Genomic DNA, 57,671 nt, shown 5'->3' on the forward strand with positions numbered 1-57,671 from the left:
CAAAAGATGGGGCACTGGAACATTTAATTTTTAAACTTGAAGTGCCGTATTTGCATAAATTGGTCGAAAAAATGCCGCCGATTGTGGCAGAGATGAAGCCATATGAAGCGATTTATAAGTTTGACTGGTTCTCTGCGACAGGTACTGCAATTTTTATTGCTGCAATCATCACCGCTATTTTCTTGAAAATGAAAGCGAGTGAGGCAGTAACGACCTTTGGTGAAACACTAAATGAGTTAAAAACACCGATTTACTCAATTGGTATGGTGTTGTCTTTTGCTTTTATTGCGAACTATTCAGGTTTATCTGCAACTTTAGCTTTGGCTCTATCGCATACGGGTCATGCGTTTACTTTCTTCTCGCCATTTTTGGGTTGGCTTGGTGTGTTTCTTACGGGTTCAGATACATCTTCAAATGCTTTGTTCTCCGCATTACAAGCGACCACTGCTCAGCAGATTGGTATTCCAGAAGTGTTGCTTGTAGCAGCGAATACCAGTGGTGGTGTGACAGGTAAGATGATTTCTCCCCAGTCAATTGCAATTGCTTGTGCAGCAGTAGGCTTGGTTGGAAAAGAATCTGACTTGTTCCGTTTCACGGTAAAACATAGCATCATATTCACTGTCTTTGTTGGCATCATTATTACGGTTCAGGCTTATCTGGTTCCGTGGATGATCCCATAACTCCAGTGAAGGAAACGCGATGAGAATCTCCGATCAAGTGGTCATGAAATTGCAGGCATTAATTGAAGAGCGTCACATGAGAAAAGGTGACCGTTTGCCTGCCGAGCGCCAGCTTGCAATAAGCTTAGGAGTTTCTCGTCCTTCTTTGCGTGAAGCGATTCAACAGCTCAATAGTCAAGGTGTGCTTATTAGCCGTCGGGGGGATGGTACTTATATTCAACAGTTACCTGAACAGTGGCCACAGCAACTCATTGTGAACCCGATTAGCAACCTGATTGAAGAAGATCCATTATATCGTTTTGATGTACAAGAGGCGCGGTTATTACTTGAGGGGGGGACTGCGTGGTATGCCGCATTACGTTCAACGCCTGAAGACCGTGCTAAAATTCATCATTATTTTAATGAAATTAGTCGCCATCAAAATGCGGGTGACTCAGCGCAGGCTGCGGTGGCAGATGCAGAATTCCACTTAGCGATTGCAGAAGCTTCGCATAATGTAGTGCTGATTCAAATGATGCGTAGCCTGTTTGATTTACTGCAATACAACGTCTTGTTAGGGCGTAAAAAAGTTTATAACGACCCCGTAAATGGTGACTTGCTAAGTGAGCAGCATTTTCAGGTGATGGATGCTATTGATCGTAAAGATCCCGAGGCCGCACGCCAAGCTGTCTGCGGTCATATTGAATTTGTGATTAATCATGTGCGTTCTCTGGATGAAGACGAAGCTCGCCAGAAACGTGCAAATCGTTTAAATAGAGTTGATTCAAAATGATTATTTCTTCTGGCAATGATTATCGTGCTGCGGCACAGCGTCGCTTACCCCCGTTTTTATTTCATTACATTGATGGTGGAGCGTATTCGGAACATACCTTAAAGCGTAACGTACAAGATTTGTCAGAAATTGCATTGCGTCAACGTGTGCTGAATGACATGTCAGCGTTAAGTTTAGAGACAAAACTGTTTAATGAAACTTTATCGATGCCGGTTGCGTTGGCTCCTGTCGGTTTAACAGGCATGTATGCGCGCCGTGGTGAAGTTCAAGCCGCGATGGCAGCCGATAAAAAGGGTATTCCATTTACGCTTTCAACGGTTTCGGTCTGTCCGATTGAAGAAGTTGCACCTGCAATTAGCCGACCAATGTGGTTCCAGCTTTATGTATTACGTGACCGTGGTTTTATGCGTAATGCTTTGGAACGTGCAAAAGCGGCAGGCTGCTCAACACTGGTGTTTACTGTAGATATGCCTGTGCCGGGTGCGCGTTATCGCGATGCCCATTCGGGAATGAGTGGACCAAATGCTGCAATGCGTCGTTATATGCAGTCTATGTTCCATCCGCATTGGTCATGGAATGTGGGCTTAATGGGACGTCCGCACGACTTGGGCAATATCTCTAAATATTTAGGCAAACCGACTGGGCTTGAAGACTATATCGGCTGGTTGGGTTCGAACTTTGACCCATCGATTTCATGGAAAGACCTTGAGTGGATTCGTGAGTTTTGGGATGGTCCAATGGTGATTAAAGGTATTTTAGATCCAGAAGATGCTAAAGATGCTGTGCGTTTTGGTGCTGACGGTATTGTGGTGTCTAACCATGGTGGTCGTCAGTTAGATGGCGTGATGTCATCTGCTCGTGCATTGCCTGCAATTGCTGATGCAGTTAAAGGTGATTTGGCTATTTTGGCTGACTCAGGCATTCGTAATGGTTTAGATGTGGTACGTATGTTGGCACTTGGTGCTGATACGGTTTTACTGGGTCGCGCATTTGTGTATGCCTTGGCAGCAGCAGGTGGGCAAGGGGTGTCGAACTTGCTTGATTTGATTGATAAGGAAATGCGTGTTGCGATGACGCTGACGGGTGCTAAGTCGATTTCGGATATTAATGCGGATTGTTTAGTACAGGCGATGAAGCTCTAACATTTTCGTATTAACTTTGATGATATCGGCACGACGGAGTCTTATCGGAAAAAGTTCAATGTAAGTAGCTAATTGACGTTACTTTTTTAAAAAAGTAACCAAAAACCTTTGCTATTCACAAAACCTGTTCTCTGTTTTTCACCAATCAAAGTAATTGCAAAAACAGTAATTTTTAGAATTCGGGCAGGTTGTGAATAGCGTTAACGCGTAGCCAATTTTTTATAAAGTCTAAATAATAAAATTCCGTCGTGCTGATCTAGTTTTAGCATGGATAAGGTACAGCTAGATCTTATATGGATGACCAAAAGGAAACCATCATGCAAACATTTTCTCCTCAAGTAGTGATTGAACGTTTACAGAATATTGTAGGGCGTTCACATGTTTTGACCGATGACCAAAGTACACGCCAGTATCGCCAAGGTCGTCGTTTTGGTGAGGGGAAAGTGCTTGCTGTGGTGGTACCGGGCACATTGCTAGAGCAATGGCAGGTGCTCCAAGCTGCAATTGAGGCAGACTGTATTGTGATTATGCAGGCGGCCAATACAGGGCTTACCGGTGGTTCAACCCCATATGGTGATGATTATGACCGTCCTGTGTTGGTCATGAGTACCCGCCGATTAAAGGGGATTCAGGTCATTCACGAGGGTAAGCAAGTGATTTGTTTACCGGGTGCGACCTTAGATAATTTAGAGCAAATTTTAAAAGGTTATGATCGTGAACCACATTCCGTGATTGGTTCATCTTGTATTGGGGCTTCGGTACTTGGCGGTGTGTGTAATAACTCGGGCGGTGCCTTGGTACGCCGTGGTCCTGCGTATACTGAACTGGCGTTATATGCTCAGGTGAATGCTGCTGGTCAATTAGAACTAGTGAATCATTTAGGGGTGAATTTAGGCTCGACACCCGAAGAAATTTTGACTCGTTTAGAGACGCAGCAATACCAAGCCGTAGATATTTTAGATGATGGTGAAAAGCAGGCCTCGGACCATCGCTATGCCCACGATGTGACGCAAGTCGATGAAGATTCACCAGCACGTTTTAATGCTGATCCGTCACGTTTGTTTGAAGCATCTGGTTCGGCGGGTAAAGTCTGTGTTTTTGCTGTACGCCTTGATACGTATGAAAAAGTAGAGAGCAATGTCTTTTATATTGGGACTAATGATGCCGATGATTTAACAGCCATTCGTCGTTATTTACTCACCTCTTTGCCAAGCCTACCGATTGCGGGTGAGTATATTCACCGAGATGCTTATCTGATTGGTGAAAAGTATGGAAAAGACACATTCTTATTTATTGAAAAGTTTGGGACGGCCAATGTTCCCAAAGCTTTTGCGATGAAAGATAAAGTCGATGGCTTTTTAGAAAGATTTAAAATAAAAGGCTTAACTGATCATATTTTACAGGCTATTACGTTCTTTTTACCAAGCCATTTGCCAAAGCGTATGACTGAGTATCGAGACCGTTTTGAGCACCATTTAGTGCTGCGTGTTGAAAATAATTCAAAAGCTCAGACCGAGCAGTTTTTAAAAGAATATTTTGCAGTGCATCAGTCAGGTAGCTATTTCGTCTGTAGTGAAGAGGAAGGGCGAAAGGCTTTCTTACACCGTTTTGCGATTGCAGGAGCTGCAATTCGTTATCGTGATACGCACCGTAGTGAAGTTGAAGATATTGTGGCGCTTGATATTGCTTTGCGTCGTAATGATCGTGAGTGGGTGGAACAATTACCTGCCGAGATGGAAAAGAACATCATCCATAAACTCTATTATGGGCATTTCTTTTGCCATGTGTTCCATCAGGATTATATTCTTAAAAAGGGCAATGACCCGTTAGAAATGGAACATCAAATGTGGAAATTACTGGATGCGCGCCGTGCTGAGTATCCAGCGGAGCATAATGTCGGGCATCTTTATATTGCCAAGCCTGCATTAGCGAACTTTTACCAAAAACTCGACCCAACAAACAGTTTTAATGTGGGGATTGGGCATACCTCAAAACTGAAGTATTGGGGCAAAGCTAAATCTTAAGTTAGAGATATAAAAAAAGGCGCCGAAGCGCCTTTTCTTTTAAAGCTGTTTTATGCTGCTTCTGTTGATTTAGCAAGCACTTCAGCAACTGCTTTAGCAACAGTGTAAACATTGTTCATGTTCAAACCTGCTACACAAATACGACCGCTACGTACTAAGTAGATTGCATATTCTTCACGCAAGATATCAACTTGCTCAGCAGTTAGACCTGTGTAGCTGAACATACCTTTTTGGTTTACAAGGTAGCTAAAGTCACGGTCTGGTAATGCTTTAGTGAGTTCATCTTTTAAGATGCTACGCATTTTAATAATACGCTCACGCATCTCTTTCACTTCACCTTGCCATTGTTGGTTAAGTTCAGCGTCATTTAACACTTCATCAACTAACCAAGCACCTGTTGTCGGTGGGCTAGAGTAAATACGGCGTACAGTCGCTTTTAACTGACCGAATGTGCACTGAGCAGCTTCTGCATCGTCACATACGAAAGTTAAGCCGCCAACACGCTCGCCATATAAAGAGAAGATTTTAGAGAACGAGTTGCTCACAATAAAGTTGAGACCCGCTTGGTCTAAAGCGCGGATTGCATACGCATCTTCTTCCATACCATCGCCAAAACCTTGGTAAGCGATGTCTAGGAAAGGAATAAGGTTACGATCTTTTAATACCGCAATCACTTGATCCCATTGCGCTGGGTTTAAGTCAGCACCAGTTGGGTTATGGCAGCATGGGTGCAATAACACAATGCTTTGCTCAGGCAAAGTTTTAAGTGTAGACAGCATACCGTCAAAATCTACACCACGAGTTTCGTTATCGAAATATGGGTAGAAATGCGTCTTGATGCCAGCGCCATTGAAAATCGCAACGTGGTTATCCCAAGTTGGTTGGCTTACCCAAACATCTGAATTTGGGAAATAGGTTTTTAAGAAGTCAGCACCAACTTTCAATGCACCTGAACCACCAAGAGTTTGGATGGTTACAGCACGACCAGCTTTAACTGCTGGGCTGTTTGCACCAAATAAAAGTGCTTGAATTGCTTCACGGTAAGGTTTGAAGCCTTCCATTGGCAAATAAAGTTTGGTTTTACCGTTCTTAGGCTCAATACGCTTTTGCGCCTCAATAATGGTCTCTAACTGAGGAACAATACTGTCTTCGTTATAGTAAAGACCAATACTCAAGTTTACTTTTTCAGAACGAGTATCAGCATTGAACTGTTCCATTAAAGAGAGAATTGGGTCGCCTGCGTATGGGGGGATATGTTGAAACATCAAAAAAGTCCTTTCATTCAACAATATGCATAGAGTTAAGTTTTTTCTGTTTCGAAAAATACATTACATCTATGTCGATGCTCAATAATGTACCAATAAAGCTACTGTGAAGCACCAGATAATTTCACTAATATCGATATTTTCCAGAAGAAACCATAAAAAAGATTTAAAAGAAATTACGGTAAATAGATACTAATTTATAACTCATGATTTCATTCCAACAGATTGTCTACAATCTTAGTGTCATACATAGGTTGTAGACTAAAGTTTGAAACAAAAGTTTATCGCCCAAAAAACACTTGGGAAAGAACCATAAAACTATAGATAAATTTATATTAAATCTTTGTTTTATAAATACTAATAGATAGGCGACGTAATAGTCTAAATATAAGGTGAAATAAGAGGTCAATCTATAAAAATTGACCTGATGCGTTCTCTGAAGTGTCAACAATCACCTTGATTTTTTTCATTCATACCGCTATAAAAGCCATAATTGATTAAAAATTGTCGACAATATGCAAGATTTGACCTTCGCACCAGAGCCTCTACAAAGTCAGGGTAGAACACTGACCGAGAATGTATTTAAACAAATACAGACGGCTATTGTTTTGGGTCAAATTCCGGCAGGTAGCAAAATATCTGAACCTGAACTGGCACGGACTTATGGCATTAGCCGTGGACCTTTGCGTGAAGCGATTCATCGTCTTGAAGGTCAAAAATTAGTTGAGCGCACTGCACATGTGGGGGCGCGTGTGGTTTCTCTTTCACTACAACAGTTTAAAGAGCTTTACCAGATTCGTGCTTCTTTAGAGGGTTTGGCTTGCAAACTTGCTGCTCAGCATATTGATAAAAAACAAATCTTGGCGCTACGCGATGTATTGCGTATGCATGCTGAAGATGAAAATTTTAAAGCAGGTAAAGGATATTACTTGCAAGAAGGGCAGGACGATTTTCACTACTGCATCATTAAAAGTAGTGGCAATAAAACCCTAGAAAAAATGCTGTGTGATGAGCTTTATCACCTCATCCGTATGTACCGAATTCAGTTTTCAAACACACCTGATCGACCGAGCAAAGCTTGGGACGAACATATCCGTATTTTAGATGCAATTGCAGAAGGCGATGGTGAACTTGCCGAGCTGCTCATGCATCGACATATCAATGCTTCTTACAAAATTATTGAGCAAACACTGCTACAAGCACAAGGAGAATATAACAATGGCTAAACAATCCGCAGGTCAGCTATTTCGCGATGCCGTAGCCCAAGAAAAGCCATTACAAGTGGTTGGAACCATTAACGCCAATCATGCACTTTTGGCAAAACGTGCAGGTTATAAAGCGATTTACTTATCAGGTGGTGGTGTAGCCGCTGGTTCTTTAGGCTTACCTGATTTGGGAATCAGTAACCTTGATGATGTGTTGACAGATGTACGCCGTATTACCGATGTATGTGATCTTCCATTATTGGTCGATGCTGACACAGGTTTTGGTGCTTCTGCATTTAATATTGCGCGTACAACAAAAGCACTCATCAAGTTTGGTGCTGCGGCAATGCACATTGAAGACCAAGTGGGCGCAAAACGTTGTGGTCACCGTCCGAACAAAGCCATTGTGACTCAAGAAGAAATGGTTGACCGTATTAAAGCTGCGGTTGATGCGCGTGGTGATGACAGCTTCGTGATTATGGCGCGTACTGATGCCTTGGCTGTAGACGGTTTGCAAGCTGCAATTGACCGTGCAGGTGCCTACATTGAAGCGGGTGCAGACATGTTGTTCCCTGAAGCAATTACCGAGCTTGATATGTACAAGCAATTTGCTCAAACAACTGGCGCACCAATTTTGGCAAACATTACCGAGTTTGGTTCTACACCACTGTTTACTACTGAAGAGTTAGCATCTGCCGATGTAAGCCTTGCGCTTTATCCGCTTTCTGCTTTCCGTGCGATGAACAAAGCTGCCGAAACTGTGTATGAAACCTTACGTAAAGAAGGCACGCAAAAGAACGTGGTTGATATTATGCAAACGCGTAAAGAGTTATATGAACGCATTAATTACTATGCGTTTGAAGACTACTTAGACAACGCATTTGCTAAAAAGAAATAAGAAGTGAAAACGGTACGAATCCGTCGTGTTTAATAAATAAATTCAGATAGATAGAAAAGGACAATCTTATGAGCTCAAATGAAACAACAACAGGCTTCAAACCAAAAAAATCAGTTGCACTTAGCGGACAAGTTGCAGGCAACACAGCACTTTGTACTGTAGGACGTAGTGGTAACGACTTGCACTATCGTGGCTATGACATTCTTGACCTTGCAGTGGGTAGCCAGTTTGAAGAAGTTGCTCACTTGCTCGTACATGGCAAATTACCAAACAAAGCTGAACTCAAAGCATATAAAGCAAAACTAAAAGCACTTCGCGGCTTACCAGCAGCACTGAAAACTGCACTTGAACAACTTCCACCGTCTGCACACCCAATGGATGTAATGCGTACTGGTGTTTCAGTTCTTGGTTGTTTAACTCCAGAGCATGAAGACCACAACGAAGCTGGCGCAAAAGATATTGCCGACAAATTAATGGCAAGCCTAGGTTCAATGTTGTTGTATTGGTATCACTTCAGCAACAACGGTCGTCGCATTGAAGTTGAAACTGATGACGACTCAATTGCAGCGCATTTCTTGCATTTACTTCATGGTGAAAAACCATCTGAAGAATGGATTGAAGCAATGCATACATCACTCATTTTGTATGCTGAGCACGAATTCAATGCATCAACATTTACGTCACGTGTGGTTGCAGGTACAGGTTCTGACATGTACTCGGCAATTACAGGTGGTATTGGTGCGCTTCGCGGACCTAAACATGGTGGTGCGAACGAAGTTGCATTTGTCATTCAACAACGTTACGACAACGCAGACGAAGCAGAAGCAGACATCCGTAGCCGTGTTGAGAAGAAAGAAGTTGTGATCGGTTTTGGTCACCCTGTCTATACAATCTCTGACCCACGTAACGAAGTCATCAAAAAAGTGGCACATGACTTGGCACAAGCACAAGAGAACACAAAAATGTACTTAATCGCTGAACGCTTAGAAGCAGTGATGAAAGATGCGAAAAACATGTTCCCGAACCTCGACTGGTTCAGTGCTGTGAGTTATCACTTAATGGGTGTTCCAACAGCAATGTTCACACCATTATTCGTGATTGCACGTACAGCAGGTTGGTCAGCGCACGTGATTGAACAACGCCAAGACGGCAAAATCATTCGTCCAAGCGCGAACTATACAGGCCCTGAAAACCTCAAATTCAAACCATTGGCGGAGCGTGGTTAATGAACACAAAATACCGTAAACCGCTGGCAGGTACCCAGCTTGAATATTTTGACGTGCGTCAAGCCGTTGAAGATATTCAGCCAGGCGCATACGAAAAACTGCCTTACACCTCTAAAGTACTCGCAGAGCAATTGGTACGCCGTGCCGATGCCGAGAACTTAACTGCCTATTTAACGCAGTTGATTGAGCGCCGTCAGGACTTGGACTTTCCTTGGTATCCTGCGCGCGTGGTGTGTCATGACATCTTGGGTCAAACTGCGTTAGTTGACCTTGCAGGCTTACGTGATGCGATTGCTGACAAAGGCGGCGACCCATCTAAAGTCAACCCAGTTGTACCAACACAGCTCATTGTTGACCACTCTTTAGCAGTGGAATTCGGTGGTGCTGACCCAGACGCTTTTGAAAAAAACCGTGCTGTTGAAGACCGTCGTAACGAAGACCGTTTCCACTTTATTGAGTGGACTAAAACTGCATTTAAAAATGTCGATGTGATCCCTGCGGGGAACGGCATCATGCACCAGATTAACCTAGAGAAAATGTCTCCGGTGATTCAGGCGCGTGATGGTGTGGCATATCCAGACACATGCGTAGGTACAGACTCTCATACACCACATACAGATGCTTTGGGCGTAATTTCTGTGGGCGTTGGTGGTTTGGAAGCTGAAAATGTGATGTTGGGCCGTGCATCTTGGATGCGTCTACCAGACATTATTGGTGTTGAGTTTGTAGGTCAGCGTCAGGCAGGTATTACTGCAACAGATATCGTACTTGCTTTAACTGAATTCTTGCGTAAAGAACGTGTGGTTGGTGCATACCTTGAGTTCTTTGGTGAAGGCGCTGACAGCATGTCTGTGGGCGACCGTGCAACCATTTCGAACATGACACCAGAATATGGCGCTACGGCTGCGATGTTCTACATCGACCAAAACACGATTGACTACTTACGTTTAACAGGCCGTGAAGATGCACAAGTGGCATTGGTTGAACAGTACGCAAAAGAAATTGGCCTTTGGGCAACTGATATGACCAAAGCAGAATACCCACGTGTACTACGTTTTGATCTATCAAAAGTAACACGTAACATTGCTGGGCCATCAAATCCACACGCACGTGTTTCAACTGCGGACCTAAAAGAAAAAGGTATTGCGGGTATTGTTGAAAACCGTTCTGACGGCTTAATGCCTGATGGCGCAATCATTATTGCCGCAATTACTTCATGTACTAACACTTCTAACCCGCGTAACACCGTGGCGGCAGGTTTGTTGGCACGTAAAGCAAATGAACTAGGTTTAGTTCGTAAACCTTGGGTGAAATCATCATTTGCACCGGGTTCAAAAGCGGCTGCACTTTACCTTGAAGAAGCGGGTGTTCTAAAAGACTTAGAGCAACTTGGTTTTGGTATTGTAGCTTATGCTTGTACGACTTGTAATGGTATGTCGGGTGCATTAGATCCAGTCATCCAACAAGAAATTATTGACCGTGACTTGTACGCAACAGCAGTACTGTCTGGTAACCGTAACTTCGATGGCCGTATCCATCCATACGCAAAACAAGCGTTCTTGGCATCTCCACCACTTGTTGTGGCATATGCAATTGCGGGTACGATTCGTTTTGACATCGAAAAAGATGCTTTGGGTCACGATAAAGACGGTAACTCGATTTACCTGAAAGACATTTGGCCATCTGACGCTGAAATTGATGCGTTAGTTAAAGAAGCTGTGAAGCCTGAACAGTTCCGTAAAGTCTACATTCCAATGTTTGACTTGGGCGTAACCGTAGAGGCCGAAAGTCCGCTTTATGACTGGCGTCCACAAAGTACTTACATCCGCCGTCCGCCATATTGGGAAGGAGCGTTGGCTGCACCACGTACTTTAGCGAACATGCGTCCGCTTGCGATTTTGGGTGACAACATTACGACTGACCATTTGTCGCCTTCAAACGCGATTTTAATGGACTCGGCTGCGGGTGAATATCTTCATAAAATGGGCCTACCAGAAGAAGATTTCAACTCATATGCAACGCACCGTGGTGACCATTTGACTGCACAACGTGCAACATTTGCTAACCCGAAACTGTATAACGAAATGGTAGTTCGCTCAGACGGTACCATTAAGCAAGGTTCAAAAGCGCGTGTAGAGCCTGAAGGCGAAGTGATGCGTATGTGGGAAGCGATTGAAACCTACATGAACCGTAAGCAGCCATTAATTATTGTTGCGGGTGCTGACTACGGTCAGGGTTCAAGCCGTGACTGGGCTGCGAAAGGTGTACGCCTTGCGGGTGTTGAAGCGATTGTGGCAGAAGGTTTTGAGCGTATTCACCGTACGAATTTGGTGGGTATGGGCGTGTTACCACTTGAGTTTAAACCGGGTGTAAACCGCAAGACTTTAAAACTAGATGGTACAGAGCTTTATAGCGTGATTGGTAATATCGCGCCGCGTTCGACTTTAACTTTAGTGATTGAACGTGCCACAGCGGATGGTAAAGAAGAGATTCTTGAAGTGCCTGTGACTTGCCGTTTAGATACAGAAGAAGAGGTTTCTGTATATGAAGCGGGCGGTGTATTACAGCGTTTTGCGCAAGACTTTTTAGAAGGCCAAGTGGCTTGATACTTTAGTTAAACTTTATTGGTGTTGTTCAAAAAACGCCCTATCTTAATGATGGGGTTTTTGCTTTTAGACAGTAACTCAGTGGTAATTGTTTATAACCTTTCTAGGTGTAGCAATTACTGATAGCTATAGTAAATTTAAAGTACGTTGAGAAAATGTTGAAGGTAACTTTCGATTCAAATGTTTGGGAAAAGGTAGTTCGAAAGGAAACACCTGAGCATGAATATATTAATAATCAAATATTACTGGGTAATATACAGCCTTATATTTCTGAGATTGCTATTTCATTAGAGTCGTTACAAAAAAAGAAACGTTTAGAGTTTATGAAGGGGTATAGCCCAAAATTTGAATTTGAACAGTTGGATAAAGCCTTAGACAGCAAAATTCATGGAAGAATGAGTATTAGTCCAAACCTAGACTCACATCTAGGTTTGCATCCTAGGCTTAAAGAATCATTAGAGTTAGCGGAACAATTAGGTTTTAAAGTTATTCCTATGACTAATTTGGGAACCGTACGTAGCCCTGAAATTCCTAATAAAATGAAAGTAGAAATTGAGGATTTTTGGAGTTTTGCGGAAAAACTATATGTATGTAGTAACTTTATTGCTGAGATGGGATGTGGAAGTTTTACTTATTTTTTATTGAAAAAAGCTTTATATATGAATAGTAAAAGGCAATTTAGCGAAAAAGAATTTTCAGAAGCAATTGCTGAGTGGGTAGATGGAGATATGTTGTCTGCACATTATGCAATTGGAAATGACTTTTTTTGTACAGAGGACAGAGGGAAAAATGCTGGAAAAAATTCTATTATGTTTTCTACTAATATAAATAAAGTTATAGAGAGATTTGACATTAAAGTATGTTCATTAAATGAATTAATAAGATTATTAACAAGAAAAGATACTTGAACTGAAGACACATAAGTTCCTGTAAAACAGAATAATTAGGTTTAAAAGAGTCAGAAGTTATTTATAAATTTTGACTGATTAAATGAGGTAAGTGTAAGGTCATCTGTAATAGAAAACTAAAAACATAAAAAAAGCCCGACATCCTGTCGGGCTTTTTCGTATTTGGTTGCTAGATATGACTCCTGTCGTATCTCACGCTCCTAGTGCATGAACCTATTATTGTAGTTTTGTGTTCCGGAACATCCTGTTCCTGTATGAACTCATCATAGGAAAAAAGTGGTAATTCGCCAATCCGCAAAATCCCTAAAAGTTTGTAGGTTAAAGCGTACAAAATGAAATTGCGTAAGACTTTTTAGAAGACTAAGTAGTTTAATATTTAGTCTACAACTGATTGAAAATTATTCAAAACAGCCCTATCTTGATGATGGGGTTTTTTTATTGTAAATGGATAAACAATGATTAGATTAATAAATCTTAAAAATGTTGCAAGCTATAAAAGTAATGCTACTTTAGGAACTGATAAAAAGATAAATCTTATTTATGGTTTAAATGGTGCAGGTAAAAGTACATTTTCAAATTTTTTGCATCAAAGGGGAGATCTGAAATATAAAGATTGTTCAATAGATGGTTTGGAAGATGATCATAAAGTTCTTGTATATAATCAAACTTTTATTCAAGAAAACTTTTTTGAAGTTGAAAATTTAAAAGGGATTTTTACTCTTTCAAAAGAGAATAAAGAGGCTGAAACTAAGATTTCTAATGCTTCGAAAGAAATTAAAAAACTTGAAGATGAAATAGTAAAACAAAAAAGTGAACTTGAAGATGAGAGAAGAACAATAGTTCAGGAGCAGAATGCTGCAAAAGAAACAGTTTGGAAAATAAAAAATGATTATAGTGGTGGTGACAGGGTTCTTGAATTCTGTTTAGATGGCTACAAAAGTTCTAAAGATAATTTATTTAATTACCTTTCGGGTTTAAGTAAACCGACTATAAAACCTCAAAAAAGTATTGATGAGTTAAAAAATGATTTTCAATCTATTTCAGGTGATAACCCTCAAAAGTATCTAATTTTACCTAAAATTAATTTTTCATCTCAAAATATAGAAATTGAATCCTTATTTAGTAAACAGATCGTAGGTAATGAGAATAGTACCGTTTCACAACTCATCAAGATGCTTGGTAACTCTGACTGGGTGAAGGCAGGATTAAAATATATACCTCAAAATGACTTAAATGGGAATTTGAATTGTCCATTTTGTCAAGAAAAAACAATCTCAAATATATTAATAGAAAATATAAAAAGTTATTTTGATGCTTCATATGAAGCGGATATGGTTACTTTGAACTCTTTATTTAAAAATTATTCACAAGAAATTCAATCTATCCCTAATAAATCTACTTTTGAATCAAATCCAAAATTTGAAGTATATAGCAAAGACTTTGAGATTAAATATTATGAATTTATAAAAATTATTGAAAATAATCAAAAAAATATTGAGGATAAAATCAAGAATCCAAGTGTTTCAGTTTCTCTGAAAAGTTCTGTGGAGGCTCTTGAAGAATTAAATAAAATTATTCTAGGAATTAATCTACTTGTTAATGAACATAATAAAAATATTGACCAGAAAGAAGTAGTAAGAGCAAGTATAAGAAAATCTTTTTGGGAAATAATGTGTTGGGAGTATGATCTAACTATTAGTTCATTTAAGGCTAAAAAATTAATATCGCAATCAAAAATGGAAAAAATAGAAGAGAATATAAGACAAAATTCAATAAAAATTGATATACAAAAAACAATTATTTCTGAGCAACAAAAAAATACAGTAAATATTGAGGATGCAATTGAAAATATAAAAAATGGTTTAATTGAGTTGGGGATTAATGATTTTGAGATTAAAAAACATTCTGATAATTTCTATAAAATAGTAAGGGGAGAAAAGGAAGATAAAATTTTTCACTCTTTGAGTGAAGGCGAAAAAATGATTATTAGTTTTCTTTATTTTCTTGAATTATGTAGAGGAAAGAAGGAAGTAACAGAAACAAGTACAAAGAAAATCATTGTTATTGATGATCCAATTTCTAGTTTGTCTCATATATATGTTTTTAATGTTGGAAGATTGATAAAAAATGAATTTTTTGGAAGGAAAGTTACTAAAGTAAATCCAGAAACTGACTGTAACGAAACTACATGGAACTATAAATATGAACAAGTTTTTATTTTAACCCATAGTTTATATTTTTTCTATGAAGTTACTGAGACTAATCATGAGGTTAGGAGGGAAAATCAAAGTTTGTTCAGATTAGTAAAGAATGAAACAGGAAGTAATTTTATTCCTATGAGATATGAAGAAATTCAAAATGATTATCAAGCTTATTGGTTTATTATAAAGGATAGCCAGCAACCAGCAGCCCTGATTGCGAATTGCATGAGAAATATAATTGAATATTTTTTTAATTTTGTTGAAAAAAGAGATTTGAATAATTTTTTCTTACAAGAGTCTTTAAAAGCTAATAGGTTCCAAGCATTTTATAGATATATAAATCGAGAATCACACTCTTTAGGACAAAATATTTTTGACTTTAAAGAGTTTAACTATCAAGATTTTCGAGATGCTTTTGCAGAACTTTTTAAAGTGGCTGGGTACGAGAATCATTATAAAAAAATGATAACAATATGACTTATTAAAAGATCATTCCAATAAAAAAAGCCCGACATCCTGTCGGGCTTTTTCGTATTTGGTTGCTAGATATGACTCCTGTCGTATCTCACGTCCTGATGCATGAACCTATTATTGTTGTTTTGTGTTCCGGAACATCCTGTTCCTGTATGAACTCATCATAGGAAAAAAGTAGAGTATCGCCAATCCGCAAAATCCCTAAAAGTTTGTAAGATAAATCGTACAAATAACATTTTTTGCATTTATGCCATCATCATCGGGCGAAATGGACAATTGACAATCACTCTAACTGGGTTATATTCCTGTTTAATATCTATACGATTATAGGAACGCAATCATGGTAACAGCTGGCGAAAAAACCGGAACAGGCTTCTATTTCTGCGCTCAATGTGGCCAGAGAGTGTTTTTAGAAATTAATACAGATCGTTTACCGCCGTGCACTAAATGCTATTGCACTGAGTTTAAACGTTAAGAATAAAATAATATTTACGTTCGCATTTAACAAAAAGCCCTGTCACCCGATGGGGCTTTTTGTTAGTTTAAAATAAGACTTACATAACAAGACCCGCGATGGGCATGAAAAGGAAACCTTTATGGAAACAATATTGGGTTTATGTATTGGTGTGGGCCTGAGCGCTGCGTGCGGTTTTCGCGTGTTTGTGCCGCTATTGGTCATGAGCATTGCAACCATGATGGGATGGTTTGAGCCATCAAAAGGTTTTGAGTGGTTAGCCATGCCATCGGTTTGCTTGGCTTTAGGTGTGGCAACGATGTGCGAAGTTGCGGCCTACTATATTCCATGGGTCGATAACGCCTTAGACACGGTCGCGACCCCTGCGGCTATGATTGCCGGTACGTTAGCGACGATGGCTGTGAGTAGTGGTGAAATGTCACAATTCGCAGGTTGGGCGGCAGCCATTATTGTGGGCGGTGGTACGGCAGGTGTGGTGCAAATGAGTACAGTTGCTGCACGCGGTGTTTCAACTGCAACCACAGGCGGCTTAGGAAACTTTGTAGTCGCTACAGGGGAGTGGATTGGGGCAATCTTACTTTCGGTTTCAGCTTTTCTAGTTCCCGCCCTTGTTGCAGTTGTGGTGGTTATTGCTGTTATTTTGGCAATACGTTGGATACGTCATAAAAAGCAAGAACAGGTACATAGTCCGTTATAGGTTAACTTTAATATCATTTTTAAATGACCATAAAAAAAGCCCAACATCCTGTTGGGCTTTTTCGTATTTGGTTGCTAGATATGACTCCTGTCGTATCTCACGCTCCTAGTGCATGAACCTATTATTGTAGTTTTGTGTTCCGGAACATCCTGTTCCTGTATGAACTCATCATAGGAAAAAAGCGGGAAGTCGCCAATCCGCAAAATCCCTAAAAGCTTGTAGGTTAAAACGTACATTGAGAAATAATTTAACTTTTCAAAGCGAATATGAATAATAGCCACCTTGTTACTTCAAGAAAAAAATCAAATGCGTATTAGAAAATCTTCACGACTATTAGTGATTAATGAAAATCATCAAATTTTATTATTTCAATTTACTCATACAAATGATGCTTTGGCTGGTCAATCATATTGGGCAACTGTCGGTGGAGGGCTTGAAGAAGGGGAAACCTTCGAGCAAGCAGCTTGCCGAGAGCTTTATGAAGAGTTAGGTGTAGTAAGAAGCGAAGTGGGCACTCATGTCGCAACTCGCAATTTTGAAATGATGCTACCGAGTGCAGAAGTTGTGATTTCTAATGAAAGACTCTTTATTGTTTTTCTTAAAAATGAAGAAGTGAATACAGCAAATTGGTCTGAACACGAAAAGCTTGTGATTAGCAAAAGTCGTTGGTGGACGTTTGATGAACTGAGCCAAACAAATGAGATTGTTTATCCAAATAACATTCCTAATATTCTTGTAGATAGCTTGCCTGAGATTTTTAAACTCTAAAATTTTCTTAATATTCAGATATAAAAAAAGCCCGACATCCTGTCGAGCTTTTTCGTATTTGGTTGCTAGATATGACTCCTGTCGTATCTCACGCTCCTAGTGCATGAACCTATTATTGTTGTTTTATGTTCTGGAACATCCTGTTCCTGTATGAACTCATCATAGGAAAAAAGCAGGGTGTCGCCAATCCGCAAAATCCCTAAAAGTTTGTAGGTTAAAACGTACAAAAATGGGTAGGGTTATCCTTATATAAAAGGATTTTCGGTTTCCCAAGGCTTGCTGCTAAAAATAATCTGGCCATTTTCAACACAGAGGATCCACGTATAGAAGTACTCTTCTCCTAACCCTCGACATTCAAAATTTGCATTTGGAAATAGAGCGGTAATTTTTTCTATTATTATTTCGCAATAAATAGGGTCAATATGAAGATCTGCATGACCATTAGTAAAGGCACTTACTAAGTCATTATAAAGATCTTCATGAGTTGCACCTTCAGCTAGCATAGTTAATATTTCTAGGATCTTTTGCTTTTCAGTAGATAAATCAATCGTGTCAAAATCTGTATAACGAACTTGTAGTTCTGTATAAAAACTCATTTTTATTAGCTCTATGATATTAATGATAAAAAATACTACTTATTAAACATGACTTTATCGTTAAAAACGAGCTGAGTATAGAAATATCTAAACTATAAGAGTTCAAATTTCTTAAAAATATTCTTCTTTAGGCCCCCGTGCCACAACAGACTTTAATCTTTTGCGCTGATTTAAAGTAAGAAACCATTGCAACACAGAGATAAAGGAGCTAAGCCAAACGCTTAGCCCATACTACTTTTGTCACACCGCTGCATGACGCTGAAAAAAGTAGGGGCAAAGTCCTGTGGGAGAACAGGACTTTGCAAACTGACATGTTCTAGGCGCTGCATCAGCTTAGGTGAGTAAGCTTGTTCAAGTCGCTGGTAAATACAGTCGCAACTGGCTTGGGTGTGCCCACCCGACAGGCAAATTTTTTCAAAATCCTGCTGAGTGTGTAGGTTACAACCCGAAATCCCCAAACTACCTAGAATGAAACTTAAAGCCAAAATAGGTTTATAAATTGTCATATTATTCTCATAAAGATTTATATCTATGAGTAGAATAAAAATATAATTGGTTTAAATTTTAAAATAATTTTTAGATGGTAGTTAATCCTCACATAAACACAGGAAAATAAAATAATTTAAGTTTTAAAATAAAAATACTTTATAAATTTAAAAAATTAGGCAATAGAAAACCCAAATTTTAAATAAATAAAATGATTAAATTGGAGAGGGAATAAGTTTGAAAAGTATCATGGTCAACTCCTTAAAATTATGGAGCTCTACCACCAGATTACCGCGAATTAATTTATGGTGGTAGAACGAAAGGGGGTTGACAGACTGGACTCGTAGAACCAGCACGCACAGGGCGTCCCCCTCCCGTCCTACCGCAAAGAAAAGGGGACGCAAGGGTCTAACGAATTATAGTAGAACTATAATCCGCTACGAGTTACGGTCTGTCAAAACCGTCTGGCAATGTAGGCCAGCAACGAGATAATAATCGGTGATTTTAATTACGTCAATTTAATATTTAAAATATTTTTGATTCAATAATAAATCTAAATATATTTATTAAAATAATAGAATTAATATTTATATTTAATTAGAAAAAATAAATAATAAAATAAGTTGTAAGTGTAATGTTGTTAATAGTAGAGATTTATCATCTTATAAATAAAATATTATAGAGATGGCTGCCTTATTCTAAACTTTTAAGCATTTCTTTCGCATCCGAATCGCCTGCATCGGCAGCTTGCTGAAACCATTTCTTTGCCAGTTGTAGGTTTTTCGGCGTGCCTTCACCATTTAAATACATCTGGGCCAAGTTGTATTGGGCATCACTTTCGCCATGCTCAGCCGTTTTGGTGTACCACTTCAGTGTCTGCTCATCACTTTGGGTGACGCCGTGACCTTTATTATATAGCTGAGCTAAATTATATTCTGCGGGTGGATAGCCTTGCTCGGCAGCACGACTAAACCACTCAAACGCCTGCACATAATTTTGCGCAGTTCCTTCACCTTTGTCGTATAACACCCCTAAGTTATATTGCGCTTTAGCATGACCCTTAGCCGCAGCCTTAGTAAAATAATCAAAAGCGCGCTTGGCATCTTTTTCTACGCCCGTGCCTGTGTAATACATCATGCCTAAACTATATTTTGCGCCCACACTTCCATTTTGGTCAGCCGCAGTTAGCCATTTAAAAGCTTGTTCATAGTTTTTAACAACGCCTTGTTCGCCGCTTAAAAGCATCATGCCTAAATGATATTGAGCCACGGGTTGCCCTTGTTGCGCACGATATTGAATATCGGCCACACTCGGCTCAGCAAATGCTGAAGAATGAAGTGAGAAAATCACGATAAATATATAAAAAGCAGACTTTTTTATTTTCATATCTCATCCTGAATTTTATTAATTTGAAAATTTATTTTTCTTTAATATCTATTTGAATATAAAAGAAAAATATTAAATATATCTAGGTGCTTTATATCACTTTAAAATGATCTGATTTTACTTTTTAAATATCTATTTAATAAGAAGTTAACCTAAAACAGCATATTTAGACCAGTTACATTTTGAAAATGAGTATAGATAGACAGGTTCGTCTTTTTTTAATTAAAATGCGGGCTAAATATAAGTTTGATTGATAATAAAAATGCAGATGAGTGTGTCGAGTATATTGGAGCGTTTAGGCCTTGTTTCACAAAATCGCGCTGTTCATATCCAATTCTCAAATCAGTCTTTAAATCAGCAAGTCTTCTTGCAACGCATTGAAGGCGAACATACGCTCAATCAAGGCAGCGTTGCTGAGCTACTATGTCTGTCGACGAACGCACATATTGCATTAAAACAATTTATTGGCTGTCAGGTTGCCGTCGATCAGGTCACTGACATGGGCCAGTTTTTTAGAACGACAGGCATTATTACCGAAGCGAGCCAAGGGCAAAGCGACGGCTCACTCACTATTTATAACCTCACCTTAACAGACCCAACTGCACTCTGGTATAAACGCCGTAATAGCCGCGTGTTTATGAATAAAAGCGTGCGGGATATTAGCGAAATTCTGTTTAAAGAATGGCAAGGTAAAAGTCCGTTATTTGCCTCAAGCTTAACGCTCGACACGGCAGGCTTAACTAAAGACTACGATGTGCGTCCATTTGTGATGCAGTCAAACGAAAGCGATTATGACTTTTTAACCCGTTTGTGGCGCAGCGAAGGCATTAACTGGCTGGTTGATGAGTCGCAGCTTTTAGTCGCCGATCCTAATGCGTCGATTCAGCCACAAGTGTTACGTTTAATTGACGATAACCAAAATTATCAGGCGCTTGAACGCCGTAGCCTACGCTACCAACGCAGTAGTGCCACAGAGCAGTTCGATACCATTACCCAAGTCAAAGCTGAGCGTCGCTTACAACCAACCTCTGTTCATGTGCAACGCTGGCAAGCCGATGCGCTGCAACAAGAAGAAGGCAGCGGTAGCGTACAAGGCACACAAAAGCACAGTGAACACTATGACAACGCTAGCCTAAACCTTGAAGATGCGTGGCACGTTAGCCCTGCTTGGATACAGGACTTAAACGGTGAAGATCAAGCCACTGCTTCAGGCAATAACCAGATTGAACAACTGAACCAGCATATCAATGCTTACCATCACCTGAGTTCTAAACAGTTTACCGTTTCAGGCAACGTCCGTGATGCACAGGTGGGTTACTGGTTTGAACTGAATGATCATCCTGAGCTTGAGCGCCACGACAGTGCTGATAAAGAATTTTTAATCTTAAGCAAGCATTACTACAACCAGAATAATTTACCGAAAGAATTACAACAGCAACTCGAGCGCCTGTTACCAAAAGACAAGCTCAAAGCTGCGCAACTCGACAGCCAAAATCCTGAGCAGCGCCACTTTGCTGAACTGAACGTCGTTCGACGTAACATTAAAGCTGTGCCTGAATATAGTCCGCTAGAACACCGACCAGCCGCTCACCCGCAGCGTGCTAGAGTAGTTGGGTTAGAGGGCGAAAGCATTCATGTTGACCAATGGGGACGCATTAAAGTCCGCTTCCTGTTTACCCGAGCTGATGACCATAGTCATGACGGTGGAGCGGGCAGTAACGACAATGACACCGACTCCGCTTGGGTTGATGTACTGACCCCATGGGCAGGTGCGGGTTATGGAGCGCGCTTCTTACCTCGTGTCGGCGAGATTGTGGTGATCGACTTCTTTGACGGCAACATTGACCGTCCATTTGTGGTGGGTCGAATTCATGAAGCTGAACGTCACCCAACCCAATTCGATCAGAAAGGCCAGTTACCTGACACTAAAAAACTCAGTGGTATCCGCTCCGAAGAAGTTGATGGTAAAGGCTTTAACCAGCTACGTTTTGATGACACCACAGGTCAAATCAGTGCCCAGCTACAAAGCAGTCATGCGGCAAGCCAACTCAACTTGGGTAACTTAAGCCATCCAAAAGACAAAGCCGAAAGTGACGGTCGTGGTGAAGGTTTCGAACTTAGAACAGACCAGTGGGGCGCGGTACGTGCGGGCAGTGGCTTACTCGTTAGTACCCATAAACAGGACCAAGCCCAAGGTGTACACCTCGATGCAAATGAAGCTAAGCAACAAATCGAAGGCGGCCTCAACAATGCCAAGGCACTCAGCGAAGTTGCTAAAAATCAGCAAACTGACCCTTTAGAAAATTTAGAAAACCTAAAATCTTTTATTGAAAAACTTGAACAGCAAGACAACGCAAAAGCCAAAACGTTTAAAGAGGCGATTATGCTGCTGGCGAGCCCAAATAGCATCGCGCTGAGCAGTAACGAAGATATTCACTTAAGCGCAGATGGGCAGCTAAACCAAACTGCTGGAGACAGCATTAACCTGTCTACTCAAAAGAATCTGATTGCACATGCCCAAAATAAAATCAGCCTTTTTGCAGCGCAAGAAGGGGCGAGACTATATGCAGGCAAAGGTAAAGTTGAGATTCAAGCGCAAGGTGACGGAGCAGATTTAATTGCCCGTAAAGCGGTTCAGATTATTTCAGCAGAAGACAAAATTGAAGCGACAGCAGCCAAAGAAATTGTGCTCACCGCAGGTGGCTCTCAAGTCAAAATTACTGGTTCGGGCATTTTTATGACCACAGGCGGTAAGTTTGAAGTGAAGGCTGGACAGCATTTGTTTATGGGAGGCGGGAGTGCGAATGCGAATGTTCCTGCATTGCCTGATTTGCGTATTAAAAACGAGCATCGTAATTTCCAAGCTATAGATTCGTCTAAGAATGAACCATTAGAAGGAATTCCTTATTCAATTTTGAATAAAAGAACAGGAATAAAGTCTTATGGTTTTACTAATGAGAAAGGAATGACAAAAACCATAAAGTCTGCTGAAAATGATGAATTAGTTGTTAATTGGTTCGAACAGGAAGATTTTGTAAATGGGGAATAATTCAACAACAAGTACAACAACAAATACAGCTAATCCACCGACCCAGAAAGTTCCTTTGAAACCAGAGGCTGAGTTACATCTATTAGTAGGGAGTGCTTATGGAGAAGGGGATAAAGAGTCGCCTTATGGCCATACGGCTGTTTATATTAAGTTGAAAGGTAAGGATTATATTTATGATTTTGGTAGATATGGAAAGACGAAACCTGAAAGCTTTGGTATTTTTACTTTAGAGGGGGCTAGTAGTCCCCGCGGAGAAGGGATATTAAGGATTTGGAGTAGCTTTGACGCTTATATTGCCGATGAAAATAGCCAAGGATCAGGAACTTCAAGAACTAGAACAACTCATGCTTATGGCTATAGAATTTTTGATAGTCAGGCTATGCTTGTATTAAATTATTATAATGATTTATTGAAAACGGCTACATTAAGGCGAACTGAAAAATACTATAAAAGCTATGTTTTATCTCAAGACTATTTTGCTTTGGCCCCTAATTGTACTACTCAAAGCTTGGAAGCAACGAAAAAAGCAATCCCAAGTATGGCGAAATCAGGCCATATGTTTGTAAATGCTGATAAAGTATTACCAACTACAGCAAAATTAGCATTTAAAGCAAGTAAATATGAAATGCCAAAATACCTATTTTTACCCGATAATTTAAATGATTATTTAATGAAGTCTCCTGATGTAAAAGTAGATATTAAAAATACATATCATCTGAAGAAGTAGGGATATATGAAAAAAAATCTGGTAATAATCATATTAGGAATTTTGTTTTTAATTCAATTAGTTTTAAATTTTTATCTGTGGAGCTTTAGAGAAATGCCTAAGATACATATTTTAGAGAAGCCTCTAAAAATTTCTTCAAATGGTGATAATTATTCAGAATATACAATCCTTCCAGCAGGAACAGTTCTATATGATGATAGTGACTCTTTAAACAGAAGAGTTATGGTTTATTTCAACTTGCAAGGTGTTGATTTTAAGTTTGAAGAGCAAGATCCTGAAATATCTAAACAACCAAGTGAAGTACGTTCTATTAGAAGTACAGAGCTAAGTGATATTTTAAAAACTATTCCTTTAACTAAGAAAGATATTTATTTAATTATTAAATATGATGACAGCATAAATGATTCTGTACGCTCTATTTTATTTAAAAAATACAAAATTGATCCTTCAGAATATGAGAAATAATCAAATAATTCAGCACCATACAAACTTAAAATTAAAAAAGTTCAGAGAAGCGTAATTTATTACGCTTCTTCAGTCATAAGAAATTGTTTAAGCAGCTTGAATTGCTTCTCCACAAAGAGAAACAGTTTCTTGTTTACGTTGATGTAAGTACCAGAACTGCTCTGCAATGGTTTCGGGATGTACTGTGTAGGTTTTATCTTCTGCTCCAGATGTCCCATCAACAAAACCATTCACAATCACTTGGCTCACGTAAACATTTGAGTCAGCTAGGCTATGGGCAAGTAAATTGGTGGTTTTATATTGGGCGGCAGCGGTAATTGCTAATGATGAATATTCTTTGGCAACTAAATCTATTCCCACTGCATCGAAAGCGAAAATACCGTTTGTTGATAAAATACTGCCGTGGTTCTTCTCTAAATCACCTAAGCAAGCTTGTACCGTCGCGATATAGCTCGAAACGCGAATATGAAAGCTTTTGGTGAGCTCCAGTGGAGGGGTTTCTAATATGTTGCCTTCAATATCATGGGAAGCATTCCAATGAATATTTTTAATCTCTCCTAATTGATCTTTAATGCATTTAATAAGATTTGGTATGTTTTCAAGAACGGCTAAATCACATGTAAAAGCGTAAGCTTCAATACCATGTGTTTTAAGTTCTAAAATGGCCTTTTCGAGTTTTTCGGCATTTCGTGCCACTAACCCGATTTTATAGCCTTCTTTACCAAATTTATGTGCTACGGCTTTAGAAATACCTGTTCCATAACCAAAGATTATAATATTGTTGTTCATTATAAAGTTCCAAAAACCAATTATTTGGTTAGAAATAGTTTATAATATGTTTTTATAATGTATTCAAGCGAAAAAGTTATCTATAAAAAATAATACTGAAAGAGCAAAACAAAAAATCTTAAAAGCAGTAATGAGTAAGTTTGGTTTGAATGATCCAGTCGGCTAAACGTATGCTGATGAAATAACTTCTAATGAGTTTATAAATTATTAAGGTTGGTAAAATAAACCGTAAAATATAAATAAAGTGGAATTTAAATTTAACTAATTATGGTGAAATGGAAATAAATTCTTTTTAATTCACTTAATGGCGTAAAAAATTCCAAAAATAATGAAAATTAGCTGTTCTTAGAAAAACAATCCCGCAGGGTGCTGGCTAAACTATATCTCAAGGGTGTGATAGGGATCGAAAAGAGTAGCATGCACCAAAACGTATAACGTTAGTGTGTACTCACCCAAAAGGTCTCGATTCGGCTTAGGACGCTATAGATCAAAAGTTTATAGGCATAAGGTTCTAACTTACAAAGTTATAATTGTTGAAGTAAACCATAGATGTTTTCCCTTGACACCCTAAAAAATTCTCTATAATAAAAACGATACTTTACAAGAATATAATTTATGAATAAGCCTTATCTTTCTGCCTTGCCGCATGACAGCCAAATCTCATCTCAATTGAACAATGCTTACTTTCACGATTCGTGGAGTATTATGCTTGGCCAACCAGATCTTAATGTATTTGGCAGTTCATTAAACTGTTCCATCACACGCCTCAATGGGTAGAGTGGAGCATGAACTTGCGCAATAAAATTACTTCAAAGATTGGGCTTAAAGATTTAGGAAGTTTTAAGCAAATTGATTCGAATAAAAAAGAAAATGAATATGTAGCTGGTGATCGAATTGGAATTTTTACCTTGTTACAGCGTACCGAAAATGAGTTAGTGGTTGGCGATGACGATAAACATTTAAATGTGACTTTATCTATTTATAAAAATGAAGAGACTCAAGTTCTTACCGTGACCACAGTAGTCCATATTAAAAATTTACTTGGGCGGCTGTACATGTTGCCTGTGATTCCTGCCCACCGAAAAATAGTACCAGCCACTTTACAGATATTGGGTTAGAGCACTATTTTTATTTACGATGTTATTCATTGAAATCGTTTATATAATATACGTATTATCAATTGCGAGCTGAATAAAATGGACAATAAAAACCAGTGTCGCCAATGCGCCGTTTGTGGAAAGAGTTTTCCCTTAAAAGATCTGGTCTCTGGTGAAGTCATTCGAGATGTGATTGGAGAAGAAATCTTGAAAGATTATCCGGATTGGTCTTTTTCAACCTTTATTTGTCGTGCTGATTTGGCGGACTACCGTATTAAGTATGTGCAATCACTATTACGTTCAGAAAAAGGTGAGTTAACAACTTTAGAAAATGAAGTGATTGGCAGTATGCAACGGCATGAGCTGATTAGTCGAAATACAGAGACAGAGTTCGATCAGAATTGGACTTTGGGTGAAAAACTAGCAGATAAAATAGCCTCTTTTGGCGGAAGTTGGGTCTTTTTAACTTGTTTTGGACTATTTTTAGTGGCTTGGATCATTTTAAATACTGTAGTGATGGTGGTGCATCCAGTTGATCCTTATCCATTTATTTTGCTTAATCTGGTCTTGTCATGTTTAGCTGCAATTCAGGCACCTGTCATTATGATGAGTCAAAATCGACAAGAGGTAAAAGATCGGTTACGCGCTCAACATGATTATCAAATTAATTTAAAAGCTGAGCTTGAAATTAGACATTTACATGAAAAAATGGATCATCTTTTATCGCATCAATGGGAAAGACTTGCACATATTCAAGAAATTCAGCTCGATCTTTTATCTGAAATGAATAAAAAACGGTAAAAACTGAATCTGAGTTTCACGTGGAACATGATGAGCTCTATAGAATATTTTGCGGTAAATTGGAAATTTCTTTATGATCTGCCGCCATGCTCCCTTGCTGTTTCTACGACAATGCCTTTAAACGACCACTTTGTTTATGCTCCACCACAAGATCCGCTTTCAATCCTATTTGAAGATGACGATTTGGTCGTGGTTGATAAACCTGCGGGTCTATTGTCGGTTATGGGGAGGTTGCCGGAACATCATGATAGTGCCTATTTACGCATACTTGAAAAGTTCCCTTTAGCCAAAGTGACTCATCGTTTAGATATGGCGACTTCGGGGTTGCTTATGTTTGCTAAACACCGTGATGCAGAAGTTGCGGTAAGTAAAATGTTTCAGGCCAGAACAGTCAAAAAACATTATATTGCTTTAGTGCAAGGCCAAGTCGCGGAAGAGGGTAGTGTTGAAGTTCCACTCATTACCGATTGGGAAAATCGCCCGAGACAAATTGTGCATTTTGAGTTGGGCAAACATGCCAAAACCTTATTTCAACCTCTCATCTATGATGAAAAAACAGATCAAAGTCGAGTATTGCTTGAACCAGTAACAGGGCGTTCGCATCAGCTACGTGTACACATGATGCATATTGGACATCCGATTATGGGTGACAAGTTATATCACCCTGAACCTAAGCAATTTCACTTAAACCGTATGGCGCTACATGCTGCATATTTGGCTTTTAAGCATCCATTAAATGGAACCGATGTGGTGATTGAATCGAAGGTGCCTTTTTAAAATTTATATAATTAAAAAAATTAATTTGATGCAATTGGGAACGGAATATATACCCAAACTGCAATAAAAGTCGGGTATTCTTAATGCCGAATAATATTAATACGGCAACAACAACAAGGGATCATATTATGACTCGTGATTACGAACAATTTCCAGATGACGATAACGGCAATGTACTTTGGCAAATGGCTGAAGACGGGGATGATTTAACCGATCTGCATGAAATTGAATTTTCTATTGCTTTTCAAGATCAGAAAAATGCAGAGCAATGTGCACTCTATTTACTGTACCAAGAACAAAAGGTTTCACTCTTTCAAGATGATGCCGTTGAGCCAAATGAATGGATTATTACGATCTTCGTTAATATGGAACCCGACTATTCAGACATTGTTGATTTAGAACAATGGTTTGCCAGCATCGCTGAAAAATTTCAGGGTGAATATGATGGATGGGGCTGTATGGCTTATGTCTTCGAGGAAGGCGACGAAGAAGATGACCTGTTACAGTAAGGTCTAAAATAACGGGTAGGAGATAATCATGAACTTATCTCAAAAACAAATTGCAGTACGGTTTTTAGAGCTTGCCGCAGCTGGCGAAGTCGATGAAGCCTATAGCAATTACACCGCGCCTAACTTCAAGCATCACAATCCTTATTATGCGGGTGATGTAACTTCTTTGAAGGAGGGAATGCGTGAAAGTGCAATTGAAACTCCAAATAAATTCTTTGAAGTTCAACATGTCATTGAAGATGGTGATTTAGTTGCTGTGCATTCTAAAATTGAAATGCAAATGAACGGGTTAACAACCTTGGCAGTGGTTCACATTTGTCGTTTTGAAAATGGAAAAATTGCTGAGTTTTGGGACATTGGGCAAATACAGCCTGATCCACTCGTCAATGAAAACGGTATGTTTTAATGAAAAGCCCGAAAGTTTTCGGGCTTTTTTATTTTATGGATGAATTAAAATTTCCACTGTGCCGAAATTGAAGCGTTCAGTGGTTCACCTGGTTGAACCCATAAATCGCTATAGCTTGAAATATAGTAACTTTTATCAAACAAGTTATTTACATTCAGCTGATAGCGTAAGCGGTCAGATGGGGCGTAGTAGCCATTTAAATTGACCAGTGTATAACTTGGTAAGTTAAATCCATTATCAATGTTATGACCACTGCGCTCACCGACATAGGTGAGGTTGGCACCTATGCCTGCCTTTTTCGTGCCTTCTTGCAGGAATTCATAATTGGTACTCACTGAGCCTTGGCGTTTTGGAACATTACTCAGACGAGCACCTTTAGCTAGGTCTTGGTCTTTTTCAATTTGAGCATCGGTATAACTATAATTGGCATTGACGAGCCATCGGTCATTGATCTGGCTATTTAAGTCAAATTCAATCCCTTTACTGCTAACTTCACCAGCGGCTGTTTGGAATGCATTGTCGATTGGATCTGTTGTCAGCACATTTTGTTTTTTCATTTTAAACAAAGCGAGACTAAGCACACTTTGCTCATTCATTTTATATTTGGTACCGACCTCATAGCTTTCGCCTTTTTCAGGAGCAAACGTTTGACCATTTCGGTTCATACCACTATTCATCGCAAATGAGCGACCATAGTTTGTATAAAATGCCCATTGATCAGAGGCTTTAAAATTTACTCCGAAACGTGGGCTATTTTGATGAAGGGTCTGGTTACTTTCGGTCTGAGTCAGGTGATTTTTAAAGTCTTGTTCGACCTGATCAAAACGGTTGCCGAAAAGCACACTCCATTGATCATTAAAAAAGATTTGATCTTGTACATTAAGAGCAAAGTAACGTTGCTGTTCTTTGGTGTTGGTGAACGGTGCTAAATCTGGTAAATATTTTCCATATTCAGGTTGGTAAATATCAATTGTATTTGGCATGCCTGAGCTGTGGTTACGACGCAGCTGATATTGCTGATAGTCGAGTTGACCAAGTTCAGTTGAAAGTAAAATTTCATGTCGAGCCCAAGATGTATCAATTTTGCCAAGTAACTCTGTTTGAGCTAGCACATCTTCACTTTGATAATCACGATAGCGGCGTTGACGTTCTAAAGTACGACCATCGGTTTGTATGCGTCGTGGTTCGGTCGAAAAGCCGACCATTTGAGCATCTTTATAACTGACGGCACTATTCAGTTTCCAGTCAGGGTTAAATTCATGACTAAGACGTAACTGGTAAAAGTAATCTTTTACTTTCATATCGCCGTCATCAGGTTCACCCGTAAAGGTTTTCGGGTCCATCACAAACTGGTGATTAACGGTGCTTACTCCACGGTCAAAGGTTCCTTTGTGCTGAGTAAATTCACTATCAAAGTCGAGTTGAGTCTGGTCTGAAATTTTCCATGTGAGCTGCGGCGAAAAGAACCAGCGTTCACTGCTGACATGATCACGAAAGCTTTGATTATCTTCATGGGCAACAGCTAAACGATAGGCCAGTTCATCGTTAATCGGGGCGGTATGTTCCAGACTCATTCGATATTGTTCTTGGCTATTGGCGCGTAAGTTGATTTCACTTTCGCTTTGCCACTGTGGCTTTTTACTATTTAGATTGAGCAAACCACCTGTTTCTCCACGGCCATATAAAGCCGCCATTGGTCCTTTTAAAAATTCTAAAGACTCAATGTTTACGATATCTTTGGGAGCACTAACACCTCTGTTTACACTCAAACCGTTTCGAATCATGGTAGCCCCTAAATTTGGATCGCCACTAAAGCCTCGGAAAGAGTAATTATCCCAAAAACCACCACCATAATCATTCTGATGAAAAACCCCACTGACTAAGGTTAATGCATCATCAATGCGCTGAACGTCTTGTTGTTCCATCACCTGCTTAGAAACAAAAGCACGATTAAAAGGGACATCTAAAACATCGTGGGAAAATTTAGTCGCTGAACTATTTTGACTTACATCTTCTTGGGTCGTTTCAGCCTGAACGCGTATGGTTGCCAGTACCGTTGACGTTTCTTCTCCCCAACTGAGTGTCGAGATAAACGATAGACCTAAGGAAGACAACAAACCTAATTTGTGTTGCATAAATGAGCAGCCATGAAAGACAAAAGGGATTAAATGTAATAGTATAACGTTACATTATTTTATTGATTATCGCTATGTCTTTAGAAAAAAATATTGAGCGTTTACAGTCGATTGATGCCTTACGTGGTTTGGTCATCTTGATTATGTTGCTCGACCATGTAAGAGAAACTTTCTATTTGCATAAGCAGGTCATAGATCCAATGGATGTAACAGTGACTGAACCTGCATTATTTGGTAGTCGGTTATTGGCACATATTTGTGCTCCGGTTTTTGTTCTTTTAACAGGTATTTCGGCTTTTTTATTTCATTCAAAAAAACAGGATTTGCAGCAAACCCGTGCATTTTTATTGAAGCGTGGTCTATTTTTAATTGTGTTAGAGCTGACATTGGTGAACTTTGCTTGGACAGCTACTTTTCCACCAGATGTTATTTATTTGCAGGTGATATGGGCGATTGGTATTAGCATGGTGGTGTTGGCTGGTTGTGTGAGTTTACCGTTGCCTGTTCTTACTGGTGCAGCTTTATTGATTATTTTTGGGCATAACTTATTAGATTCTGTGCATTTTACAAATGGTTTTTTACAGAATGTATGGTTCGTTTTACATGAGCGTGGTTGGATCGAGTTTGCAGGTATAAAGCTTCGCACAAGCTATCCGGTTTTGCCTTGGATTGGTGTTATTTTGCTGGGTTATGTTTTAGGCCAATTCTTTAGTTCAAAATATACTGCAAAACAAAGAAGCCGCTATTTATTGAGTATCGGACTGGCAAGTATTGGATTATTCGTTTTACTGCGTTTTATCAATATCTATGGTGACCAGCCGTGGCAACATTTTGAGTCATTACAACTCACTTTAATGAGCTTTTTTAACCTCACCAAGTATCCCCCGTCTTTATTATTTATTTTGCTGAATGTTGGAATCGGTTTAATTGTGTTGGTTGCTTTTGAACGTATGCAGCAATATTCATTTTTAAAACCATTGGTAGTGTTCGGTTCGGTTCCTATGTTCTTTTATTTACTGCATTTATATGTATTGAAACTGATGTATGTGTTTGCAATAAGTGTATGGGGAGCCAACTACGGCAATTATTTATCGGCTAATCATGTGTGGATGCTGTGGTTAATCACGATTGTGTTGTCTTTTGCGCTTTATCCTGCTGTTAAATGGTTCTCGAAATTCAAACATCAAAATAAACATATTTCGATTTTAAGATATTTCTAATGTTCAAAATATGGGTAAAGCGAGTTCAATAGTGGCCTCGCTTTACTTACTCACATCTAGATATAGAGTTTCTTTAACTTCTTCCATGACCACATAACTGTGTGAAGATGCCGAAGCGGGGAGTTTCTTTAACAGATCACCTAACAAGCGGCGGTAGGCACTCATTTCTTTTAAGCGCGCTTTTACAAGATAGTCAAACTCACCTGAAATGAGGTGACATTCGAGTACTTCCGGAATCTCGACTAAGTCTCTGGCAACTTGATCAAATACATCGCCAGATTTGGCAGATAACTTAATTTCTAAAAAGACGAGCAAGTTGCGGTCCACATAGGCTGGGTTTAGTCGTGCGAAGTAACCCATGATGATGCCATCACGTTCAAGTCGTTTGACACGCTCTGAACAGGGGGTGGTCGACAGGTTGACTCTCGATGCCAACTCACTAATCGCAATTCGTCCTTCACGCTGCAAAATATCCAGAATCATGCGATCTATACGATCTAGGGGGCGCATAGATATTTCCTCTTTTTTTAAAATTCTTGTGATAAAAACATAAATTTACCTAGATTATAGCCCGAAAAACAGTGAAATAAACTATTGAGGCGGAAATATACTAGTTAAATAAACTGGTGTGCGTGAGGGAATGGAAATGCGCGTAATTGTATTAGGTAGCGGCGTTATCGGAGTGGCAAGTGCCTATTATCTAGCTCAACAAGGAGCTGAGGTCACTGTTCTTGACCGTCAGGCAGGTCCTGCTGAAGAAACAAGCTTTGGTAATGCAGGTCAAATTTCGCCAGGGTATTCAACCCCTTGGGCAGCACCAGGAATTCCTTTTAAAGCTGTGAAGTGGATGTTCCAACACCACGCACCGCTTGCTATTAATTTAGATGGCAGCATGTGGCAGTTACAGTGGATGGCGCAAATGCTAAAAAACTGTAATCCACAAAGTTATGCTGTGAACAAAGAACGTATGATGCGTGTGGCTGAATACAGCCGTGACTGCTTACGTGAACTCAGAAAAGATACAGGTATTAATTACGAAAACCGTGCGAAAGGCACTTTGCAGTTATTCCGTAAAGAAGCGCAAATGGAAGCGGTTCAACGCGACATTAGTGTGCTACAAGAATGCGGTGTAAGTTACGAATTATTAAATGGCAATGAGCTTGGTCGTGTAGAGCCAGCTTTGGCAAATACGCAAGATAAACTTGTCGGCGGTTTGCATTTACCAAATGATGAGACAGGCGACTGTTATTTATTTACCAATGCTTTAGCTCAAATTGCTAAAGAGCTGGGGGTTAACTTCCAGTTCAACCAGAACGTAGAAAAATTGATTGTTGAAGGCGATGAAATTAAGGGCGTTCAGGTCAATGGTAAAGTCTTAACCGCGGATCGTTATGTTCTAGCATTTGGTAGTTATTCACGTGATTTCTTGAAACCGCTTGATCTACAGTTGCCTGTATATCCTGTAAAAGGTTACTCGTTGACGATTCCAATTGTTGATCCAGCTTTTGCTCCGCAATCTACTGTGCTTGATGAAACTTACAAAATCGCGATTACTCGTTTTGACCAACGTATTCGCGTAGGTGGAATGGCAGAGTTAAGTGGTTTCAATTTAGGTCTGAACGAAGACCGCCGTGCAACCTTGCAAATGGTGACTCAGGACTTGTTCCCGGGTGGTGATATGGCACAGGCTTCTTTCTGGACGGGTTTACGTCCAATGACACCAGACAGTACCCCAATTATTGGTGCGACCCGCTTTAAAAATCTGTTCTTGAACACAGGCCACGGTACTTTAGGTTGGACAATGGCGTGTGGTTCAGGAAAATTAATCAGTGACATCGTATTGAATCATAAGACTGAAATCAGTACAGATGGTCTTTCAATTCAGCGTTATTCACACGCGCATGCTGCATAACGGACGTTAGGAAATTAATCATGCCTCGTCCTATTACCGCAGTCATCCACCGTCAAGCCTTGCAAAATAACTTGGCGGTGGTACGCAAGGCTATGCCAAACAGTAAGGTCTTTGCCGTTGTAAAAGCTAATGCTTATGGACACGGAATTGAACGTGTTTATGAAGCATTTAAAGCAGCAGATGGCTTTGCCTTACTTGATCTTGATGAAGCAAAACGAATTCGTGCTCTAGGTTGGACAGGTCCAATTTTGTTGCTCGAAGGGATTTTTTCTCCTCAAGACTTATTTGATTGTGTGCAGTATCAGCTTAGTTTCACCATTCACAGTGAAGAGCAAATTGAGTGGGTTCAAAAGCATCCTTATCCAGCTCAATTTGATATTTGCCTAAAAATGAACAGTGGTATGAACCGTCTTGGTTTTAAACCACAGCAGTATGTTCAGGCATGGGAACGTTTAAATAATTTAGCAAACGTCTCCAAGATTACGCACATGATGCATTTTTCAGATGCGGATGGCGATCGTTTCGGTCAGCAGGGTATTGATTATCAAATCAGTGCATTTGAAGACATTATTAAAGATTTACCGGGTGAAAGATCGGTAAGTAATAGTGCGGCAATTCTACGCTATCAAGACCAGCTCAAATCAGATTATGCACGTAGCGGCATCATGCTTTATGGCAGCTCGCCAGACTACCCGACGCATAGTATTGCCGATTGGGGTTTACAACCCACCATGAGTTTACGCAGTGAAATTATTTCCGTTCAGCATTTAGATGCGAATGAAAGCGTAGGTTATGGCTCAAACTTTGTCGCAGAGCAACCCATGACGATTGGGATTGTCGCTTGTGGCTATGCCGATGGTTATCAGCGTATTTCACCGACAGGTACGCCAGTTTTAGTGGACTCTGTACGCACTCGTACAGTCGGCCGCGTCAGCATGGATATGTTGGCAGTCGATTTAACGGGTATTGAAAATGCCAAAGTCGGCAGTGAAGTGGTGCTATGGGGACAATCAAGTACAGGCGTTATTTTGTCTATTGATGATGTCGCAGTTTCATCCGGTACGGTGGGTTATGAACTGATGTGTGCTGTCACCGCCCGTGTTCAATTTATTAATCAGGTATAAGGAAATCCGAATGTCTAATTCAGATATACAAAAGATTAACACTAACGAAGTCATGAGCGCCGTGACTGTTTTTAACAAAGTGGTTTATTTGTCAGGTCAGGTACCTAAAAATACCGAGCAAGACGTGGCAGGCCAAACTCGTGAAATTCTTGCAACGATTGATGAACTTTTGGCGCTTGCCGATACTGATAAATCTCGCTTGCTCTCTGCGCAGCTCTATTTAAAAAATCTTTCTGACTTTTCAACCGTAAATGCCATTTGGGTTGACTGGTTAAAAGGGTGTGTTGCTCCATCGCGTGCCACAATTCAGGCCGATTTGGTTAATCCAGACTGGCTCATTGAAATTGCCGTGACGGCAGCACAAAAGTAATTCGTTTTTACTCCAAAAATGATGATGTATCTAACAGAAGGAAGATAGATACGGTTTATCCAGTCATTTTTTGGTGAACAGATTCAGTGACCTATGGCATACGGTTCGATTTTCGCCATAGGTTGCTGATCTTAACAAAGGAATTCAAAAAGGAATTTTAATATGACAACGGCTCGTCATTCAGATACAGAAAATTCTCCTGATCATCTGCAACGAAAACTGTCTAACCGTCATTTACAGCTGATTGCAATTGGCGGTGCAATTGGAACCGGCCTATTTATGGGCTCGGGTAAAACCATCTCCCTCGCAGGTCCTTCAATCCTTTTGATCTATATGATCATTGGAGGAATGTTCTTTTTCTTAATGCGTGCAATGGGCGAGTTGCTCCTTGCAAATCTGCATTACAAATCTTTTGTTGATATGGCTCATGACTTGATCGGTCCATGGGCTGGTTATTATTTGGGCTGGACCTATTGGTTGGGTTGGGTGCTGGTGGGTATTGCGGACCTTTCAGCGGTCATCAACTATTTAGGTTTCTGGCTGCCCGATGGCGCGAGCTTTTCTCCAACACAACAAGCCATGATTAGTGCAGGCTGTGTGTTGTTTGTGATGGGTCTTAACCTTCTGACAGTACGTTTGTTTGGTGAAATCGAATTCTGGTTTGCACTCATTAAGATCTTGGCGATTATTGGCCTGATCGGAGTGGGTGGTTACATGATTTTCAGCCATTTCCAAGCTCCTCAAGGTGCTGTAGCAAGCATCAGTAACGTTTGGTCGCATGGTGGTTTATTCCCGAAAGGTACTGAAGGCTTCTTGGCTGGTTTCCAGATTGCCGTGTTTGCTTTTGTCGGGGTTGAACTTGTAGGTACAACGGCTGCTGAAACTAAAGATCCAGAGAAGAATTTACCGAAGGCAATTAACGCGATTCCGATACGTATTATTTTGTTCTATGTATTGGCACTATTTATTGTGATGTCAGTAACACCATGGGATCACATTCGCGCAGATAAAAGCCCGTTTGTTGAGTTATTCTTAAATGCGGGTATTCCGGTTTCTGCAATTATCATGAACTTGGTGGTGCTGTCTTCAGTCATGTCTTCAATGAACAGCGGTGTGTTTTCAACCAGTCGTATGCTATTCGGTTTATCAAAAGATGGTCAGGCACCGGGTGCATTTGGTCGTTTATCAAAACGTGCCGTGCCATCAAATGGTTTGATTTTCTCTTGTATTTTCATTATGGGCGGAGCGGTACTTCAGTACTTTGTTCCAAACACAATGGAAGCATTTACCTTGGCAAGTTCACTCTGTGTGATTCTATTCATTAGTGTGTGGAGTCTCATCATGGTGTGCTATTTACGCTATCGTAAATTACGTCCAGAGTTACATGAAAAATCAACTTTTAAAATGCCGGGCGGTGTTTGGATGAGCTATATAGTTCTGGCATTTATGCTTTTCACTTTGGTGATCTTGGCATTAGAACCAGATACTTTGAAAGCACTATATGTCAGTCCAGTATGGTTGGTTATTTTAGGCGTCACATATCATGTGCTCTATAAACCACGCATGAAAAAACTAGGACGTGAGCTCGTCAATGATCATTAAGTTTTAATAAAAAGCCAATCAATCATGATTGGCTTTTTTTATTTTCTTTCGATTTTTTATCGGAATAATATTGTTTATTTTTGAGTCAATGGTGCGATTTTGAGGGTATTGGAAAAGTACATATAGCATTATCGCATGCTACACTCCGGCTAATCTGGAGAATCCAGATATGTTAATTAAAATTGCCGTGAAGGCATTACATAAATAATGTGACTTAAAAAAACAGGACAAACGATTTATCAATTAAGGAAAAATATACTTGAACATCTTGTCCTGAGGTATAGACTCAGCAACCCACGATATACGGTTCGTTTTTCTCCCTATAGGTTGCTGATTTAAGTTAAGCAAAATATAAAAAGGACTTCTAATATGACAATGGTTCATCATTCAGATGAGGCAAGCTCCCCTGAACATTTACAACGGAAATTAAATAATCGCCATCTACAAATGATTGCAATTGGCGGTGCAATTGGAACCGGCTTATTTATGGGCTCGGGCAAAACCATCTCCCTCGCTGGTCCTTCAATTCTTGTGATTTACATGTTAATTGGTGGCATGTTCTTTTTTCTGATGCGCGCATTGGGTGAACTACTGCTTGCCAACTTACATTACAAATCATTTGTTGATATGGCATATGACTTGATCGGCCCATGGGCTGGCTATTATATAGGCTGGACTTATTGGTTAGGTTGGGTGTTAGTGGGTATAGCCGATCTTTCTGCTGTCATTAACTATTTAAGTTTCTGGTTGCCCGAAGGCGCCAGTTTCTCACCAATGCAACAGGCCATGATTAGTGCAGGCTGTGTACTATTCATTTTAGGGCTTAACCTTCTTACGGTGAAGTTGTTTGGTGAAGTTGAATTCTGGTTCGCACTCATTAAGATTTTAGCCATTATTGGCCTGGTTGGAGTCGGTGGTTACATGATCCTCACTCATTTTCAAGCTCCACATGGAGAGGTTGTGAGTGTAAGTAATGTGTGGTCGCATGGCGGCATATTTCCAAAAGGCGTAAGCGGATTTTTGGCAGGTTTCCAGATTGCCGTGTTTGCCTTTATTGGCGTTGAACTGATTGGTACAACAGCGGCTGAAACGAAAGATCCAGAGAAAAATCTACCGAAAGCGATTAACGCGATTCCAATACGTATTATTTTATTCTATGTGTTAGCACTCTTTGTAGTGATGTCAGTGACACCATGGGATCACATTCGCGCAGATAAAAGCCCGTTTGTTGAGTTGTTTTTAAATGCAGGTATTCCAGTTTCTGCCATCATTATGAACTTAGTTGTGCTGTCTTCAGTGATGTCTTCAATGAACAGCGGTGTGTTTTCAACCAGTCGTATGCTGTTCGGTTTATCGAAAGATGGTCAGGCGCCAAGTGCATTGGGGCGTTTATCAAAACGTGCCGTACCTTCAAATGGTTTAATCTTCTCATGTATTTTCATTATGGGTGGGGCAGTGTTGCAGTACTTTGTCCCAAACACGATGGAAGCATTTACTTTGGCAAGTTCACTCTGTGTGATTCTCTTTATTAGCGTATGGCTTCTGATCATGGCATGCTATTTACGTTACCGTAAGTTGAGTCCAGAGTTACATGCTAAATCGACCTTTAAAATGCCGGGTGGGGTGTTGATGGCGTATGTTGTCATTGCATTTTTCTTGTTCACTTTAGTGATTCTGGCATTAGAACCAGATACATTAAAAGCGGTATATGTTAGTCCATTATGGTTAGTGGTTTTAGGCGTTAGCTATCATGTGTTTTATAAACCACGCATGAAAAAACTAGGCCAAGAAACTTTTGATTAATTATTAATAATTTCAAAAAAGCCAATCAATCATGATTGGCTTTTTTATTTAGACTATTTAATCAACCAATAAATGTTGATATTTATCGGCTTGCTTACGTAGATAATCCCAAACTAATTTGATGCGCGGTTCATGTTGTAAATCAACAAAGGTCAACATCCAGAACGTATGGGTAAAGCGAACTTGTTGCTCTAAAACGACGTCAAGTTCCGGTTTATCATCTGCCAAAAACTTGGGCAAAATTGCAAGCCCTGCACCAGCACTTACCGCAATTTGTTGAGCCAAAATACTGCTACTCCGGAAATTTGCATTGAGCTTTAAGGGCAATCGTTCTAAACAGTACAGCTCGGGGCTATAGACCAGATCATCAATATAATTCACGAAACGATGCTGGGTTAAATCTTCTAAACCGCGAATAGGTGGGTTCTGAGCCAGATAGTTTTGGCTACCATAAATTTTTAAACAATAGTCAGACAAGCGCGTAATGATGTATGGCCCAGAAGTTGGACGGTCAATTGACACCACAATATCTGCTTCACGGTGTGAGAGCTTAATCATTTTTGGCACTGGAATCAGGTCGATGGTAAGCAGTGGATACTGAATAGAGAACTCAGCCAGTAAGCGGGCTAAAAACGCAGTTCCAAAGCCTTCAGGTGTGCCAATTCGCACACGGCCTTGTAAAGGTTGATGTGGTTTTTCAATTTGTAAGAAAGCTTGTTCCATTTGCTCAACTCGAGGAACAAGTGCCATCCCTTCGAGTGTCAGTTCATAACCAGTTGCTTCACGCTTAAAGAGCGTTGTACCTAAAGCAAGTTCTAGGGCCTGAATCCGTCTTGCAACCGTACTATGCTCTACCCCAATAATACGCGCAGCATTGGTTAGGGTTTTAGTGCGAGCTAAAACCAGAAAAAAATGTAGATGATCCCAATCCACTTTCATTTTTATTGTAATCCCTGTGCATATTTGCACATCAATCGTGCATGAATTTGCGTTGGTGGTCAAAGATTTCTTTGTTAGTCTCAATTGAAACTGAAATAAAGAAAATACGATCAAAAAGTATTTTCTAATAATTGAACACAATAAAAATATGGCCTACGGAGAGGTTATGAACACAATCCAAAAAATCGAATTGGAAACCGCTAAATTACTCATTAACGGACAATTTATCGAATCTGAAACAGAGGAATGGCAAGACATTATTAACCCTGCAACTCAGGAAGTGATTGGTCGTGTACCATTTGCAACGGTTCAAGAAGTCGATGCTGCTATTCAAGCTGCACAAGATGCTTTTGCGTCTTGGCGTCAAACTCCAATTCAAGCACGTATGCGCATCATGCTTAAGTTGCAAGACTTAATCCGTGCCAACATGAAGGAAATTGCGCAAGTACTAACGGCTGAACAAGGCAAAACCTTGGCAGATGCTGAAGGCGATATTCAACGGGGTTTGGAAGTGGTTGAACATGCTTGTTCAATCGGCACCTTACAAATGGGTGAATATGTTGAAGGCGTGGCACGTGGTGTAGACACTTATACCTTGCAGCAACCCTTGGGTGTGTGTGCTGGCATTACGCCGTTTAACTTTCCAGCGATGATTCCGCTGTGGATGTTCCCAATGGCAATCGTTTGTGGCAATACGTTTGTTTTAAAACCATCAGAACAAGATCCATTATCAACCATGATGCTCGTTGAACTTGCGATTCAAGCAGGTGTTCCAGCAGGTGTGCTCAACGTTGTGCATGGCGGTAAAGAAGTTGTTGATCGTCTATGTACGCATAAAGACATTAAAGCCATTTCATTTGTTGGCTCAACTGCGGTTGGAACGCATGTTTATAACCTTGCAGGGCAACATGGCAAACGTGTGCAGTCGATGATGGGTGCAAAAAACCATGTAGCTGTCATGCCAGATGCCAATAAAGAGCAAACCTTAAATGCCCTAGTGGGTGCAGCGTTTGGTGCTGCAGGGCAACGCTGTATGGCATTGTCGGTTGCAGTCATGGTGGGTGAAAGCAAACAGTGGATTCAAGAGTTAGTCGAAAAAGCGAAAACTTTAAAAGTGAATGCAGGGCATGAGCCGAATACCGATATTGGCCCTGTCATTTCAAAGCGTGCTAAAGCGCGTGTGCTTGATTTAATTAATAGCGGTGTTGAGCAAGGTGCAGAGTTATTACTCGATGGTCGCGATGTTCAAGTTCAAGGCTATGAATCAGGCAACTTTGTTGGCGCGACGATTTTTAGTGGCGTAAATACCGACATGCGTATTTATAAAGAAGAAGTCTTTGGACCTGTACTTTCAATTATTTGCGTAGACACACTTGAGGAAGCGATTGCTCTAATCAATGCCAACCCATTTGGTAACGGTGTAGGTCTATTCACACAAAGTGGTGCGATTGCGCGTACTTTCCAAAACCTCATTGATATTGGTCAAGTGGGTATCAACATTCCAATTCCTGTGCCAGTGCCTTTCTTTAGTTTTACGGGTTCACGAGGCTCAAAATTGGGTGATTTGGGACCATACGGCAAACAGGCTGTACAGTTCTACACCCAAACCAAAACCATTACTAGTCGCTGGTTTGAAGACAGCCATGAAGTTGGTGCAGTAAACACAACCATTAGTTTACGTTAAGGGGATCACGGATGAATATCGCCTTTATCGGTCTAGGAAATATGGGCGGCAGAATGGCCCATAACCTACTTAAAGCCGGAATCAAAGTTTATGGTTATGACCTCAGTGAAGTTGCTATTCAGCACTTTGCCGAGGCGGGTGGCGTAGTATGTGACAGTCCACAGGCAGCCGCGAAAGAAGCTGATGTGGTCATTAGCATGTTGCCTGCGGCAAAGCATGTTAAAGAGGTTTACTTAGGTGAAAATGGTGTTTTAGAAGTGCTAAAAGCAGGTAGCTTATGCATTGATAGCAGTACCATTGATCCACAAACCATTAAAGATATTGCCGCTGTTGCACATAGCAAAAATATTAAAATCTGTGATGCACCAGTCTCTGGTGGGACCATTGGTGCTCAAGCGGGAACTTTAACCTTTATGGTGGGTGCCGATGAGCAAACCTTTAATGAAGTGAAACCTGTGCTCAGCCACATGGGCAAAAATATTGTTCATTGTGGTGATGTTGGAGCAGGCCAAATTGCCAAAATCTGCAATAACCTGATTTTAGGTATTTCAATGGCAGCAGTGGCCGAAGGTATGGCACTCGGTGTAAAGCTGGGCATCGATCCACAAGCATTGGCAGGCGTTATTAACATCTCAAGCGGTCGTTGCTGGAGCTCGGATGTGTGTAACCCATGGCCGCATATTAATGAAAATGCGCCAGCATCTAAAGGCTATCAAGACGGCTTTGCAACTCAGCTGATGTTGAAAGATTTAGGTCTTGCTGTCGAAGCTGCAGGCCAAGTTAAGCAGCCGATTTTACTCGGTGGTATGGTGCAGCAGCTGTATCAGCAAATGTGCATGCGTGGGAATGCCAATCTCGATTTTTCGAGCATTATTCAGCAATACCTGCCTCAAGAGGCATAACGGCAAAGCCAAAGGATGGCTTTAACTCAATTAAACCCTGTCGTGAATAACAACAAATCCGGACTGAGGGAAAAGATATGATGGATTATCAAAATGCTGCACAGGCTTTCGATTTGGAAAGTACTGCAAAACAGATGTTATCAGGTTCACTTGATGCCTTAAATGCTTGTTATGAATGCTGTGATCGACATGCAGATGGCGACAAAATTGCGCTGTATTGGCAAGGAAAAGACGGACGAAAAGAGCAATATACCTTCCGTGAATTAAAAGAATGGTCGAGTCAGTTTGCCAACTTTTTAAAATCACAAGGTGTGAAAGCAGGTGACCGTATTTCAGGTCTATTACCAAGAACACCTGAATTGATCGTGACTATTTTTGCAGCTTGGCGAATTGGTGCTGTTTACCAGCCACTATTTACTGCGTTTGGCCCAAAGGCGATTGAGCACCGTATTCAGCTTGCACAAAGCAAGCTGGTGGTGACCGATGTAGGTAACCGCAGCAAGCTTGATGAAATTGAAAATTGCCCTCCAATTGTGACGGTTGCCGATGTGCAAGGTACTCCGCTCAAAGCAGATGATTTTAATTTCTGGAATGAAGTTAAGCAGCAGTCCGATCAATGCGATCTGGTCATGCGTAGCATCCAAGATCCATTTTTATTGATGTTTACTTCAGGCACTACTGGGCCAGCGAAACCTTTGGAAGTGCCGTTAAAAGCATTGATTGCCTTTGGGCGATATATGCAAGATGCCATTGGTTTAACCGAAGAAGATTCGTTTTGGAATATTGCCGATCCGGGTTGGGCTTATGGTCTGTACTACGCGATTACGGGGCCGTTATTTTTAGGCCACGCTACTTTGTTCTATGAAGGTGGTTTTAGCACAGATAGCCTATGTCAAATTGTAAAAGATTATAAAATTAACAACTTGGCAGGTGCCCCAACGGCTTACCGTATGATGATGGCGGCTGATCCAGCACAAATGGCGCCGTTAAAAGGACTATTCCGTGTCGTTAGCAGTGCAGGTGAGCCGCTGAATCCAGAAGTAATTCGCTGGTTTAAACAAGTCCTTGATGCTCCGATTTATGATCACTACGGACAAACCGAAGTCGGTATGGTGGTGTGTAACCATCATGGTTTAAAACATGAAATTCATGCTGGTTCAGCAGGTTTCCCAAGTCCGGGCTACCGCGTTGCGATTGTCAATGAACAAGGGGAAGAACTTCCGCCAGATACACCGGGAATATTAGCAGTCGACATTAGTCAGTCTCCAATGATGTGGTTCGGCGGCTATAAAGAAAGCCGTAAATCGCCCTTCATTGGTCACTACTATTTAACTGGCGACACTGCCGAGTTACATGCTGATGGCAGTATGAGCTTTGTTGGCCGCAGTGATGATGTAATCACCACATCGGGCTATCGTATTGGGCCTTTTGATGTAGAAAGTGCTTTGCTTGAACACGACGCTGTGATTGAAGCAGCAGTGATTGGTGTGCCTGATCCGGACCGTACCGAAGTGGTTAAGGCCTTCGTAATTTTAGCTGCGGATGCTCAACCTTCCGATACACTTGCTGAACAACTTAGCCAATTTGTTAAAAGACGACTTTCTGCACATGCTTACCCTCGTTTAGTTGAATTTGTGAGTGAATTACCTAAAACTCCAAGTGGCAAAATTCAGCGCTTTTTATTGCGTAATCAAGAAATTGCTAAACAACAAGCTAAAGCAGGGTAAAGGAAATAATAATGCAATTTACCGAAGAACAATTACTCATTCGTGATATGGCGAAAAGTTTCGCCCAAGAACAAATTAAGCCTAATGCCAGCGATTGGGATCGAGACGGGACATTCCCGGAAGATACCTTAGCTCAAATGGGGCAACTCGGTTTTATGGGTATGCTTGTTTCAGAGCAATGGGGCGGTTCAGACACGGGTAATTTAGCCTATGTACTGGCACTTGAAGAGGTTGCCGCAGCTGATGGCGCAACTTCGACCATTATGAGTGTACATAACTCGGTTGGCTGTGTGCCTATTTTAAAATTTGGTACCGATGAGCAAAAAGAGCGGTTTTTAAAGCCTTTGGCACAAGGTGAAATGATCGGTGCGTTTGCCTTAACTGAACCACATACAGGCTCAGATGCAGCAGCACTTAAAACTCGTGCGGTTAAAGATGGCGATGATTACATTTTAAATGGCGCCAAGCAGTTTATTACCTCTGGCAACAATGCTGGCGTGATTATTGTGTTTGCAGTAACCGACCCGAGTGCAGGTAAAAAAGGGATTAGTGCCTTTTTAGTTCCACGCGATACACCGGGTTACGAAGTGATTCGTGTTGAAGAAAAACTAGGCCTGCATGCATCCGATACGTGTCAGATTGCTCTGACCGATGTACGTATCCATAAAAGCCTCATGCTAGGCAAAGAAGGCGAAGGTTTAAAAATTGCACTTGCCAATTTAGAAGGTGGACGTATTGGTATTGCTGCACAGGCAGTAGGTTTGGCACGTGCAGCGCTCGAAGAAGCAACTCGCTATGCCAAAGAACGTATTACTTTTGGAAAACCGATTTTTGAGCATCAAGCTATCGCTTTTCGCCTTGCTAGTATGGCAACCGAAATTGAAGCTGCCAGACAACTTGTTCACTACGCTGCACGTTTAAAAGAAGCAGGGCAACCGTGTCTAAATGAAGCTTCAATGGCCAAGTTATTTGCTTCGGAAATGACGGAGCGAGTGTGTTCGAGCGCCTTACAAGTGTTTGGTGGCTATGGCTATCTCAAAGACTTCCCAATTGAGCGCATCTATCGTGATGCTCGTATTTGCCAAATTTACGAAGGCACGAGCGATATTCAACGTTTAGTGATCGCCCGTAGTCTATAAAACCAGAACAAGGAATAAATCATGCAGTGGCAAAGTATTTTATTAGAAAAGCGTAATGGGGTTGGACTGATTACATTAAATCGCCCTCAAGCGCTCAATGCTTTAAACAGCGAATTAATTAGTGAAATTAATCAGGCATTAGATCAGCTCGAAAAAGACCACGAAATTGGCTGCATGGTATTAGCAGGCTCAGAAAAAGCTTTTGCCGCAGGCGCAGACATTAAAGAAATGGCTGATTTAGCATTTCCTGATATTTATTTTGATGACTTTTTCCATCTTGCAGACCGTATTGCACAGCGCCGTAAACCTCTAATTGCAGCGGTGAGTGGCTATGCGTTAGGTGGTGGCTGTGAATTGGCGCTTATGTGTGATTTTATTTATTGTGCTGACAACGCCAAGTTTGGCTTACCTGAAGTTACTTTAGGCGTAATTCCAGGTATTGGTGGTACACAGCGCTTAACTCATGCGATTGGTAAAGCCAAAGCAATGGAAATGTGCTTTACCGCTCGACAAATGGGCGCAGTAGAGGCAGAGCAAAGTGGGCTGGTTGCACGTGTTTTTAGTAAAGAAGAATTACTTGAACAGACCCTGCAAGCCGCAGAAAAAATTGCAGCAAGATCTTTAACTGCAAACATGATGCTCAAAGAAACCATTAATCGAGCTTATGAAGTGAATCTCACCGAAGGTTTACGCTTTGAGCGACGTATGTTCCATTCAATTTTTGCGACATCTGACCAAAAAGAAGGAATGCAGGCTTTCGTTGAAAAACGCCAGCCAAATTTTAAAAATCAATAAGAGATCAATAAAATGAATACAGAAAATCACTTAATGATTGAGCAACAAGGTAAGTTGGGCATTATTACCTTAGACCGTGTGACTCATCTCAATGCATTGTCGTTAGATATGATTGAAGGCATTGGTGCCCAATTGGAACTGTGGCGAAATGATGTTGCTATTCAGACAGTTTTAATCAAATCAAATAGCCCAAAAGCCTTCTGTGCAGGTGGTGATATTCGCTATCTTTACGACAGTTATAAAAATGGCACGGCCGACTACAAAGGCTACTTTAGTGCCGAATATAAAATGCTGAATGTACTGCGTGAATATGCAAAGCCAGTCATTGTTATGCTTGATGGATATGTATTAGGTGGCGGTTTTGGCTTGGCTCAGGCTTGTCACATTGTGGTGAGCAGTGAAAAGTCCAGATTTGCTATGCCTGAAACAGCCATTGGTTTCTTCCCAGACGTTGGTGCAACACATTTCCTGTCTCGTCTTGATGACATTGGCGTTTATATGGCAATTACGGGTGAGCAGATCAGCAGTAGTGATGCGCTTTACCTCGATTTAATTGACTACCATGTGCCAAGCGAGCAGTTACAAGCTTTGCAAGATGCTCTTGTTGAAGCACCAAGTTTAACTAAAGAGGGAATTGAACACATCATTACCCGATTTATTACTCGTCCTGCCGAAAGTGAATTAAAGCAACTAGCCGAAGGCATCCGTAAACATTTCGGTTTTCAGCATTTAGATGAAATTGAACAAAGTCTTGAAAATGAACAAGATGAAAGCTTAAAGACTTGGACTAGCAAGATGCTCAGCATTTTGCAGCAACGTTCATTTATTGCCAAACAAACGAGTTTGAAGCTGCAACATTTAGGCCGTGGGCTTTCTTTGCCGCAATGTATGCAACTTGAGCGTGATTTACAGGATATCTGGTTTGAGCATGGTGACTTTATTGAAGGCGTTCGTGCGCTCATTGTCGATAAAGATAAACAACCACAGTGGCAAGAACGTAATGCGGAGCTAGAGCAAATTTTAGAAAAGCTAAGCTAAGCCCGCATTACAACAATATAAAAAGCTTAAGGAGATAAAGCGAGACCTGAAAATGCTTATGGTCAGGGTTGGTCATAAGCATAAAAAAGATAAAACAAGAAAATCGAAGAAAGGAAATTGCGATGCAAACAATACAAGGAAACGGTTCACATACTAAAAAGTCGTCACATCGATTAGCAGGCATCTCTAGCATGGTCGGCACCACCATTGAGTGGTATGACTTCTTTATTTATGGCGCAGCAGCAGCTCTCATCTTTAATAAATTATTTTTCCCAAATCTGGATGCATTGACGGGTGTACTTGCTGCATTTGCAACCTATGCCGTTGGATTTATTGGGCGGCCATTAGGTGGTTTAGTCTTTGGTCATTTTGGTGACAAAATTGGCCGTAAGTCGATGTTGTTACTAACGCTAATGTTAATGGGGATTCCGACGGTTCTCATTGGCTTATTACCGACTTACGAGTCAATTGGTTACTGGGCTGCAATCGGTTTGGTCATCTTACGATTCATTCAAGGTATGGCAATGGGCGGTGAATGGGGCGGTGCTGTGCTCATGGCAGTTGAACATGCACCCGAAGGCGGTAAAGGGTTTTGGGGAAGCTTGCCTCAAGCCAGTACGGGTGGTGGCTTAATGCTAGCCTCAATTGCTCTAGGACTGGTGTCGTTATTACCTGAACAAGCACTGTTTAGCTGGGGTTGGCGTTTACCGTTTCTTGCCAGCATTATTTTACTGGCAGTAGGCTGGTACATTCGAGTGAAAGTACCAGAGTCACCAGATTTTGAAAAAGTAAAGCAGCAGTCCGAAGAAGTCAAAGTTCCTGCCCTACAAGTTTTTAAAAACCATCCAAAGCAGCTCATCACGATTATTTTGGCTCGCGCTGCCGAAAATGCATGGTTCTATATTGCTTCAACCTTTACGTTGGCCTATACCACTGCAAAACTTGGAATCCCACGTCAGGACATTTTATTTGCCACCATTTGCGGTGCTGTGGTCATTCTATTTATGACGCCGTTATGTGGACATTTGTCAGATAAAGTAGGTCAACGCAATATGTTTATGTTTGGGTTATGCGTATTGGCACTTTATTGCTATCCATTTTTTACCATGCTCAACACTAAAGATCCAGTATTGGTCTGGACGGCAATTGTTTTAGCGATTGGTGTGGTTTTTCCGATTATGTATGCACCACAAGCTCAGCTTTTTGCACGTCAATTTCCGGCAGAAATTCGTTATAGCGGAATCTCAATTTCGGTACAGCTAGCTGGGGTACTTGGTGGTGGTTTAGCACCGCTAATTGCGACGAAACTTTTAAGTATCGGGCAGGGTAATCCTTACTTAATTATGATTTATATTGGATCTATGGCTATCGTTGCGATCATATCGACTTCATTTATGCCACGTGATTGGCAGACTAAAACTGATGAGGCTTACCATAAGAAATCAGAATTAAATTTGAAAACCAAAATTACTGAGCAGTCTTAATATTAAGTTTGAATCTTCAAATAAAGAAAAGCCCTAATCTTTTGACTAGGGCTTTTGAAATTTAATGAGCGAAACGAGATTCTGGCTTAAGACCTTAATCTTTGCTATGTCACCAATATTCTTAGACTTTGATTTAACTAACTACACTTCAATTAAGCATGCAAACATAGCATATCCGTCGATAACCATTGGTGGACCTGCACGATGAGCACGAAAACCCGCGGCACGTAATAACCGCTCTACACCAAGAGGTGAGGTTGTAATGAGTTGTTTTGCGCCTTGTTCTCTTGCAAAGTTGATCGCTTCTTGCAAAATTGCAATAGAGACTGGGGATGACACTGCTTGATTAGCAGAGGTCGGCGGATTCGAGAAATCTACGGCTGAAAATCTTGATAATTCCCAAATTTCTGGTGAACAAGGAATAGGCATTCCATTCATTAATTGAGGAAATATTTCACCCAGTAAATAGGGTTGAGTCGTTGGTAGTAGTCTGGCACAACCAATAATATTGGATTCTCTATCTTGAGCGACGACATAAGCTGTATCGATTTTATCAAATTGATCTAGTTCTTCATTATTTGGACAGTTCAACTCCCAACCCAAATGTTCAACAAATACCTTGTAGCGGTAACTTTTAAATTTGGTATATAGGACTTCTGAAAAATTGTTTTGGAATCCAGCAATAACATTCATTACAAGTGCTTCCACTTATTTTTCAGGCGACTTTACTCGACAGCTGAAAAGGCGGTAACTGTAAGAATTTACAGGTTTCTAAGAGAAATTTGGACTTAATATAGTCTTTGTTTGCGTTGTATTGATTTGAGCATAAATGAAGTGTTCCCAAAACAAAGAATCTATTTTTTTTTCGATTAATGTTTCAGTAACATCAAATCCAATATCTGTACCAGATAAATCAACAATCATGATATTGCTTCGAGGTAGTCCAATTCGCTTTAAGCTAGCAATTCCATTGTTCTCAATAAATTCCCAGTCCCATCCGGTACTTAAAGCTGGGCTCCGTGATGTTGCCCATTCAGTAAACCCACAATATAGAATTTGAGAATCTTCAATTTGTGTAGTTTCAACAATAGATATGAGGTGTTGGAGGGGGTAATTCATAAGCTGGATTTCATTCATCCGAATAAAACCATCTGTTGAGATTGAGAAATCAGGGGGGATTGTGACCATGCTACCTGTTCAAGTGACTTGAATTACAGTTCTATAGATAAATAACATAAATTATTGCCAACAAAATACTGTTAAGTTTTACAGGTTAGCCGTAATCTGCTGATACACAACGTTAAGCTGTTCTTTAGAAAGTACTTCGGGCAGGGAGTTTTACTTATGCAGAGATTGACCCATCTATAGCTTGAATATGAGAGTTGCTTGTTTCAAGGCTATCAATAGTTTAAGTTTTTCATATGTATTGTAGATAATATCTATCCTATTATTAAAATAATATTTTCGAAATCATTATCATTATTATGCGTTTCATCAAATAATAAATAAAAAACTTATACTGCTAGTATCACTGGTAGACGTTATTCTTTAGTTAAATTAATAGAAATATACAAGTAAGGAGAAATAATAGGCTTCTTCTAAAAATAAAAAATACTCATTTTTGGAATAAAATGCATCCTGTAAATTTGAGGCTTTCAAGCATAATTCGCATATGCAATATAACAACCTTAAAAAGCTTTCTGAAACCAGTTTATCCGGAAAATTTACCACCCTCTCAAGCTCAAAAAAGTTGTTAATTGGATTATGAATTCACTATATGCAACTAAATAAAAATGATTTATGCATGAGGTTTAATAAGAGTAAATGGAAAATTGGCAAGAAGATCTACTATCAGCATCTCTGATGGTAAAAAATGAATATCAGCTATTTGAGGTTGTCAAATCTACAGCTTTAAAGCTCGGATTTGATTATTGTGCTTATGGTATGCAGTCGCCATTATCTATTGCTGAACCAAAAACGATTATGTTGAATAATTATCCCGAAGCATGGCAGAAGCGTTATGTTAAACAGCAATATGTGAGGGTAGATCCAACCGTACAGCATTGTATGCTATCACTTCAACCTCTTGTCTGGTCGAGTCAATCTGCGAACACACAATCTCAAAAAAATTTTTGGGAGGAGGCGCGTTCTTATGGTTTAAATGTTGGTTGGGCACAGTCAAGCCGTGACTTTATTGGTACAAGGGGAATGCTAACACTAGCAAGATCTGCTGACCAATTATCAGAAAAAGAGCAGAAAGCTCAATATACAAATATGTATTGGTTGTCTCAGACCGTGCATTCCAGCATTGCTAAAATTGTGAATGATGCAGAATTTGCTCAGTTTAATCTTTATTTAACGAACCGGGAAAAAGAGGTTCTACGTTGGACTGCGGAAGGAAAAACGTCAGCAGAGATTGCCCAGATTCTCGGGGTAACTGAAAGAACAGTAAATTTTCATCTCTGTAACTCAATGCAGAAGTTAAATGTGAATAATAAAATTTCAGCAGCTATTCGGGCTGTGATGTTGGGGGTTTTATAAAGGTGGATATATAAAAGATAGAGAATTTTAATATTGGATTTTAAGAAAATAAAATATTATTAGATGTGTTTTTAAAATAAAGTTAATTATTTGAAAAGTATTTTTTTATTTAATAAAATTTTAATTAAAATGAATTTTTTAGAAAAGATTATTTGCTGTGGGGTCTGTATTTTTTTTAAATTTAACTAATAATTTATTTTTAATTTTTCTATTATTTTAATATTGATAATAAATATTTTCTTGATTAATATCCTTGGTAAAAATAAATATTCGTATTTTTTTTGGTATTATCTATGGGTGAAATACATCGATTCTAAGTTTATATATTAGTCACAGTGCTGTACATGATTTCGAGCTATTTAAATACAATTTAAAGCAGATTCCTTTATGAGCTTTATCCTTGTAAATAAAGGCTATTAGAGGATTTTACCTGAATCTTTTATTGCTCTTAAAAAGAGAAAGCACACAGTAAATTAGATCTTGAATACAAGATCTACAATCAAGAGAGCAACAAAATAAGAATACGAACTGGGTGTAAGTTGGCAGGCTAAAAACCTTGTTAAATATTATCGAAATAGATGCAAAAGATTGAATTTGAGTTTTAATTTCCAGATTTCACAAAATTGACTGAATAAAAATAATTTATGAAAGAGATCTAGTGTCTTCATTTTCAATAAATACAGGCCAACCTGTAAACCCTTACAGGTGTAATAAAAAACACTCGCACATAAAATATAATGTGAATTTATATTTTAAACAAAAAAAGTATATTCATTTTTTATTAAAAGCCCCAGCTAGACATGTAATTTCTGAATTAGCGAGTTTTAAGGGTGAATTATAAATAATTGGAGTAAGTTATGGCTGTAATGGGTACGGATAATATCATTGCAACTTTGGAATCCCACGCAAATTTAAATGGAGGCAGGATTGCTTTTGAATATTTGGGACGCCAATCTGGTGGTATTCAATCTCTGACGTATGCAGATCTGAACGAGCGGGTTCAATATCAAGCTCAAATATTAATGAACCTTGTAGACAGTGGCGATCGTGCCGTATTGCTGTTCGAGCCTGGACTGGACTTTATCGTATCGTTCTTTGCTTGTCTGAAAGCTAAAATTATCGCAGTACCTGTCAGCTTGCCTTTTAACCGCAACGGTTTTTCTAATATTTTGAATATTATGAATGACTGTGAGCCAAAGATCGTACTCACAACTCAGAAGATTCTTGAGCTATCAGGGCTGATCACATTAAAAGCTCAAAATGAAAATTTAATATTGCATGCCGTTGATGCCGAATTGCAACGTGACTTGGTGGAAAAAGATTTTCTTCTGATTTCTGAAGAAGATATTTGCTTCCTACAATACACTTCAGGATCAACAGGTTGGCCTAAAGGTGTGATCGTCACCCATAAAAATATCATGGCAAATGAAGTCATGATTGCTGAAGCTTTTGGCACACAAGCCGATGATATCGGTCTTACATGGCTACCTGTCTATCACGATATGGGATTGATCGGCTCGGTTTTACAGACCGTGTATGTAGGTCTGACTTGCTATGTGATGTCACCGCTGGATTTTATCCGTAAACCTCTTAAATGGCTGCAATTCATCAGCGAGAAAGGGGTCACGATTAGTGGTGGGCCAAACTTTGCCTATGAATTGTGCCTACACCGCATCTCGAATGATGAGGCTGCATCGCTTGATCTGAGCCGTGTGCGTGTGCTGTTTAACGGTGCCGAGCCGATCAAGGCCAACGTCATGCAGCGTTTCATGGAGAAGTTCAATACTCAGTCGAAATTGAGACTAGATACTTTCTTGCCGTGCTATGGCTTGGCAGAAGTTACGCTCTTAGTCAGTGGTGTAACTGGTCCTCTCAATGCTATCTCGATAGACCGTGAAAAGTTGAATGCCAACTTAGTGCAGACCAGCCAAGATCAGACAGCTGTGCAAGTGGTGAGCTGTGGCAAGATCTCAGCACACATTGATTGCCGTATTGTCAATCCGCATACCCGCAAAGAGGTGGGGGCTGATGAAGTCGGTGAAATCTGGCTAGCAGGCGAGAGTGTCACTGCGGGTTACTGGCAGAAGCCGGAGGTCAATCAGGAAACCTTTGCTGCAACCATCCTCGATAAAGCAGGTAAGCCTAGTCAAGTGCATTACTTAAGAACTGGTGATATGGGCTTTATCAAAAACGGAGACTTGTATGTGACTGGTCGCCTCAAGGATGTGATTATCATCCGTGGCAAAAACTATTACCCGCAAGATATCGAGTGCTCCGTCGAAGTAGCGCATCCTGCTGTCCGTAAGGGCTGTGTCGCTGCAGTGAATTTCGGTAATTCTGACGGTGTTACGGTTGTACTGGAGATCAAGAAGAAGTCGATAGACAAGACCCTTAATTTTGAAACCATCAGAACTCAGGTTAAAGAGCAAGTGGCGGCTGATATCGGCTTGCCTGTAGAAGGTGTCTATTTACTGCATCAAGGTCGGATAAACAAGACCACCAGCGGCAAAATTAGAAGAAGAAAAATTAAAGAGCAGATCGAGCGCGGTCAACTGATCTGTTTAACCCATCCAAACCGTAGAACGGTGATGGCCCGAAACTATGTCAAGAATGGCTTAGAAGTCATCCGTGATCGTGAGCAGCGGGGGCAACTGATTCGTTATAGCTCCAATCTACTCAATTCAATGATCAAGGAACGAGAAGTGCGCGCGCTCATTTTTAATCGACTGAAAAGTGCTTTGTTTTAATCCTTACCCTTTAATCATTTGAGCAAAAACTCATGTCACTTACGTCCAATTTGCGGCAGTTTCAATCTGCTGCTCGTCTGGAGCAAATTTTAGGCTCCGTACATGATACTAATAATGATTTTTCTTGGTCCGCGGCCATCGAGCGTGATGAGAAGGAGCAGTACCCTCAGCGTGCTGTTGACTTTCTGAATGCTGTGGGCATGAACCGTTTTTATGTACCTTCAGAGCTTGGAGGTCGCATGGAAATTGGTGAAGAGTTGCTATATCTGCATCGCGTGCTGGCACGACGTGATCTAACAATCAATTCGACCTATAGCACTAATGCTTGGTCTGTGATCGTATGGATCGGCGGTAATCCTAATCAATGCCAAAACATCGCTAGTCGGATTTTGAGTGGTGCAGCACCAGCGCTTGCTTATAGCGAGAAAGCGCATGGGGCCGATCTATTATCTAGTGAAGTAACTGCACAAGCTGCCGAGAGTAAGTACGTCTTAAATGGCGAAAAATGGTCAATCAATCGTGCGACTCTAGGTGACTCTTTAAGTCTAATTGCTAAAACATCAGATGATCGTGGACCGCGTAGTCTGAGTGCATTTTGGCTTGATAAGCGTCACATGGCTTCTAAAGGAACCTATAGCCTGAACCGCTTGCCAACGGTGGGTATGCGTGGGCTAGATATTAGCGGTATTGGCTTTAATAATGCTGAAATTCACAAAGATGCCCTGATCGGTGAAGAAGGTCAGGGATTGGAGCTTGGACTCAAGACGCTACAGGTGACGCGTGCATATTGCAGCAGCTTCTCTCTAGGTGCGGGTGATACGATGCTACGCATCGCGACCGAGTTTGCTATCGAACGCGAGTTGTATAACAAAAAAGTAATAAGCATTCCGTTGGTGCGTGAGCAACTTGCTACAGCTTATGCCTATCTATTAGCAGCTGAGGTGTTATCACTCGTTGGTGCGCGCGGGTTACATGTCTGTATCAATCAGTTCAGCACATGGTCACCTATCATCAAGGTACTGGTACCTGAGTATGTAGAGTCACTGGCCAAAATTACTTCCTCAGTGCTTGGGTCGCGTTTTTTCTTAAGAAATGCATATGCTGATGGAATGTACCAGAAAGCTTTCAGAGATCATCTGATCGTTAGTGTATTTGACGGCAGTAGCACCGTCTGTCTAGACAGCTTAAGTTTTCAACTCAAATCTGCCAATAAAGGACGTAGCAAAAAAGCCGACCATCTCGACCAAGCCGAAGCTAAAGCACGCTATCGCCAGTTGTATGACTTGCAGGTGGAAACCGACGCTATTGATTTCCGCGAGCTTGAGATTTTCAACCGAGATGGTGACTTGGTGATGGAGTCACTGGGAACGATCATCGAGATGCTCAATGATGCTGACGTTACAGTGGGATTGACTGCTGAGACCCTGTTCATGCTACGTGAGCGCGCTGATCAGCTTCTTATCGAGCAGCGTACGCTAGATCAAAAAATCCAAGATTATTTCTCAAGTTCAGAGGCGGCCAAAGAGTTTGAAACATTACGTTTCAGCTTGGCCCGCGACTATGCCGAGCTGTTTGCTCGCATTGCTGTGCTGGGTTTTTGGGTCTTTAACCGTCATGGCTTAAGACCTGCTTTGCAGGATGGTGCATGGCTGATCATTTTCCTAAATGCTGCTGAAGGGCAGACGTCCCCTCCAATGACATCACTACGTGAAAACACATTGGCAGATCTGCTAGACCGAATTTCAAACAACCATATGTTATCTGTCATCGATTTTGCACTGGCACCGCGTGATGCCAAACCGGTTAAAGAGGATATTACCCCATGAACAAAGATAAAGCTTACTGGAGCGAAATCATTCGTACGCTAGTAGCCAAAGAAATGCGTGTAGAGCCCCAGACTCTTGATCCACAGCAAAAATTTACCAGTTACGGTCTTGATTCTATCGTCGCTTTGTCGGTGTCTGGGGATCTAGAGGATCTAACACAACTGGAACTTGAGCCGACACTACTATGGGATTACCCAACCATTAATGCGTTGGCTGAATATATCGTTTCTCAGTTGGAGCAGGGAGTTGCTTCGTGAACAACCTTGTACGACTGGAACCTGCAATTCTATCGCGCCATGCGATTTCTGCAGAACAGCTCGGCATCTGGTATATCCAGCGGCTTGAGTCAACTTGCAGTGCCTACAATATGGTGGTGGCCTTTGATGTGAAGGTCAACCAACCGTTGGGCAACAAGCCGATGGAGATTCTAGAGGCGGTAATGCATGATTATCCGCTGCTGCGTGTAAGCATGCCTGCCAATGATCAGGGTATTGAGCAACTTATCTGGGATCGTATCTATCCTAATATTATCGTGTCGGATGCCCGCCATGTCGATGCATCTGATTTGACGCAATTAGTCGAGCAGGATACGAAGCAGCCCTTTGATTTGACCCAGCCACCGCTATGGCGTATTCATTGCTATGAGCGCGGTCAAAATCACTATGTGATTGCGGTTGTGATTCATCATGCCTTAATGGATTTCTGGTCGATTGGTCTCTTATTGCGTGATGTCTGCAAACGTTTTGGACTAGTTACAGAGTCAGACGTAGTGAACGGAATCGAGTTTGCACAGTATGCAGATAAGCAGCAGAGTACTGCGATTGACGATGCTGATGAGAGTCTACTTTTCTGGAAAAATGCGTTACAACATGCACCACACGTGCATAGCATTCCGCTTGATTATCCTCGTCCGGCTGTGCAGCAACATAAAGGCAGCTCACTGGTTTTCCGTGTGCCTGAGTCAGTGTCGTCTGGTCTTGTGAACTTGGCGAAAGATTATGAGATCACGCTGTTTGGACTCGTACTATCTGGCTTTTATATCCTGCTACACAAGCTATCGAATGAAAATAATCTTGTTATTGCCACACCAGTAGCTGGTCGACTTGAACGTTCTCTGCGCAATGCACTGGGACAGTTTGTCAATACGATTGCTATTCACATGGACATCGATGCTGATCAGACTTTACGTCAATTTACACAGCAAGTGCAGGAACAATTAAGACAAAGTCTCAAGCATCAAAAAGTTGCCTTTTCTAGAGTGGTTGAGGCTGTTTCACCAAAGCGTGATGGCAGTATTAATCCATTGGCACAGGTGGGAATGTTCTGGGAACGTCTAGGCGGCATGGATGAGTTTAAAGAACTACTTTTGCCAATCCAGACTCCAGCGATTTTGGTCGGCCAAGAGCTGACGTTAGGAAGTTTTCCAGTTCGCCAGCAAGAAGGTCAATTGGATCTTACGCTGGAAATGGGCGGTGAGTATCAAGGCGAACTCGTTGGCGTACTGAAATACAACTCCGAGCTATTTTCTGCACAATCTGCCGATAATATGGTGCAACTGCTGCAAGCTATACTATCAGAAATGGTGGCTCATCCTGAGCGTAAGATCGTTGAGTTAGATATCGCACCTGATTATAAGGATGGTATCCAGTTCGATGCACTACGTGGACAGACTACTGATTATCCTCAACATGATCTATTAGGAATGCTTTTAAAGCAGATCGATGAGCGGGGTGATCATCATGCTTTGACCTCGAAGGATCATGCGGTTAGCTATCGTGAGTTAGGTCAACATATCGCTGGTATTGCTGAATATTTGTGTGCGCATGGCGTTACCCGTGGTGATCGTGTAGGTCTGATGTTAGATCGCACAGCTTTATTGCCAGCAGCAATCCTCGGGATCTGGGTGGCAGGAGCAGCTTATGTACCGCTAGATCCTAATTTCCCAAGTGAACGTTTGCACAACATCATCGAAGATGCTGAACCTAAAGTCATCTTAACTCAAACCGAGTTGATGGATGCTCTTAACGTTTCTGTGCCGCGTTTAGATATCAATCAAGCTGGCGTTGTGCCCCTTGAGCAAGTGCGCGAGACGCTGGCCTTTGGTGAAACCGCTTATGTGATGTACACCTCTGGCTCGACAGGTAAGCCTAAAGGTGTGCGTATTGGGCATCCTTCAATCATCAATTTCTTGCTATCTATGAATGATAGATTGCAAGTAACGACTGAGACTCAGTTGTTAGCAATCACCACTTAT

Annotated in this window: 47 protein-coding genes and 2 pseudogenes (2 of these 49 cut by a window edge); 39 read left to right on the forward strand and 10 right to left on the reverse strand. The window is 40.6% G+C overall.

Features of this window, described 5'->3' with window-relative positions:
• From lldP to dld, 4 genes are all read left to right on the forward strand, one after another.
• On the forward strand, positions 1 to 680 hold the end of the coding sequence (gene lldP / locus RMB03_RS10220; RefSeq protein ID WP_171066162.1) for an L-lactate permease. 988 nt of this gene lie to the left of the window's left edge; the window shows 680 of its 1,668 coding nt (coding positions 989–1,668); the start codon falls outside the window, past its left edge; its stop codon occupies positions 678 to 680.
• Positions 681 to 699: 19 nt separating this feature from the next.
• The gene (gene lldR / locus RMB03_RS10225) at positions 700 to 1,452 is read left to right on the forward strand and encodes a transcriptional regulator LldR (protein ID WP_311075843.1); all 753 of its coding nucleotides are present in this window, start codon (positions 700 to 702) and stop codon (positions 1,450 to 1,452) included.
• Positions 1,449 to 2,594 (forward strand): FMN-dependent L-lactate dehydrogenase LldD, encoded by a 1,146-nt coding sequence (gene lldD, locus RMB03_RS10230; RefSeq protein WP_003655715.1) that lies wholly within the window; start codon positions 1,449 to 1,451, stop codon positions 2,592 to 2,594. Before lldR ends, lldD begins: the two co-directional genes overlap by 4 nt.
• Positions 2,595 to 2,911: 317 nt before the next feature.
• On the forward strand, positions 2,912 to 4,618 hold the full coding sequence (dld, locus tag RMB03_RS10235) for a D-lactate dehydrogenase (protein WP_311075845.1): 1,707 nt from the start codon (positions 2,912 to 2,914) through the stop codon (positions 4,616 to 4,618).
• A gap of 50 nt (positions 4,619 to 4,668) precedes the next feature.
• Here dld and RMB03_RS10240 read toward each other — a convergent pair whose 3' ends face one another.
• Complete coding sequence (locus tag RMB03_RS10240) at positions 4,669 to 5,883, reverse strand: amino acid aminotransferase (protein WP_003655711.1); 1,215 nt, start codon at positions 5,881 to 5,883, stop codon at positions 4,669 to 4,671.
• A 515-nt stretch (positions 5,884 to 6,398) separates the two neighbouring features.
• On the opposite strand from RMB03_RS10240, the gene RMB03_RS10245 reads away from it, so the two are divergent.
• From RMB03_RS10245 to RMB03_RS10285, 9 genes and pseudogenes are all read left to right on the forward strand, one after another.
• A complete protein-coding gene (locus RMB03_RS10245; RefSeq protein WP_005037608.1) occupies positions 6,399 to 7,109 on the forward strand; it encodes a GntR family transcriptional regulator in 711 nt (236 codons plus the stop codon).
• Complete coding sequence (gene prpB, locus RMB03_RS10250; RefSeq protein WP_003655707.1) at positions 7,102 to 7,986, forward strand: methylisocitrate lyase; 885 nt, start codon at positions 7,102 to 7,104, stop codon at positions 7,984 to 7,986. The genes RMB03_RS10245 and prpB overlap by 8 nt, the downstream gene beginning before the upstream one ends.
• Positions 7,987 to 8,054: 68 nt before the next feature.
• Positions 8,055 to 9,212, forward strand: coding sequence for a 2-methylcitrate synthase (gene prpC, locus RMB03_RS10255; protein ID WP_003655705.1), 1,158 nt, complete (start codon positions 8,055 to 8,057; stop codon positions 9,210 to 9,212).
• Positions 9,212 to 11,818 carry a Fe/S-dependent 2-methylisocitrate dehydratase AcnD gene (gene acnD / locus RMB03_RS10260; protein WP_311075852.1) on the forward strand — a complete coding sequence of 869 codons (2,607 nt, stop codon included), beginning with the start codon at positions 9,212 to 9,214 and terminating at the stop codon, positions 11,816 to 11,818. Before prpC ends, acnD begins: the two co-directional genes overlap by 1 nt.
• 155 nt (positions 11,819 to 11,973) lie before the next feature.
• The gene (locus RMB03_RS10265; protein ID WP_311075854.1) at positions 11,974 to 12,726 is read left to right on the forward strand and encodes a hypothetical protein; all 753 of its coding nucleotides are present in this window, start codon (positions 11,974 to 11,976) and stop codon (positions 12,724 to 12,726) included.
• A 455-nt stretch (positions 12,727 to 13,181) separates the two neighbouring features.
• Positions 13,182 to 15,404: an AAA family ATPase gene (locus RMB03_RS10270; RefSeq protein WP_311075856.1), complete on the forward strand. Its 2,223-nt coding sequence runs from the start codon at positions 13,182 to 13,184 to the stop codon at positions 15,402 to 15,404.
• A 337-nt stretch (positions 15,405 to 15,741) separates the two neighbouring features.
• Positions 15,742 to 15,876, forward strand: coding sequence for a zinc ribbon-containing protein (locus tag RMB03_RS10275; RefSeq protein WP_311075858.1), 135 nt, complete (start codon positions 15,742 to 15,744; stop codon positions 15,874 to 15,876).
• A gap of 121 nt (positions 15,877 to 15,997) precedes the next feature.
• Positions 15,998 to 16,573 carry a DUF4126 domain-containing protein gene (locus RMB03_RS10280; RefSeq protein ID WP_311075860.1) on the forward strand — a complete coding sequence of 192 codons (576 nt, stop codon included), beginning with the start codon at positions 15,998 to 16,000 and terminating at the stop codon, positions 16,571 to 16,573.
• A 266-nt stretch (positions 16,574 to 16,839) separates the two neighbouring features.
• Positions 16,840 to 17,341: pseudogene (locus RMB03_RS10285) on the forward strand (NUDIX hydrolase).
• A 245-nt stretch (positions 17,342 to 17,586) separates the two neighbouring features.
• Here RMB03_RS10285 and RMB03_RS10290 read toward each other — a convergent pair.
• The 3 genes from RMB03_RS10290 to RMB03_RS10300 all read right to left on the reverse strand — a co-directional run bounded on the left by RMB03_RS10290 (position 17,587) and on the right by RMB03_RS10300 (position 19,809).
• Entirely contained in the window at positions 17,587 to 17,937 is a 351-nt protein-coding gene (locus tag RMB03_RS10290) for a hypothetical protein (protein WP_311075862.1), read from the reverse strand.
• A gap of 221 nt (positions 17,938 to 18,158) precedes the next feature.
• Positions 18,159 to 18,443: a hypothetical protein gene (locus RMB03_RS10295; RefSeq protein ID WP_311075864.1), complete on the reverse strand. Its 285-nt coding sequence runs from the start codon at positions 18,441 to 18,443 to the stop codon at positions 18,159 to 18,161.
• A gap of 673 nt (positions 18,444 to 19,116) precedes the next feature.
• Positions 19,117 to 19,809 carry a tetratricopeptide repeat protein gene (locus tag RMB03_RS10300; RefSeq protein WP_311075866.1) on the reverse strand — a complete coding sequence of 231 codons (693 nt, stop codon included), beginning with the start codon at positions 19,807 to 19,809 and terminating at the stop codon, positions 19,117 to 19,119.
• Positions 19,810 to 20,071: 262 nt separating this feature from the next.
• On the opposite strand from RMB03_RS10300, the gene RMB03_RS10305 reads away from it, so the two are divergent.
• The 3 genes from RMB03_RS10305 to RMB03_RS10315 are packed head-to-tail and all read left to right on the forward strand — an operon-like array spanning position 20,072 to position 24,050.
• The gene (locus tag RMB03_RS10305) at positions 20,072 to 22,858 is read left to right on the forward strand and encodes a type VI secretion system Vgr family protein (RefSeq protein ID WP_311075869.1); all 2,787 of its coding nucleotides are present in this window, start codon (positions 20,072 to 20,074) and stop codon (positions 22,856 to 22,858) included.
• A complete protein-coding gene (locus tag RMB03_RS10310; protein WP_005049156.1) occupies positions 22,848 to 23,585 on the forward strand; it encodes a hypothetical protein in 738 nt (245 codons plus the stop codon). The genes RMB03_RS10305 and RMB03_RS10310 overlap by 11 nt, the downstream gene beginning before the upstream one ends.
• 6 nt (positions 23,586 to 23,591) lie before the next feature.
• The gene (locus tag RMB03_RS10315) at positions 23,592 to 24,050 is read left to right on the forward strand and encodes a hypothetical protein (protein WP_026070301.1); all 459 of its coding nucleotides are present in this window, start codon (positions 23,592 to 23,594) and stop codon (positions 24,048 to 24,050) included.
• An 87-nt stretch (positions 24,051 to 24,137) separates the two neighbouring features.
• Here the strand turns inward: RMB03_RS10315 and RMB03_RS10320 are convergent, their stop codons facing one another.
• Positions 24,138 to 24,839, reverse strand: a complete 702-nt coding sequence (locus tag RMB03_RS10320; protein WP_311075875.1) for an SDR family NAD(P)-dependent oxidoreductase — start codon at positions 24,837 to 24,839, stop codon at positions 24,138 to 24,140.
• Between the two features lie 615 nt (positions 24,840 to 25,454).
• Here RMB03_RS10320 and RMB03_RS10325 point away from each other — a divergent pair.
• The 5 genes and pseudogenes from RMB03_RS10325 to RMB03_RS10345 all read left to right on the forward strand — a co-directional run bounded on the left by RMB03_RS10325 (position 25,455) and on the right by RMB03_RS10345 (position 28,429).
• Positions 25,455 to 25,957: pseudogene (locus RMB03_RS10325) on the forward strand (DUF2867 domain-containing protein).
• Between the two features lie 78 nt (positions 25,958 to 26,035).
• Positions 26,036 to 26,737 carry a DUF1003 domain-containing protein gene (locus tag RMB03_RS10330; RefSeq protein WP_003655668.1) on the forward strand — a complete coding sequence of 234 codons (702 nt, stop codon included), beginning with the start codon at positions 26,036 to 26,038 and terminating at the stop codon, positions 26,735 to 26,737.
• Between the two features lie 111 nt (positions 26,738 to 26,848).
• Complete coding sequence (locus RMB03_RS10335) at positions 26,849 to 27,514, forward strand: RluA family pseudouridine synthase (RefSeq protein WP_311075923.1); 666 nt, start codon at positions 26,849 to 26,851, stop codon at positions 27,512 to 27,514.
• A 128-nt stretch (positions 27,515 to 27,642) separates the two neighbouring features.
• Positions 27,643 to 28,023 (forward strand): ribonuclease E inhibitor RraB, encoded by a 381-nt coding sequence (locus RMB03_RS10340; RefSeq protein ID WP_016139626.1) that lies wholly within the window; start codon positions 27,643 to 27,645, stop codon positions 28,021 to 28,023.
• A 28-nt stretch (positions 28,024 to 28,051) separates the two neighbouring features.
• Positions 28,052 to 28,429: a nuclear transport factor 2 family protein gene (locus RMB03_RS10345; RefSeq protein ID WP_005037557.1), complete on the forward strand. Its 378-nt coding sequence runs from the start codon at positions 28,052 to 28,054 to the stop codon at positions 28,427 to 28,429.
• Between the two features lie 44 nt (positions 28,430 to 28,473).
• On the opposite strand, the gene RMB03_RS10350 is transcribed toward RMB03_RS10345, so the two are convergent.
• Entirely contained in the window at positions 28,474 to 30,564 is a 2,091-nt protein-coding gene (locus RMB03_RS10350; RefSeq protein ID WP_311075878.1) for a TonB-dependent siderophore receptor, read from the reverse strand.
• A gap of 74 nt (positions 30,565 to 30,638) precedes the next feature.
• On the opposite strand from RMB03_RS10350, the gene RMB03_RS10355 reads away from it, so the two are divergent.
• Complete coding sequence (locus tag RMB03_RS10355; protein ID WP_311075880.1) at positions 30,639 to 31,784, forward strand: heparan-alpha-glucosaminide N-acetyltransferase domain-containing protein; 1,146 nt, start codon at positions 30,639 to 30,641, stop codon at positions 31,782 to 31,784.
• Positions 31,785 to 31,826: 42 nt separating this feature from the next.
• On the opposite strand, the gene RMB03_RS10360 is transcribed toward RMB03_RS10355, so the two are convergent.
• On the reverse strand, positions 31,827 to 32,294 hold the full coding sequence (locus tag RMB03_RS10360; protein ID WP_003655656.1) for an Lrp/AsnC ligand binding domain-containing protein: 468 nt from the start codon (positions 32,292 to 32,294) through the stop codon (positions 31,827 to 31,829).
• A 136-nt stretch (positions 32,295 to 32,430) separates the two neighbouring features.
• Between RMB03_RS10360 and RMB03_RS10365 the strand changes: the two genes are divergently transcribed.
• From RMB03_RS10365 to RMB03_RS10385, 5 genes are all read left to right on the forward strand, one after another.
• Positions 32,431 to 33,696: a D-amino acid dehydrogenase gene (locus tag RMB03_RS10365; RefSeq protein WP_005037548.1), complete on the forward strand. Its 1,266-nt coding sequence runs from the start codon at positions 32,431 to 32,433 to the stop codon at positions 33,694 to 33,696.
• A 20-nt stretch (positions 33,697 to 33,716) separates the two neighbouring features.
• On the forward strand, positions 33,717 to 34,820 hold the full coding sequence (alr, locus tag RMB03_RS10370) for an alanine racemase (RefSeq protein WP_311075884.1): 1,104 nt from the start codon (positions 33,717 to 33,719) through the stop codon (positions 34,818 to 34,820).
• A 10-nt stretch (positions 34,821 to 34,830) separates the two neighbouring features.
• Complete coding sequence (locus RMB03_RS10375) at positions 34,831 to 35,190, forward strand: RidA family protein (RefSeq protein ID WP_005037543.1); 360 nt, start codon at positions 34,831 to 34,833, stop codon at positions 35,188 to 35,190.
• A 162-nt stretch (positions 35,191 to 35,352) separates the two neighbouring features.
• Positions 35,353 to 36,792, forward strand: coding sequence for an amino acid permease (locus RMB03_RS10380; RefSeq protein WP_231764287.1), 1,440 nt, complete (start codon positions 35,353 to 35,355; stop codon positions 36,790 to 36,792).
• Positions 36,793 to 37,161: 369 nt separating this feature from the next.
• Positions 37,162 to 38,595, forward strand: a complete 1,434-nt coding sequence (locus RMB03_RS10385; RefSeq protein ID WP_311075887.1) for an amino acid permease — start codon at positions 37,162 to 37,164, stop codon at positions 38,593 to 38,595.
• A gap of 57 nt (positions 38,596 to 38,652) precedes the next feature.
• On the opposite strand, the gene RMB03_RS10390 is transcribed toward RMB03_RS10385, so the two are convergent.
• Complete coding sequence (locus RMB03_RS10390; protein ID WP_004640467.1) at positions 38,653 to 39,534, reverse strand: LysR family transcriptional regulator; 882 nt, start codon at positions 39,532 to 39,534, stop codon at positions 38,653 to 38,655.
• 166 nt (positions 39,535 to 39,700) lie between these two features.
• Between RMB03_RS10390 and RMB03_RS10395 the strand changes: the two genes are divergently transcribed.
• From RMB03_RS10395 to RMB03_RS10425, 7 genes are all read left to right on the forward strand, one after another.
• Positions 39,701 to 41,218, forward strand: coding sequence for a CoA-acylating methylmalonate-semialdehyde dehydrogenase (locus RMB03_RS10395; RefSeq protein ID WP_311075891.1), 1,518 nt, complete (start codon positions 39,701 to 39,703; stop codon positions 41,216 to 41,218).
• Between the two features lie 11 nt (positions 41,219 to 41,229).
• Positions 41,230 to 42,120, forward strand: a complete 891-nt coding sequence (gene mmsB, locus RMB03_RS10400) for a 3-hydroxyisobutyrate dehydrogenase (RefSeq protein WP_311075893.1) — start codon at positions 41,230 to 41,232, stop codon at positions 42,118 to 42,120.
• A gap of 77 nt (positions 42,121 to 42,197) precedes the next feature.
• A complete protein-coding gene (locus tag RMB03_RS10405; protein ID WP_311075895.1) occupies positions 42,198 to 43,847 on the forward strand; it encodes an AMP-binding protein in 1,650 nt (549 codons plus the stop codon).
• A gap of 11 nt (positions 43,848 to 43,858) precedes the next feature.
• Positions 43,859 to 44,986: an acyl-CoA dehydrogenase family protein gene (locus RMB03_RS10410; protein WP_311075897.1), complete on the forward strand. Its 1,128-nt coding sequence runs from the start codon at positions 43,859 to 43,861 to the stop codon at positions 44,984 to 44,986.
• Positions 44,987 to 45,007: 21 nt separating this feature from the next.
• Positions 45,008 to 45,781 carry an enoyl-CoA hydratase gene (locus RMB03_RS10415; protein WP_311075899.1) on the forward strand — a complete coding sequence of 258 codons (774 nt, stop codon included), beginning with the start codon at positions 45,008 to 45,010 and terminating at the stop codon, positions 45,779 to 45,781.
• Positions 45,782 to 45,793: 12 nt separating this feature from the next.
• Positions 45,794 to 46,819: an enoyl-CoA hydratase/isomerase family protein gene (locus RMB03_RS10420; RefSeq protein ID WP_311075901.1), complete on the forward strand. Its 1,026-nt coding sequence runs from the start codon at positions 45,794 to 45,796 to the stop codon at positions 46,817 to 46,819.
• Positions 46,820 to 46,941: 122 nt separating this feature from the next.
• A complete protein-coding gene (locus tag RMB03_RS10425) occupies positions 46,942 to 48,303 on the forward strand; it encodes an MFS transporter (RefSeq protein WP_311075903.1) in 1,362 nt (453 codons plus the stop codon).
• A 141-nt stretch (positions 48,304 to 48,444) separates the two neighbouring features.
• Here RMB03_RS10425 and abaI read toward each other — a convergent pair whose 3' ends face one another.
• A complete protein-coding gene (gene abaI, locus RMB03_RS10430) occupies positions 48,445 to 49,011 on the reverse strand; it encodes an acyl-homoserine-lactone synthase AbaI (RefSeq protein WP_132072310.1) in 567 nt (188 codons plus the stop codon).
• Between the two features lie 63 nt (positions 49,012 to 49,074).
• Entirely contained in the window at positions 49,075 to 49,491 is a 417-nt protein-coding gene (locus tag RMB03_RS10435) for a DUF4902 domain-containing protein (protein WP_005037524.1), read from the reverse strand.
• A gap of 636 nt (positions 49,492 to 50,127) precedes the next feature.
• Here RMB03_RS10435 and abaR point away from each other — a divergent pair.
• The 5 genes from abaR to RMB03_RS10460 form a co-directional block, all read left to right on the forward strand.
• Positions 50,128 to 50,844: a LuxR family transcriptional regulator AbaR gene (abaR, locus tag RMB03_RS10440; protein ID WP_311075906.1), complete on the forward strand. Its 717-nt coding sequence runs from the start codon at positions 50,128 to 50,130 to the stop codon at positions 50,842 to 50,844.
• A gap of 857 nt (positions 50,845 to 51,701) precedes the next feature.
• The gene (locus RMB03_RS10445; protein ID WP_311075908.1) at positions 51,702 to 53,591 is read left to right on the forward strand and encodes a fatty acyl-AMP ligase; all 1,890 of its coding nucleotides are present in this window, start codon (positions 51,702 to 51,704) and stop codon (positions 53,589 to 53,591) included.
• Positions 53,592 to 53,641: 50 nt separating this feature from the next.
• Positions 53,642 to 55,417, forward strand: a complete 1,776-nt coding sequence (locus RMB03_RS10450; RefSeq protein WP_311075926.1) for an acyl-CoA dehydrogenase — start codon at positions 53,642 to 53,644, stop codon at positions 55,415 to 55,417.
• Entirely contained in the window at positions 55,414 to 55,674 is a 261-nt protein-coding gene (locus RMB03_RS10455) for an acyl carrier protein (protein WP_056483985.1), read from the forward strand. Before RMB03_RS10450 ends, RMB03_RS10455 begins: the two co-directional genes overlap by 4 nt.
• Positions 55,671 to 57,671 carry the 5' portion of an amino acid adenylation domain-containing protein gene (locus tag RMB03_RS10460; protein WP_311075912.1) on the forward strand. The gene runs 1,959 nt beyond the window's last position, so 2,001 of the gene's 3,960 nt are visible here — the first part of the coding sequence; its start codon is at positions 55,671 to 55,673; the stop codon falls past the right edge of the window. The genes RMB03_RS10455 and RMB03_RS10460 overlap by 4 nt, the downstream gene beginning before the upstream one ends.

It is taken from the genome of Acinetobacter sp. V91_7 (assembly GCF_031799075.1).
In the GTDB taxonomy this organism is placed as follows: Bacteria; Pseudomonadota; Gammaproteobacteria; order Pseudomonadales; family Moraxellaceae; genus Acinetobacter; species Acinetobacter calcoaceticus.

Excerpts from the sequence above, each read along its gene's own strand:
- lldR (WP_311075843.1), top strand. The coding sequence starts at position 700 with ATGAGAATCTCCGATCAAGTGGTCATGAAATTGCAGGCATTAATTGAA.
- lldD (WP_003655715.1), top strand. The coding sequence starts at position 1,449 with ATGATTATTTCTTCTGGCAATGATTATCGTGCTGCGGCACAGCGTCGC.
- dld (WP_311075845.1), top strand. The coding sequence starts at position 2,912 with ATGCAAACATTTTCTCCTCAAGTAGTGATTGAACGTTTACAGAATATT.
- RMB03_RS10240 (WP_003655711.1), bottom strand. The coding sequence starts at position 5,883 with ATGTTTCAACATATCCCCCCATACGCAGGCGACCCAATTCTCTCTTTA.
- RMB03_RS10245 (WP_005037608.1), top strand. The coding sequence starts at position 6,399 with ATGCAAGATTTGACCTTCGCACCAGAGCCTCTACAAAGTCAGGGTAGA.
- prpB (WP_003655707.1), top strand. The coding sequence starts at position 7,102 with ATGGCTAAACAATCCGCAGGTCAGCTATTTCGCGATGCCGTAGCCCAA.
- prpC (WP_003655705.1), top strand. The coding sequence starts at position 8,055 with ATGAGCTCAAATGAAACAACAACAGGCTTCAAACCAAAAAAATCAGTT.
- acnD (WP_311075852.1), top strand. The coding sequence starts at position 9,212 with ATGAACACAAAATACCGTAAACCGCTGGCAGGTACCCAGCTTGAATAT.
- RMB03_RS10265 (WP_311075854.1), top strand. The coding sequence starts at position 11,974 with ATGTTGAAGGTAACTTTCGATTCAAATGTTTGGGAAAAGGTAGTTCGA.
- RMB03_RS10270 (WP_311075856.1), top strand. The coding sequence starts at position 13,182 with ATGATTAGATTAATAAATCTTAAAAATGTTGCAAGCTATAAAAGTAAT.
- RMB03_RS10275 (WP_311075858.1), top strand. The coding sequence starts at position 15,742 with ATGGTAACAGCTGGCGAAAAAACCGGAACAGGCTTCTATTTCTGCGCT.
- RMB03_RS10280 (WP_311075860.1), top strand. The coding sequence starts at position 15,998 with ATGGAAACAATATTGGGTTTATGTATTGGTGTGGGCCTGAGCGCTGCG.
- RMB03_RS10290 (WP_311075862.1), bottom strand. The coding sequence starts at position 17,937 with ATGAGTTTTTATACAGAACTACAAGTTCGTTATACAGATTTTGACACG.
- RMB03_RS10295 (WP_311075864.1), bottom strand. The coding sequence starts at position 18,443 with ATGACAATTTATAAACCTATTTTGGCTTTAAGTTTCATTCTAGGTAGT.
- RMB03_RS10300 (WP_311075866.1), bottom strand. The coding sequence starts at position 19,809 with ATGAAAATAAAAAAGTCTGCTTTTTATATATTTATCGTGATTTTCTCA.
- RMB03_RS10305 (WP_311075869.1), top strand. The coding sequence starts at position 20,072 with ATGCAGATGAGTGTGTCGAGTATATTGGAGCGTTTAGGCCTTGTTTCA.
- RMB03_RS10310 (WP_005049156.1), top strand. The coding sequence starts at position 22,848 with ATGGGGAATAATTCAACAACAAGTACAACAACAAATACAGCTAATCCA.
- RMB03_RS10315 (WP_026070301.1), top strand. The coding sequence starts at position 23,592 with ATGAAAAAAAATCTGGTAATAATCATATTAGGAATTTTGTTTTTAATT.
- RMB03_RS10320 (WP_311075875.1), bottom strand. The coding sequence starts at position 24,839 with ATGAACAACAATATTATAATCTTTGGTTATGGAACAGGTATTTCTAAA.
- RMB03_RS10330 (WP_003655668.1), top strand. The coding sequence starts at position 26,036 with ATGGACAATAAAAACCAGTGTCGCCAATGCGCCGTTTGTGGAAAGAGT.
- RMB03_RS10335 (WP_311075923.1), top strand. The coding sequence starts at position 26,849 with ATGCCTTTAAACGACCACTTTGTTTATGCTCCACCACAAGATCCGCTT.
- RMB03_RS10340 (WP_016139626.1), top strand. The coding sequence starts at position 27,643 with ATGACTCGTGATTACGAACAATTTCCAGATGACGATAACGGCAATGTA.
- RMB03_RS10345 (WP_005037557.1), top strand. The coding sequence starts at position 28,052 with ATGAACTTATCTCAAAAACAAATTGCAGTACGGTTTTTAGAGCTTGCC.
- RMB03_RS10350 (WP_311075878.1), bottom strand. The coding sequence starts at position 30,564 with ATGCAACACAAATTAGGTTTGTTGTCTTCCTTAGGTCTATCGTTTATC.
- RMB03_RS10355 (WP_311075880.1), top strand. The coding sequence starts at position 30,639 with ATGTCTTTAGAAAAAAATATTGAGCGTTTACAGTCGATTGATGCCTTA.
- RMB03_RS10360 (WP_003655656.1), bottom strand. The coding sequence starts at position 32,294 with ATGCGCCCCCTAGATCGTATAGATCGCATGATTCTGGATATTTTGCAG.
- RMB03_RS10365 (WP_005037548.1), top strand. The coding sequence starts at position 32,431 with ATGCGCGTAATTGTATTAGGTAGCGGCGTTATCGGAGTGGCAAGTGCC.
- alr (WP_311075884.1), top strand. The coding sequence starts at position 33,717 with ATGCCTCGTCCTATTACCGCAGTCATCCACCGTCAAGCCTTGCAAAAT.
- RMB03_RS10375 (WP_005037543.1), top strand. The coding sequence starts at position 34,831 with ATGTCTAATTCAGATATACAAAAGATTAACACTAACGAAGTCATGAGC.
- RMB03_RS10380 (WP_231764287.1), top strand. The coding sequence starts at position 35,353 with ATGACAACGGCTCGTCATTCAGATACAGAAAATTCTCCTGATCATCTG.
- RMB03_RS10385 (WP_311075887.1), top strand. The coding sequence starts at position 37,162 with ATGACAATGGTTCATCATTCAGATGAGGCAAGCTCCCCTGAACATTTA.
- RMB03_RS10390 (WP_004640467.1), bottom strand. The coding sequence starts at position 39,534 with ATGAAAGTGGATTGGGATCATCTACATTTTTTTCTGGTTTTAGCTCGC.
- RMB03_RS10395 (WP_311075891.1), top strand. The coding sequence starts at position 39,701 with ATGAACACAATCCAAAAAATCGAATTGGAAACCGCTAAATTACTCATT.
- mmsB (WP_311075893.1), top strand. The coding sequence starts at position 41,230 with ATGAATATCGCCTTTATCGGTCTAGGAAATATGGGCGGCAGAATGGCC.
- RMB03_RS10405 (WP_311075895.1), top strand. The coding sequence starts at position 42,198 with ATGATGGATTATCAAAATGCTGCACAGGCTTTCGATTTGGAAAGTACT.
- RMB03_RS10410 (WP_311075897.1), top strand. The coding sequence starts at position 43,859 with ATGCAATTTACCGAAGAACAATTACTCATTCGTGATATGGCGAAAAGT.
- RMB03_RS10415 (WP_311075899.1), top strand. The coding sequence starts at position 45,008 with ATGCAGTGGCAAAGTATTTTATTAGAAAAGCGTAATGGGGTTGGACTG.
- RMB03_RS10420 (WP_311075901.1), top strand. The coding sequence starts at position 45,794 with ATGAATACAGAAAATCACTTAATGATTGAGCAACAAGGTAAGTTGGGC.
- RMB03_RS10425 (WP_311075903.1), top strand. The coding sequence starts at position 46,942 with ATGCAAACAATACAAGGAAACGGTTCACATACTAAAAAGTCGTCACAT.
- RMB03_RS10435 (WP_005037524.1), bottom strand. The coding sequence starts at position 49,491 with ATGGTCACAATCCCCCCTGATTTCTCAATCTCAACAGATGGTTTTATT.
- abaR (WP_311075906.1), top strand. The coding sequence starts at position 50,128 with ATGGAAAATTGGCAAGAAGATCTACTATCAGCATCTCTGATGGTAAAA.
- RMB03_RS10445 (WP_311075908.1), top strand. The coding sequence starts at position 51,702 with ATGGCTGTAATGGGTACGGATAATATCATTGCAACTTTGGAATCCCAC.
- RMB03_RS10455 (WP_056483985.1), top strand. The coding sequence starts at position 55,414 with ATGAACAAAGATAAAGCTTACTGGAGCGAAATCATTCGTACGCTAGTA.